The organism is Weissella fangxianensis (genome assembly GCF_024718545.1).
Taxonomy (GTDB): Bacteria; Bacillota; Bacilli; order Lactobacillales; family Lactobacillaceae; genus Weissella; species Weissella fangxianensis.
In genome coordinates, this window is sequence record NZ_JAMXDB010000004.1 from 1 (window position 1) to 57,671 (window position 57,671).

Sequence of the window (57,671 nt, forward strand, 5' to 3'; positions counted from 1 at the left end):
TTATATCTATTACTACAATAATAAACGGATTAAAACAAAACTGGCCGGAAAAACTCCGGTTCAATACCGAAATCTTTCCGACCAGTTAGTTGCTTAAACTTCTCTCCAATTTTTGGGGTTCAGTTCAGGCAGACTTTTTAATGATATACAGCCATTAGAAATCTTGCATATGATAAGCATATTTGATAGTATTAGCTGTGTTGATGTTTTTCAACATGGCATGCGATCGTGGCGGAATTGGCAGACGCGCAGGACTAAGGATCCTGTGGTAGAAATACCGTGAGGGTTCGACCCCCTCCGTTCGCATTTTAATGAATTTACAGGTACCTGACATAACAACGTCGTGTTGTTGTGTCAGGTTTTTTGTATGTTAGCGTGTGCCTGTTATTTTCAGAATTAACTATGTATAATACTATTTATATAAGGGGAGGGAATGAGTAATGGTAGTTGAACACTTTTTTTCAGATATGGATTCAACCTTGTTGGGATCAGATAATGGTATTCCGCAACATAATATTGACATTATCAAGAACATTGACATTCCGTTTACGTTAGTTTCGGCACGAGCACCAGTAGAAATGGATTTTGCTATTGATATCTTAGATTTGAAGGGACCTCAAATTGGATTTAATGGTGGAATTATTTATGAAGGAACCGGTAACAACAGAAAGGTGATTCAGAAGAAGCCAATTGGTTTTCAGGTTGCAAAGTCTTTGGTCGAAAGTGTTTGTAAAGAATTTCCGGATGTTTCACTTAGTTTTTATGATGAGAATCATTGGTATGCAGAGAGAATAGATAATGGAATCAAGTTAGAAAGCGCAATAACTGGACAAACACCCACAATCGTTAATTTTAATAACTTGTTACAGGGAACCTTGGATGTTTACAAGATTATGATGGTTATTTTTGATGAAGAGACCATGCAAAGGTTGATACAGTATTTGAACAATAAAGCTGAAGATACTGTAGTTATTCAGCGTTCTGGTAAAAACCATTTAGAGATTACTAATAGTCAGGCAATAAAAGCCAACGGTATTAAGTATGTCTTGAATACAGAGCATATTGATGAAGAGAGTACATATGCATTTGGGGATGGTCACAATGACATACCAATGTTTGAATTAGTTGGTCACCCTGTCGCCATGGACAATGCAGTGGCAGATCTTAAAAGCCATGCGGAATTTATTACAGGTAGTAATGATGATGGTGGCGTGGGTGAATTTATAAGAGGATTAATTTAAAAAATTCCGCAAAGTTATTGGTTTAATAACCTAGCGGAATTTTAGTAATAAATATAATGTAGAACTTTTGATTATCTAATTTATATTTAGCTTTTACATATTAATAGCATTATATATAAGAATTAAGGCACCGATACCGAAAAAGATCAGTCCCCAAATAATTTGTGAAATGACGCTTTTATCACCAAAATAAAGGCGAATCAGTGGCGCAGTCTGACCAAGAATGGTAATTAGTAACCCTATTACAACAAGTGACAAGCCAACTAAACTAAGCATATTTTCCTCCATGATGGATATGAATTATTAGAGCTATGAGGGAATGATTACTTTTTGTCTATTGATTAATGTGGTATTATAGTACCCGAATTGAGATGAGCTGTAAATGGGTATAAGTGACTCTTTTTTTATTAACTAAGAAAATAAAATGTGACTTGTTTATTTATAAGTGAATGACGTAAAAAATATAAACTCTTGACAATCATCTTATGGAGAGGTATGATAAGTCTTGTGGTTGTGTTAATACAAACATTCATGGAGATATACCCAAGTCTGGCTGAAGGGAACGGTCTTGAAAACCGTCAGGTCGGGAAACCGGCGCGAGGGTTCGAATCCCCCTATCTCCTTTGACATCTAGTAGATGTTTTTATTTATATCATAGCGGGTTGGAGCAGTCTGGTAGCTCGTCGGGCCCATAACCCGAAGGTCGTAGGTTCAAATCCTACACCCGCAATTTATGGAGATGTACCCAAGTCTGGCTGAAGGGAACGGTCTTGAAAACCGTCAGGTCGGGAAACCGGCGCGAGGGTTCGAATCCCTCCATCTCCTTCTTATAAATAACCGTGTCCCGTGGGCACGGTTATTTTTGTATCAATATCATTCTGAATATATGAGGGGTTTAAGATATGCCGATACGTCGAATTCGCTATTCTCAATATGCAATAGTTATGATTATATTAGCAGTATTATCTGCGTTGTTTTTGCCAACATTGGTTGGGGCTTCCACGTTAATGTCGGCGCATATAAAAAATATGACAATGACTATTTTTGGTATAGCCGCTGTGATGGTTGTTTATACTGACGACCGAATGATTAAGCAGGCTTTATATCAACAAAAACAGTTACGTGTCGTGACGCTCTGGTTACCAATTTTAGGCCAGACTATTTGGTATTTGACTGTTCTTTGGATTTACCTAACTAATATGACAGGGTACGCCATTGTGACGATGACCTTGCCAATCTTATTTTTAGGTATGGCTTTATTGCTTAGTTCATTGGGATCCTTACAAAAGGAAACATTATCGATCATTTTAAATGCCCCTATGAAAAGAACGGCTCACCGGTTGAACATTACTACGATGTTCTTGGCCATTTATGCGCTACTATTTTTTGGATTAACAACAAATTGGATTTATGGTCTAACGACTATGGCATCCGTTTTGCTGATTACCGATGCAAATTGGCCAGCGCTATGGTCTGGCTGGCATCGTGAGCAAAGTTTAGAAAAACTAGCTACCAATGGTGTAAACTTTAAAAATGCTCGGGTTATTGAAAAGTTACCACAAGTAACAACGATCATTACAGAAAAAAGTGGTATTTTAACTGACAATCATATGACGGTGCACTCTATTCTGTCATTGGATAAACGATATAGTGATTTCGATATTTTAGGAATAGCGACCGGTTTATTATCAATGGACGAAACATCACCTTTGTCACAATCAATTTTACAGTATGCAGAAAATCATGGTGTCTTTCCATCAACGGCTTCTGAACCTGAAATTATCGATGGTGCTGGAATAAAAGGGGTCATTTTAAATGAACGCTTTGCAGTTTTGTCGGCAGCTGAAGTTGTGGCTGAAGATTATGATGTCGATTTGAATGCTTTAGAAACTTATAAAATGTTGGGTAACTCGGTCAGTTATGTCGTTGATAGTTTACAAGTAATTGGTGTCATCACTTTTGGTGATACTTTAAATAAAGCCTTACTTTCTTTAGACCGGTTCTTTACTACCAGACATTTAGATGTAAAAATTGCCTCTGGTGATACGATTGGGGCAACGATGCAATTAACGAATATTATGACTTCCTTGGGTGAAGTAAAGTCAGATTTGACACCAACTGAAAAGACAGCACAACAAGAACAGTGGACTTCTCAGACTAACACGATGTTTGTAACAAACCAGGATAATTTATCAACGCAAACAGATACGATTACTGTTGCAGTGGATCGGCCAGATATTAATGCTGATATTCACGTTGCAAAAGTAGCTGATTTAGAAAAACTATGGGCTACAGCTGATCGTTTGATTCAGATTGATAAGAGAATGTTATCATTGGCTAGTCTACCAATTATTATTTTGCTTTTATTAGCAGCAGGGTTAGGTATCTTTATTTCTCCATGGTTATATGTTGCACCAATTTTAGCCGTTATTATTCGTTGTGTGATGAGCTGTATTTTACGTTTACGAGTGAAACGTTAATTAATAAATTTAAGAAAATATAAAACCGTTATATTAATATTGTTATCATTTTTGAAAAACGATAGCAGAAGGAAATGTTGATATGACGGTTTTTTGTCGCTTACATCTACTATTACTTTGATTGACTTATTATATAGAAAAGCCTAAAATTAAGTATGTGTTGTTAAGCGCAAAAAAAACACTATTGATTTGACATAAAAGTCAATTCTCTAGACAGGAGAAACAAGATGAACATAGTATTGATCATCCTGTTGTTGCTTGTCGCAATCGTAATTAGTGGTGGAATTGGTTACACGGTGGCTAAAACAAAAATTAACCATACGCTAACTGTTTCACAGCAAACGGCTACAGATATAACGAATCAAGCTGCTACTGATGCAGAGCAATTAAAGAAAAAAGCTCTTGTTGAAGCGCGAGATGAAAGCCAACGTTACCAACAACGTATTGAAAGTGAATTACAAGAACGCCGTTCTGAAGTAAAATCACAAGAAGATCGTTTGGTAAGTCGTGAATCTGTGTTGGATCGAAAAGATGCTTCTTTGCAGAAACGTGAAGAAGTTATTTCGAACAAGGAAACAAAGTTAGATCATCAACGGCAAAGTGTCAATGATAAGCAGAAACGAGCTGAAGAATTAGTTACTGAGCGTGAAGGAAAACTTATTGAAGTTGCTAACCTGTCACGTGAGGAGGCTCGTAATCAAATCTTGTCAGAAACTAAGGAATCATTGGTTTCTGAACGAGCTAAGATGATCAAAGATAGTGACGAACGTGCTACTGCAGAGGCGGATAAGCGGGCTAAAAACCTGGTTGTCAGTGCGATTCAACGTTCAGCAGCGGATATGGTTGCTGAAACGACAGTCTCTGTTGTGACACTTCCTAATGATGATATGAAGGGTCGTATTATTGGTCGTGAAGGTCGTAATATTCGAGCACTTGAAACGGTTACTGGTATTGATTTGATTATCGATGATACACCAGAAGCGGTTGTTCTAAGTGGATTTGATCCTGTTCGTCGTGAAATCGCTAAAAACACGTTGGAGAAACTAATTGCGGATGGTCGTATTCATCCTGCCCGTATCGAAGAAATGGTTGAGAAGTCTCGTAATGAGATGGATGAGCATATTCGAGAGGTTGGGGAACAGACTATTTTCGATTTGGGAATCCATAATATGCATCCTGACCTGGTTAAAACCGTTGGTCGGATGAATTATCGAACAAGTTATGGACAAAATGTTCTTGTTCATTCAATAGAAGTCGCAAAACTAACTGGCTTGTTGGCAGCTGAGTTAGGGGAGGACGTTACGCTTGCCAAGCGCGCAGGATTATTACACGATATTGGTAAAGCCATAGATCATGAAGTAGACGGTTCTCATGTAGAGTTAGGTGTCGAATTGACAACGAAATACAAGGAGCGTCCAGTAGTGATCAACTCAATTGCATCACACCATGGGGATGTTGAGCCGGACTCTGTGATTGCTGCTCTGGTTGCTGCTGCAGATTCAATTTCAGCAGCACGACCAGGTGCACGATCTGAGTCGTTGGAGAACTACGTTCAACGTTTGCAACAACTTGAAGCTATTGCAAATGGCTTTAATGGTGTTGAAAAATCATATGCTATTCAGGCTGGCCGAGAAGTTCGTGTTATTGTAGAACCAGCAGCTGTTTCAGATATTGAATCAACTGTCTTAGCCCGTGATATCAGAAACCAAATTGAAAATGATTTGGATTATCCAGGCCATATTAAAGTAACTGTTATTCGTGAATCGCGTGCCATTGAGTATGCAAAGTAAGAAATAACTAATAGAATAAAAAGGAGCTAGGAATGAGATTTTCTAGCTCCTTTTTATTTTGGAAAAATTTGATAGATTTTAATTATAAATACATATAATTAATGATATTCATACCAATAAAATGAAATTAATTTCATGTAGGGGGTTTACAAATGGCTTGGAAACGCTTACAATAATAAATGTGTTAAGGATACGGGGGAACGTATGCAAAACTAATCATGATTATGAAACACTAGCAGATGGGGACTGCTAGGATGTTAATTGTCGCATTTCACTCTTACTGTTCGAATGATTGTTTAATCTCAGAAACTTGCTGAAAACTCTTCTCCTTCAGAAAAATGAGAATGATAACTTATTTAACAGTTCGAGCAGTAAGAGGGTGATGAGACGACTCTTATCAACATCAACGCTTTCACAATCAAAAAATATTTTGTGGGTCGTCAGCCACACCATGTCGCCTTGCGGAAACGCAGAGCGATTTTTTTATGCACTTTGTTAGAAAATAATTATAAACAGATTATTCGCTTATTTTTCAGTATATCGATATACTATAGATATTCCCCGTGGTAGTTAAACTAATGACTATCTAGTACATTTTATGTACTAAGCGTCGTAGATATACGGCGCTTTTTTATTTATAATAATTAAAACATGTTGACAAAAATGAAAAATAGATTAAAATTAGACTTATCAATTAAGCAAAGGAGCAAAAATGATGGTACATAAGATGTTAACAACTGGATCAGTGTATTTTACTTTTGGTTTTTTTAGGTGACTATCCGAAATGACCAAAAGCATTTTTGCTAGGTTTCGGATAGAGAAAATATCCGGAACCAAATAAATATGACTTAATTAATTATTAAGCCATATCGGGACTGGGTATTTTCAAAGAAAGTACTCAGTTTTTTTATTTGGAAAAATTGACTACTGATGGCAGTCAGATAATGGATGAATAAAAATGGGAGAAATCATATGCAAGCACAAAAATTAAGTAAAAAAGAATTTGGCTCGGCGATTTTAAACGGAAATGCTAGTGGAATTATTGTGGCACTGATTCCAGCAGCGCTTGTGAGTCAGTTATTAGCAGCAATGCCTCAAACAGAGATTGTTAAAACGCTGACCATGATGGTGACGTTAGCACAAAGTGCGTTACCAATTATTGCAGCATTTGCAGTAGGCGCCTTGCTTAAGTTTGGTACTGTTGAAAGTGCATCAATGGCATTGGCGACATTTATTGCTTCAGGGGTCGTGACGGTTCACGGTGGACAGTATGTTATGAGTGGATCAGGTGTGATTCTAAATATTATGCTAACAACTTTTATGGCAAGTATCGTAACGATTATTTTTCATAAATTATTAGGGCAATTACGAGCAGTATTTGAACCATTAGCTGTTTTAGTTGTCGGTGGTGGCTTGGGGTTACTAACATTACCTGTGATGGTAGCAGTTCAAGATTCGATTGGTGCGGTCGTTGATGCTGCTACACAGACAGCCCCATTAATTATGGGCATCTTGTTGGGGATTATTTTTGCCGTGTTGATTGTTTCACCATTGTCTTCGGTGGGTATTGCAACCGCTATTGGACTGACAGGCATTGGTGCTGCTAATACTGGTATCGTAACTGCCTCTCTTGTATTAGCAATTATGAGTATGAAAGAAAATTCATGGGGATTATTTATTGCACATTTCATGGGTTCACCCAAAATTCAAATGGCTAATATGTTGTCAAAACCAAAACTATTTATTCCTGTCATAATTGCATCAGCGATTGCAGGTGGTGTTTCCAGTGGGCTAAGTATGTCAGGAACGCCCTTCTCTGCAGGATTTGGGATGTCAGGGTTCATTGGCCCCATCACGGCTTTGAATGAATCAGCTGGTAGTGGGATTGGCTTACGAGTTAGCTTAACGTTCTTCATTGTACCAATTGCCATGGCCTTGATCATGAAATACATTTTTATTGATAAATTAAAATTAGTCGAGTCAAAGGACCTAAAGTTGCCAGAAGTTTAAATTTTTAATGGTTATTAGGATAACGTTTAGTTATTCTAATAGCCATTATTTTTTTGGAATCCAAAAATATAATTTGACAATCTAATATTAGATTGTGTATAGTATTGTCTGTAACATAAATGAAATAATGATTAGGAGAAAAATCATGACTGAACCAGTTCTAAATGCCAATCAGTTAAATAAGACATATGCAAGTACGGCAGGAGTAGCACATGAAGTCCTGCACGATTTATCGTTGACAGTCGACAAAGGAGAGTTTGTGGCAATCATGGGGCCATCAGGCTCGGGAAAATCAACATTGTTAAATATTCTTTCAACGTTAATGCAGCCCTCGTCCGGATCGGTGACCATTAATAATAAAAATATTTTACAAATGAATGATGCCGAAATTGCCAAATTCCGTGGGCAAGACATGGGATTTATTTTTCAAGATTATAATTTAATTGAGAGTTTAACAGTTCAAGAAAATATTAGTTTACCACTCACTTTGCAAAAAGTTAGCCCCAAGGATATTAAAAAGGCTGTTCAAAAAGTGGCTCAATTGCTACACATTGAGTCGTATTTAAAGCAGTATCCAACTGAATTATCTGGTGGACAACAGCAACGAGTGGGGGCTGCGCGGGCTTTAGTACACAATCCAACCCTTATTTTTGGTGATGAGCCTACCGGTGCGTTGGATTCAGAAAATGCGCGCGAAATGATGAACTATTTGAACCAGATTAATGAGAATGAAGGCATTTCAATTATCATGGTAACCCATGATGCTTTCTCGGCATCATTTGCATCACGCATTTTATTTTTAACAGACGGCCAAATTACCAAAACGATTAGCCGTGATAATCGTTCAAGAGAAGCATTCTATCAACAAGTGTTGTCTGAATTAGGAAATTTCAATTAGGAGGATCGTATGTTTGGAATTGCTTTAAAATCATTGCGTTCTAAATGGCGCGACTACATTGTCTTGTTTGTTGGCTTGATTATTTCAGCTGCTATATTTTATATGTTTAGCGCGATGGCCACGAATCGTGCGTTTCTAGAAGCTAATTCGATCGTGTCCCAGATTACAATTATTTTTGTTATTGGTGAAGTACTATTAGGACTTATCACTTTTGTCTACTTAAATTTTGCAAATGGCTTTTTGTTAAGATTGCGACAATCTGAGTATGGATTGATGTCAATGCTTGGGGCAACAAAGAAGCAAATTGGCTCTTTGTTATTGCGAGAAACGTTAAGTATCGGAATTATTGCAACAATTATTGGGATTCTGATTGGATTTGCTTTAACAAAATTGAGCAGTCATTACTTAATGAACCTTTTGGGTGTGAAATTAGCACATTGGCAATCTATTTCAATGAAATCAGTGATTATTACATTGCTATTTTTCATTGTGTTATTTACGTTAAATGGTTTGTATAACCGGCATCGTTTGCGTAAGCAAGATACTTTAACGTTGTTATTAGCTAATAAACAAGTTAATCAACCAATTGTACACAAGGTAATTGACCCATTGCTTGGTCTAATTGGTCTTGGCTTGTTAGTGATTAGTTATGTTTTGATGCCTAATATCGTTAAGATTGGCTTATCTGGTTTTGTTGTCATTTTGGTACTAAATGTTTTGGGGACATATTGGTTTGTCAGCCGAACATTAAAAATGCTAACAAATTGGATCCGGAATTCAACGTATAGTTTGCATGGATTGCGTACCTTTATTAATGGACAGCTTGCATTCCGCTTGCCTGATTACCAACGCATATTATCGTCCATTGCCATTATGTTTGCTTTGGCATTAGGCGCAATGTCAGTTGGGCAAGGCTATTATCGCATGTTACCAAATCAGGCTGAAAAAACTTATCCAGTGACAGCAGTTTATGCCACAGATAAAGTTAATACAGACAACTTGAAAGGTGTGCAGTGGCAGCAAGATTACCAATATGTTGTTAAAGGACAAACTGTCTATTTTAACGCAACAGAGTTTAACGAACATAAGTTACCAACAAAAGTATCAGCAAAAAATGGTTCAGGGACACAAACAAAGTGGGTAACTGGTGATTGGTTACAAAAGAAGGCAGCCTATGATTACACATTAGATGGCATTGCTAACCAAATTTTAAATCAGCAGTATGGTGCTAAAGCTGTTGTGACAGAGAATGCATCAGAAATGATGGCACATGGGACACCTCGTACGATCCAAATGGTTAAAGTAGCTGACATGATGGCCAATGATCAGGCATTATCACATAATCAAAAGTTACAAGAAAAACTTGTTGGGACAAAGTCCGAGTTTGCTACTGGATCATATGCAACTTATGGTCAGTTGAAGGGGATTTTTGGTGGTATTGAGTTCATGGGAATATTCCTAGGAATTGGCTTTTTGGCAATGTTGGCGGCGACGTTAATGTTTAAGACTTTGTCAGGCGTTGCCGACGATAAGAATCGCTACCGTGTGTTAGCAATGATTGGTACGAGTGAGAAAAAAATTACGCAAATAATTGCGGTTGATTTGGGTATCTTATTTGTTATCCCAATGGTGATTGGTATTTTAGATGTTATATTTGGTTTGCAAATGTTTGCGCCATTAATGGCCGGTACAAACAATGCCTATCTTGGTTTCGGACCTTCTTTAATTGGCATCGTAAGTTTGTACATAATCTATTATTGTTTAACAGTTTGGATGTATCGTCGATTAATTAAAAAGTAATTCGCCATTTTTTCAGAGAATACGTTATAATAGGAGCATATTCAAAATGTTGTGGAGTTAATAACGAAAGTTAAAGACATCGATGCCACACAAAAACGTCTACCTAAACGCGCAAGGTAGGCGTTTTTTTATGTTGATATATTTTTTATAGATCATTAATATCGGTAAAAGCGTAAACGTTTGAAATGCTTTTATAACAATACTTGTAAACGATTGCAATTAATGCAGTAATCGATTAAAATATCAGTATACTATAAATTTTAGGGGGAATTGCCAAATGGCATTACTTGGTGCAATTGAAGCAGGTGGAACGAAGTTTGTGGTGGCCGTCGCGCCAGTTGAAGAACCAGAGTCTGTGGTTGCTCGTGAAAGTTTTCCAACAGAAGATGGTGTGACTACTATCCAAAAAGTACAGGAATTTTTTGATCAATATGAAGATATTGCGGCAATTGGTATTGCTTCATTTGGACCAATTGATGTCAGAACTGATAGTGCGACATATGGATATGTACTAGACACGCCTAAGCGGGGATGGTCAGGATTTGATTTCCTTGGTGCGATGAAGGAATGGCGAGATATCCCTTATTATTGGACAACTGATGTTAATGCTGCAGGTTGGGCTGAGTATGTTTCAGGTTCCGCTGCAGATGTTGATAATATAGTCTATCTAACCGTTGGGACTGGCGTTGGTGCCGGAATTATTGCTAATGGTCAATTTGTTGGAGGTTATTCACATCCTGAAGCCGGCCACATTGTGATGGCCAAGCATCCTCAGGACCACTATGCTGGTCATTGTCCCTTCCATGGTGATCATTGTTTGGAAGGATTGGCTGCCGGCCCTGCTATGGAAGAGCGCTGGGGAGTTTCAGCCAAAGAATTACCTGATGATCACTTGGCTTGGCAGATAGAGGCATTCTATTTGGCACAAGCAGCTGTGACCTATACGGCAACTCTTCGTCCAGAACGCATTGTCTTTGGTGGTGGTGTACCGCACCGTGATATTTTATTACCAATGGTTCGCCAATCTTTTGCTGAGCAATTGCATGATTATCTGGCAGTTCCAGAATTAGATAATTATATTGTTTCTGTTGGTAACGGTGATAATGCAGGTATCTATGGTTGCTTCTATCTTGCTAAGGAACTACTGGGTGATTAAATCAGGCCAAGAGAAGGTATGCTTGACATCAAACTTTGGTAATTAACGCGAGATGCGTTATAATAGTTGAGTCGCCCAGCTCGATAGTCAATAAGAAGTGAGAAGTAATATGTTAACCGTCATCAAGCAACATGAGGATAGAAATGTAATTGTCTATGATTATTACATTGAGGGTCGACAAAATGTTTATGTTGATACGGGGCATATTACAGTAAAAGCAATGGGTGGGTTCGCAACGTGGCGAGCCGTAAATGACCAAAATGAAAAGTATTTAAAACAAGCTCTCACGGCTCTCGTGATGAAAAGAAATCAGGATGGCGGTGTTTATCCTGATATGATAAGAGTTGTGCTTGGAGAGAAAAAAGAATGAACGGGTAGATTTAATTACAATCTATCTTAGGTATAAAGATCGAAATAACCGTCTTTAGAAGGATGAATTTCGATCTTTTTTAACGGATCGTTAAACTGTTTTTCTCTTGACACGATTATCTAGTGTATGGCATTCTTAAATTTGATTATAAAAATCTAAATATATAGAGGTTTAAACGATGTTCGATATTATTAAGGCAGTTATTCTGGGAATAGTTGAAGGTATTACAGAATTTCTGCCAATTAGTTCTACGGGTCATTTAATTTTGGCAGATGAATTTATCCAAATGAAACAGTCAACACAGTTTACGGATATGTTCAATGTGGTGATTCAACTTGGTGCCATTCTGGCGGTCGTTGTTATTTATTTCCATAAATTAAATCCCTTGTCTACTAAGAAAAATGCAATTGAAAAGCATGATACTTGGATTCTATGGTTGAAGGTATTGGTTGCTGTGATTCCGTCAGTGATTATCGGGTTATTGTTGAATGACTGGATGGATGCGCACCTAATGAACTGGCAAGTTGTTGCTGCAACGCTTTTGATTTATGGTGTTTTGTTCATCGTTATTGAAAATCGTAATGAACAACGTACGCCTCATTTTACAAGTTTAAATAATTTACCTTACCAAACAGCATTTATTATCGGAACCTTTCAAGTGCTTTCGTTAATTCCAGGAACTTCAAGATCTGGGGCAACGATTTTGGGAGCTATTTTGATTGGTACATCTCGTTTTGTAGCAACAGAGTTTTCATTTTTCCTTGCTATTCCAACAATGTTCGGCGCTTCTTTCCTAAAAATCTTTAAGTATTTTAGTCATGGTGGTGCGTTTACTGGGACACAAACAATGGTCCTAATCACTGGAACAGTGGTATCATTCATTGTTGCTTACCTATCAATTAGATTCTTGCTTAATTATATTAAGAATAACGACTTTAAGGCGTTTGGTTGGTATCGTATCGCATTGAGTATTTTTGTTATTGCTTATTTTGGGTTTATGGCAAAGTAAAATTAGATATTAATTAGAAAAATGATTGAGTTTATCATTCTTTATGCTATACTGAGTGTAAGTCATCAACCTTATTCATATTTTCTACTCTTAAATAGATGATGGACAGTGGTTCTGTGTTACCTTATGGGTGACCAGAACCACTTTTTTTGATGGTTTTTCAAATTAAAGGTTAATTTTAGTCAGGTTTATATTTTATTTAAGTCGTTGCCTTTATTATAAATATTGTTGATAAGGAAAGCCCATTCCTATCAACAGCCCACACTCATAGAAATTTACCTAATCGTTTAAAGAATTACGCTTTAAACAACCTACTCCTTAATAGATCGCTATTTATGTATAATAAACAGCTCGATCCAAAAACGTCTATCTTGCCCGGATAGGCGTTTTTGTTATATTCATAAGAAAAATCTAATTTTTGATATATATCTTGATTTGAATAGTGTAATCATTTAGTTTAGATGTTAATACACGTTTTTAGATAAAAAGGAGCTCACATGGATGATAAAGTAAAGCGTAAAAAGTGGTCCCGTTGGATATGGGTTTTGGTTATTATTATTTTGATTGGTATTGGTGCCTTTTACGGTCATAAAGTTTACCGTGAAAGTCATCCAAAGTTGTTAACGAATACGCAAATTAAATCTAATCTGGGTGTTCATTTAAGTAATAAATTGATTTCTGAGCAAGATAATTTAGAAAAGAACTATTCACAGGCAGAAAAAGATAGTAAGTATACGACTGACAATATGTTTGTAAAAACGAACCCGTATAAAACATCACCACTAACGGCTTTGGCAATTTTTCATACCGATGAAGCTGCAAAGGTAAGTTATACCGTTGTTGGTAAGTCGAGTGGTACGTCAATTACTAATAGTACAAACAAAAATACAAAAAAGCATCGTATTAATGTGGTAGGGCTATATGCAAATACGGCTAATAAGGTCGAATTTACAATTACTTATAAAGATGGTCGTGTCGAAAAGAAAACAGTTGAGATGCAAACGCAACCGTTGCCTAAGGCTTTGGCTGATGTAAATATTAATGTGAAGATGGCCGATAAAAAACAAATGGCCATTGGACAAAATGGGCTAACGGTCTTTACCCGAACAACCAAAGAACCGTTTGCTATTGATGCGGATGGACAGATTCGTTGGTTTTCAACAGAATATAATCAACATATTTTTAAAACATTGAAGAATGGTCATTTGTTGATTCTTCGTAAGCAAGATAATAGTAAGCTTGTTTATAATGATTTAGTTGAGACCAATTATTTGGGTAAGATTTATCGGAACTACCAATTCAGTAATAAAACATCATCAACTGAGAATCTAAAGGCTAAGAATAAGTCAGATGGTGAAACAACTGCTATTCATCATGATGTGATCGAATTACCAAATGGTAACTTGTTAGCCACTGTTTCTGATGGTTCGAAGTTTATTGAGGATACAATGGTTGAAATTAACCGTAAAACTGGTAAAGTTGCTCGCGTGATTGACTTTAAGCGTATTTTCCCAATGGATACCTATGCCCAATATGATGCAACAAAACGTTCTGATGGCAAGGTTGACTGGTTACACCAAAATGCGATTAATTATGATAAGAAGGATAACAGCATAATCATTTCTTCACGTCATCAAGATTTGGTTATGAAGTTTAACTATAAGACCATGAAACCAGTTTGGATCCTATCAGGGCGTGATAAAACTGATTGGCCAAAGAAGTGGCAGAAACATGTTTTGAACTATGCAAAGGGCACTACGATTAATGGTGGTCAGCATGATGCTCGCGTGATAGCCGGTTCACAAAAAGATGGTCAGGAAACAATTTCATTCTATGATAATAATTATGCTGTTTCATATGGTGATAAAAAGACGTCAGGTAAGTATTCAGCTGGTCGTGAGTTAAAAATTGATTTGAAGACTATGACTGCCAAAGAAGTCCGGTCATACGGTCAAGCATTAGGCGAAGCTAATTTTACTGACCGAATTGGTTCAAATCGACAACTAGATAATGGTAATTCCCTAATTGACTTTGGTTACTTAAATGCCAAGAATGGGGATGCTTCTAATATTGTCGAAGTGACGCGTGATGGTTATCAAGTATTTAATGTTGAGCTTTCAAACTTGCAATCGAAGGGTTATGTTTATCGTTCTTACCGGATTAACATTTCATAGCAGACCTGTGTCACATTGCATAATAGTGGCGAAAGCGATAAACTTAAGTGATTATTAGAAAAAGGTGGTTAAAAAATGAGTGAAATTACCCAAGAACAATTAGCAGCATTTAAAAAATCTGTCAATGAAAGTTCTAAGGCAGGAGTTTTACGTGGTGCTATTACGACTAATGGTATCTTAAAGTCAGCACGTGATAATCAACGTGCTGGTGAATTGACACCAACATTCAGTGTTGATTTGGAAAGTTCACCAGTTGCTAATCAGTTGCGATCAGGACGTTGCTGGATGTTTGCCGCATTGAACACAATGCGTCATGATATGAAGTCAACGCACGGTTTGCCAGGCGACTTTGAATTATCACAAAGTTACACATTCTTCTGGGATAAGTTAGAGAAAGCAAATTATTTCTATAATAATATTTTGGCAACCGCAGATAAGCCAACAACTGACCGTGAAGTGAGTTTCTTGTTAGCGACACCACAACAAGATGGTGGCCAATGGGATATGATCGTTGCCATCATTGAAAAATACGGTGTTGTACCACAATCAGCTTTCCCAGAATCACAAGCATCATCTCACTCCGCTGAACTTAACCGTTTGTTCAACGGTAAGTTACGTAAAGATGCCATTACACTGCGTCAACTAGTTGCACAAAATGCTACTGATGATGAAGTATCAGCCAAACTTGCAGCGTTCAATAAAGAAAATTACCATATGTTGTCATTGACATTTGGTGAACCACCTTTGACATTTGACTTTTCATTCCGTGATAAGGATAATGAGTTCCATCGCGAGCAAGGGATTACACCACAAGACTTCTTCAAGAAGTATGTTGGTTGGAATCTTAGTGACTATATCTCAATCATTAATGCACCAACTGATGATAAGCCATACAAACAAACATACGGTGTTAGCATGTTAGGTTCTGTCGTTGGTGGTCGTGACGTTAAGCATTTGAATCTTGACTTAGCAACATTTAAGGAATTAGCCATCAAGCAGCTTTCTGCTGGCGAAAACGTTTGGTTCGGTGTTGATATGGGACCAAAGTTAGATCGTGAAGCTGGATTAATGGATACGGAATTGTATGACGAGGATAGCCTGTTTGATATTGATTTCAGTATGACTAAGGCAGAACGCTTGGATTATGGTGATTCATTGATGACTCATGCGATGGTCTTAACTGGTGTTGACCTTGTAGACGGCAAGCCTACAAAGTGGAAGGTTGAGAACTCATGGGGTGATAAGAATGGCCACAAGGGTTACTTTACAATGTCTGATGAATGGTTTGACCAATTTACGTATCAAGTTGTTATTAAGAAGGAGTACCTTCCTGATGAACTACGTGATATCTATGAAAATAGCGAACCTAAAGAATTAGCACCATGGGATCCAATGGGTGCATTAGCATAAAGGTTTTTAAATTGACCGAAGACGTCCAATTAATGAGGATAACGTCTTCGGTTTTTTAGTTATAACTAAATGTTATAGTGATTATCAAAAAGTGGAAAATAATGAGGAAGTTATGTTAAAAGATGATTTGAAACAGACATTGACGACAATTAATGCCACCCTGGATACCAAACAATTAAATAAGATTTTAAAGCCGGTATTAGAATTGGGGATGCAGCGAGGATACGAAGCAGCTTATTTACTGATTGTTGGTTTAAGCGAAGGTGTTCAGGCAGAAAATCAGTCAGCTGCTTGGATAGATCGTGTAGAGCATGCCGCGCGTGATGATTTTAAAAAATTATGGGTGACTGAGCAACATAAGGAATTGGATGCCCAAATTAATAGTATGCTGGCGGAAGAATACCACGCCGTTACTGCCCATCATGATAATCGATTAGTTTTTGAAAGTATCATCATGCCCTATTTTAATGGTTGGTTTTTAGGCTATTACTACGCCTTGTTAACTTTAATTTCAGAGGTACAAGCCGCTCAAGAATCTAATGAAGAAACTTTAAAGAAACAAGTTTCAGATCAAGCGATGCAAGCCGTAGAAAGTGAGCGTGCCAAATTTCAACACCAGATGTTTTATCAAAATGGTGTGTTAGGAGATATTTTGTCTGTTTTAGAAAAAAGATAACGCTTATCAAATTGTTATATAAACTAGTTGACAATTAAAATTATCGGGTGTAAATTAGCATCAACAATTAAATTTAAATTAAAAAGTGATGAAGAGAAGTGCCATTTTAATTTGTAATCAGAGAACTGTTGGTTGGTGCGAAACAGCTTGTAAGTAAGATGATGATCATCTCGGAACTATGTCATTGAAAATTTATTAGATGACATTGGGTGCACCCATTATAGTGTCAGCGTATGGTAAATACCGTACGTGTGAGGTAGTATCAGTGATAATGCTATAAAGTAAGGTGGTACCGCGCATAAGCGTCCTTTTAACTATTGTAATAGATAGTTAAAAGGACGCTTTTTAATTTGATAGTCATTATTGGTAATTAAAGGAGGTGAGGACATATGGAATCGGTGATTAAGGGCTCAAAAGAAAGTCCAAGCCAGATTAGTCTTTTGATGCAATTGACAAGTTGTTTTAATAATTTTGTATTAGTAAAATATGATGCATTTGTCCTCACACAGCGGACATAAGTGGGGATAAGCCTTATCTATGGAGGATATATTTATGAACCAAGCAATGCCAGAATTATCAACGAAAGAATTATCACAGACAGAACAAGAATTAGCAGAGCACTTATTTAAAGCCTATCAGACACACGAACCACTGCAAGAGTCTGATTACGAAGGTGTTGTTACTGATGAGGAGACGGCATACCAAGTTCAGCGTCATTTAACTGAATTAAAAAATGAAGCAGTTGGTGGCTACAAGGTATCGCTTACTAGTCAGGAAACACAGGACATGTTTGACTCAGATTCACCGCTGTATGGTGCCCAAGTTGAGAGCCACTTTGTTTCATCACCGACAACATTATACCGTGGTGACTTAATGGAGCCATTAGCAGAGGTCGAAATGCTATTTACAGCACAGGAGGATCTTTATAGTACCGACTCAATGACGGATTTACTACACAAGACAACGGTTGCACCAGCGGTTGAGGTCCCTGACTCACGTTTCAGTGATTGGTTCCCAAGCTTGTCAAAGTATATGGTGATGTCTGATGCAGCTGTTGGAGGTTATGTTGTTTATGGTCAAGAAGTTGATGCAGATCAATTGTTTGACAATGTTGATGAACTTGCTGATGTAAAATGTGAATTATTCCATAATGGAGAAAAATTAAAAGATGGTGTTTCTTCGGAAGTACTGGGTAACCCATTAAATTCACTTCATTGGTTGGCTGAAAAGCTTGAGCAGCAAGGAACACCTTTAAAGGCTGGACAACGCGTTTCAAGTGGGACGTTCTTGTTACCAGAATCACTAGGTGATGGTAACTGGAAGGCAACGTTTAACAAAGGATTAGGTGCAGTGTTCTTTGATGTTGTTTCTGATTAAAATGAATAGGCTACGTAGGTTGTATATAATTATTAGTGAACGCAGCAATCATCTATTCAATCGTTAGTATAATCATTAAAAATTAGTCACTGACATTAAATTGTCGGTGGCTTTTTTCTATACAATTAAACAAATAAGTCATGACGAGTTTTTAAGTGGCTAAATTGAAACAGGAAAGAGAGCGGGTAAAAATGAACCCAGAAGAAAGATATTTGAAAGCGAGTCGAGAGATTAAGGAACAAACCAATAGAATTAAAGACCCTGATACCAGAAAAGCTATAAACATTTTAGGACAGGCTTACCTAACTAAAACTGCTATGAGCAAAGTTAAGGAAAGTGAGCGCATGGATTAGTTAGAGAATGAAGTATTTGAGTTGAAGCAAACCGTTAATGAATTAAAGGGGAGCTTATAAATGGGAGTCCAAGTTGCGATATTCATGCTTGGTGGACTGGTAACTTTACTCATTGAATTAGCAACTATTGGCATGTATCTAATTGTTCAAGATATTAACGGAGATAACTAATTATGGAAAATATGTTTAAAAAGGATATGGCAGATAAGCTAAAAGGACTTGATGAGTTCAAGGTGCAAGTAGAGAAAAGTCATTCAACAGGGGATGACGAGTACAAGGATATTCGGCACGAACTCAACTATCTAAATGCAGAAGATAATCTAGATAAGTCCGAGCGTATTCAACTGGTTAAGGCTAACATTATGTTTGAGATGTTGCGCTCAATCGACCAAGTTAATGAAAGTATTCAAGAGTTAAACTAAGATACCAATTACTAGATAATAAAAGAACGTCAGCAAGGGAAACCCTGTTGGCGTTTTGTTTAGCAAATGTATACTACTTTATAGTATTATGGATATATGTAGTGTTATTTATTTCAGAGAGGTGGGACTATGATGAAGTTGCGAATGGTTAAAGAACAACCATTAAAACATGGGAACATTACGATTGAACTATTGCCAAGTCTCTATAAAATATTGCTAAAAATTCACGTTATCAACTCTAACAATTGGCGAAAGGTGTATCGTTATGACAAGTAAAAACGCACAGACTGAAGCTAACAAACGTTGGGCAGCAAAAAATAAAGAACATAAAAAGTATTTGAGTTATCGAACTTACGCACGATCATTCATTAAGAAATTAGCCACTAATGATGACTTGGATGAATTAGAACAATTGATTGCTGAAAGGCGTGAGCAATAACCATGATGTAAGATGAGCTTAGGGCTTTACAAAGTAGAAACACACACCGTATAATTAACACATATAAGAAGCCTGCAAGGTGTGCGAGACCTTACAGGCGACAAGTGTCCAGAGTTTAGAGTGTTAAGTGTCAGCGTTTAGAACGTTGGCACTTTTCTTTTGGGTGTTGCATTGTCTTGTAAGTAAAATGATACTTGATAAAAGACCTCACAACACTAGAAAGGCAAACAATTAGAACAATTGTTATTACTTGCCAGCCCTCAATATTAGCCACAATATTTACATTGGGCAATATCTCTTTAAAAATGAAGTTGGTAAATGGCATATCGTTTAAGGGCAAAATAAAAACGCTACTCACATCCATGAATAGCGACATATTTGTTCGGTAGGCAGTCCTGATTATTTAATTCAAGAAATACACCGGAGGACGTTTTTCAACGGAATTTAATGGAATTAAACGGCTATTGTTGGTGTATCTTTGGTGTAATTAACGTTGCTATAAAGGGCTTAAGCCTTGATATACAGTATTTGTAAAACCTACTATGGAGCCGAGGGGAGTTGAACCCCTGTCCTAACATCTTGCAACTGACACCTCTACGTTCATAGTAAAACCATTTCATTCTCACTTACCGCACGCCGTTTTACCAAGCGATCGGACAAGCCAGCCTGATTATCCTCTTCTAAACTCCCGCAGACGGAGAGAATTTAGCGCAGGTTGCTTAGTTTGAGACTTACGGTAGCATGCAACTAGTACTAAAGTAAGCAACGCCAGCTGTTTTTTAGGCAGCTAATGCGTAGTTATTGTTTGAATTTTTTGCAGTTAATTCTACTGAGTGGATTATAGGGCCACAACCCCTAAACGCAGTACCAGCCCAAACAATGCTAGTCGATTCCGTAACGACCCCGTTACATATACGTACTAGTATACCAATCTTTGCGAACGAGTACAAATACTATCTTGCTAACGCTCAGGATAAATATTCGCTTTTAATGTGTGCAAATGATTGTTTAATATTTATAGTTCGTGTATAATGTCTATTTGGTGGTTGAATTAAAAAATAAAGAATTAAAAACACGAACATTAACGCTTAGGAGTATATAATATGGAACTTACAACTGTTTTTGACTATGAAGATATCCAACTTGTGCCAAATAAATGTATTATTGATAGCCGTTCAGAGGCTGATACATCAGTGCAATTAGGAAACCATACGTTTAAAATCCCTGTTGTGCCAGCTAATATGCAGACTGTTATTGATGATGCTTTAGCAATGAAATTAGCCAAGTCAGGTTATTTTTATGTGATGCATCGTTTTAACCCAGAAACACGTTTGGATTTCGTACGGACATTTCATGAAGCAGGTCAAATCGCTTCAATTTCCGTTGGTGTTAAAAAAGAAGAGTATGATTTTATTGATCAGCTAAAAGCAGCTGAGCTGGTACCGGAATATATTACAATTGATATTGCGCATGGCCATTCAGACTCAGTCATTGAAATGATTAAGTACATTAAGAAAACATTGCCCGAATCATTTGTGATTGCTGGTAATGTTGCAACACCTGAAGCAGTCCGTGATTTAGAAAATGCTGGTGCGGATGCAACGAAAGTCGGTGTTGGTCCTGGAAAGGCTTGTATCACTAAGTTAAAGACTGGGTTTGGAACTGGTGGTTGGCAACTTGCTGCGCTACGTTTGTGTGGTAAGGCGGCCAAGAAACCAATTATTGCTGATGGTGGTATTCGTTATAATGGGGATATTGCAAAATCAGTGCGTTTTGGTGCCACGATGGTTATGATTGGTTCATTATTTGCCGGTCATGACGAGACGCCAGGTGATATTGTCGAATTAGATGGGGCAAAATATAAGACTTATTTTGGTTCTGCTTCACAATATCAAAAGGGTGAATATAAAAACGTCGAAGGTAAGAAACTATTGGTGCCATATCGTGGCTTGATTGAAGATACATTGATTGAAATGGAACAAGATTTACAGTCATCTATTTCATATGCAGGTGGACGTCAGTTAAACGACTTACGTTATGTGGATTATGTAATTGTTAAAAATTCAATTGTGAATGGTGATTCGTATTAATTTATAGATGCATTAGGGAGATTGAGACAAAATAAAATGTCGCAATCTCTTATTTTTTTGTTTTATGAAAGCAATAAATTAGGTATGATAATGTTATAGGAAAAATGAAGGGAGTCATTTATGAAGCTCTTACAAAAATGGTTGATCGATAACTTTGACTGGCAATCACTTGGACTCGCTTTGTTGGTTATTATTGTGACAATCATTGTAACTAAAGGCATTGTCAGTGTAATTTTTAACCAAATTAAAAAAAGATTATCGAAACGTTTTGAAATTTGGCGCGATATTCTAACTGCGTTCGAAAGACCTGTCAAAATTGCGGTGCTATTTGCTGGTCTGGTTTGGGCGCTACATATTGCGCATGCGCCAAGATTAATTCTTCATTATGTGGATGAAATTAATAAATCGGTCTTAATCTTCAGTGTGGGGTATGGGATTTATTCATTGATGTCATCGCTAACTGATTTACTACAATATTTTGGTGCTAAAATTCATATTGAAGTTGATTCAATTGTGATGCCGTTTTTAAAGCGAACATTGCAATTTATTGTCATGGCACTAACCGTCACGATGATTCTATCTGACTGGGGTATTAATGTTAATGGTGTCTTTGCTGGTTTGGGGTTAGCAGGCTTGGCTGTTTCAATGGCTGCTCAAGACCCAATTAAAAATTTGCTTGGTGGTATTATTATTATTACTGAAAAGCCATTTCAAATTGGTGATGCGATCGAATCGCCTTCTGTTGCTGGTGTAGCAGAAGATATTACTTTCCGTTCAACTTTGATTCGAACAGGTGATGGCGCATTAGTTGTTGTCCCCAATGCAACCTTGTCTAACGAACCCATTACAAATTGGTCTCGGGTAGCAAAACGGAAAATTTCATTGGTGTTTTACCTAGCTTTGGAAACCGATACGAAAGAAATTGTGGCTGTTTCCGAAGAGGTGATGCGGCAGTTATCATTGGATGAACGTTTTGATGCGGATAGTGTTAAAGCGGTAATTTCTCAAGTAACACCATATGGCTATGAATTTAATGTCAATGTGTTTGTTAATATGAACCCAGATACTGATTTTTCAGGTGATCAGGCGGATGTTAATATGTTAGTTTTGCGTATTTTAGCTGCACATAACATCCATTTATCAGTTAACGCTAAACCAATGTCACAGCAGTAATTGACTTTAATTTCAGAAAACGGTATAGTTTAGTACAATTAAATATTGCTTTTTTAATCGTCAGACGAGAGCTGACAAAGGAGCGCGTTATAAAAATAGATAACCAATTTAAATCGCGCCATATTTGTGGGGCGATTTTTTTATACCCCAATTGAGGAGGAGAAGATGGCAAAAGAATTTGGGCAAGTACAGGTTATTAACGATAATGAGCGAACGATGTCAAATTGGGATATGTTTGCGACCTGGATAGGGGCAAATGCTAATAATGGTACCTGGTATATTGGTGGTGTGATTGCAGCGGCAGGTATGTATACTGCATCGACGACTCTAATTGTGACAGGAATTTTGTCATATGTATTTCTAACATTAGCATCTTACATGGGCTATAAAACAGGATTACCTATGATGGCATTAACAAGAGCATCGTTTGGGTTGAAAGGATCTTTCGGCCCCTCAGTCATTAATATCGTGCAATTTATCGGTTGGGCAGCAGCAAATACGTTTATTGCCGCTATTTCAATTTCGGTAATTTTTAAAGACATGTTGGGGTGGACGGCCTACGCCAATGGTGGTAAAGCTGGTCTAGTCGTCGGGATTATTATTATGTCCTTATTACACTTAGCTTCGATTTCGTTAGGTGAAAAGTCTGTGCGTATGATTGAACGAATCGGGATTATTTTAGTCATTATTTTTGTTGTTTGGGAGGCGATTGTGGTCTTTCAAAATGTCTCATTGAGTCAAATTTTTGATTGGCAACCGCCTAAATCAGTCCGTATCTCTTCAGGGGCGGCAATTGATATCCTGGCTGCTTTTAATTTGGCTTGGGTAACAGCATCTTCTGACTTTTCTAGATTTGCTAAGAAAAAGTCGGGTGCAACTGGTTGGTCATTCTTGGGAGCAAATCTGGGCTTATTTGGGTTTGCCTTTATTGGGCTATTAGCAACTATTGGGACTGCTGTTATGAATAATTCATTTGATCCAAATGACTCAGATCCGTCAACGATTGCGTCTAAATTAGGATTAGGAATTATTGCTTTATTGGTTATTATCATGACATCAACGACTGCTAATGCGGTTAACTTGATGGCGGCGGGTTCTGCACTAACTAATATGTGGCATAAATTAAAACTAACGCCTGCCTTGTGGATCGTTACGCTTATTGCAACGCTTGTTTCATTTATTCCGCTATTATTTGCGACTTTCTTAGAGGCATTCACAACATTTTTGGACTATATCGGCATGTTTTTAGGTCCCGAAATTGCGGTTTTCTTGGTTGATTACTTTGTGATTCGTAAGGGGAAGTATGAATTGTCAGAGATTACTAAAGTTAGTGGCAAATATTGGTACCAAAGCGGTTTGAACTGGTTGGCGATTCTCTCGTGGGGTAGTGGTATCATTCTGTACTTTAGTTTAAAATATGTTTCTTGGATAAGTGAGACGATTGGTGTCACATTTGTTGCGATGCTCCTATCAGGAATCATCTATTATCTATTAACCAAATTATTTAATGGTAGAGCAAAATAAAATTTTATTTTTGAGGATCGGATTTTGATGAAATACTTGATTATCACAGAAAAGCCATCAGCTGCTAAAAACTTTATAAAAGCATTGGGTGGGCAGTCAGGTGAATATGCTGGCTATGCTTATCAAATTGTCAATCTTCATGGACATATGATGACTTTTAAGGAACCAGAAGAAATGGTTGCTGAGGATTTACGTACGGCGTATAAGTCTTGGACCTTAAAATATTTACCTTGGCAATTAGACCAAATGAACTGGCAGCGGACATATTTAAAACAACGTCAGCCAAGAACTGGACGGTTAAAATCCACTAAATCAGAATTGGTAACCTTAAAACAGGAAAGTCAACGTCAGTATGATGCTATTGTAATTGCCACTGATACCGATCCATCAGGTGAAGGCGATTTGTTGGCATGGGAAGTGATTGATGCTATCCGTTGGCAAGGTAAAGTATTGCGAGCAAATTTTGTTGATGAAGCGCCGCAAAGCATTCGCCAGGCAATGAATCATCTAATTGATGTCTCAGATAAAACGCAACATGGATCTTACTTAAAGGGAGAAACCCGCAGTCGTTGGGATTTTGCTTCGATGCAATTGACAAGAATTGCAACAACCTCTGCTAAAAAGGCCGGATTTAAAGTTGTTGCCCGTGAAGGCCGGTTGAAGTCAGTAATTGTTTGGAAAATCTATGAACAAATGCGAGCAATTAAGAACTATGTGAAAAGGCCTTTTTATGAAGTCCGATTCAAAGATTTAGCAGGGCACGTATTTAAGCGTACTGTACCAAAAGATGAGCAAGTTACTTGGCGATATCTTGATAAAGAATCTGCACAAAATGACAAACAAAACTACCAAACTGCTGATGTTGTGAATGAAAAACATGTTAAGCGGCGCCAAGCACCTGATAAGTTATTGGACTTAGCAGGTTTGGCAGCTATTTTAGCGCCACGTGGTTTTGATAGTAAAGAGGTGTTACGAACGTATCAGAAACTGTATGAAGCACAAATTGTTTCATATCCAAGAACTGACGATCAATCGGTGACACCGGAACAGTTTGCAGAATTACTACCGAAAATTGATCAGATTGCTGATCTAGTTGGTGTAAACAAACAACTACTAACACATCGTGAACCACGACAGACGCATGTTAAGGCACAAGGATCACACGGGGCTAATCGTCCTGGTTTGAACGTTCCGATAAGCATGCAATCATTATCGAAATATGGTGTTAGTGCTGCCGCTATTTATGAAATTTTGGCCAAAAATTATTTAGCCATGCTAGCAGAAGATTATATTTATGATCATGTTACAGCTGAAATCAGACAATATCCTAGCTTTAAAACGGCATTTAACGTGCCCATAGCTAAAAATTATAAACTCGTTTATGATGCACAACAGGCTTTGCAAGATGACAAGGCGGATGAGAATCAAATGAATAGAATACTTGGTCCACAGGCAGATCCGTACATTTATGAGGGCAGTAATAAGAAACCTAGCTACCCAACGACTAAGTGGTTAATGGCCTTTTTAGAAAAGCATGATGTTGGTACTGGGGCAACCCGTGTTTCGACGCTTTCTGAGATGAGTCAAGGTACTCGGAAAATGATGACTGAAAAAAGGGGTCGATTGACACTTACTGAAACGGGGAATGTTTCCGCTATTATGGTAGATGGTACTTGGATTGCGTCACCCAAGATCACGAAAAGGTTATTCGAAATGATGGACGAAGTTGGTGAGTTCCAGCTAACTATGGCAAAAGCGTTAGATTCGGTTAGCCAAGTAATCCAGCATGATATGCCCATTATGGTTGAAAATGCGCAGAGATTATCGGATGAATTAGGAGCACCAAAACCTACTGCCACCAGAACTAGCTCAAAAAAGAAAACTGAGAAGATTACAGCAAAATTTAAAGGTAAAGAAATTAGTTTTTCGAAAACTTGGAGTAATCATACATTTTCAGATGATGAGCTACAACAACTACTCAATGGTGATGAAATTAGTTTTGCCGCCAAGACAAAAAGAGGAAAAAGTTATACTGCGACGGGTTATTTGGCCAAACAGACGTACAAGGGGCATCCATTTTATGGATTTAAACTGAAGCCAAGAAAAAAGTAACTGTTAAATATTAAGGAGATTAGGGATGTTAATCAAACAAGTTGTGATTGAAAATGCTGCAAAACGCCAAGATGTCCGCGTGACGAATGGCAAATTTGTGGCTATTGCGGATTCTTTAACACCAATTGCTGATGAACAAGTTATTGATGCGACAGGAAAATTAATGCTACCACCATTTGTCGATCCTCATGTTCATCTAGATGCAACGCTGACTGCTGGTCAGCCAGAATGGAATGAAAGCGGCACATTGTTTGATGGTATTCGTATTTGGGGTGAACGTAAACAAACTCTATCACATGAAGATGTTAAAAAGCGGGCAATCCAGGCTTTGAAATTACAGGCAGCCCATGGATTGCAGTTTGTGCGCTCCCATGTTGATGTGACCGATCCGGACCTAGTTGCCTTAAAAGCATTATTGGAAGTTCGTGAAGAAGCAAAGCCGTGGATGACTTTGCAGTTGGTTGCTTTTCCGCAGGAAGGTATTCTTTCTTTTCCTAATGGTAAAGAATTGATGACCCAGGCAGCTGAAATGGGGGTAGATGCACTAGGCGCAATTCCTCATTTTGAATTTACACGTGAGTATTCAGTAGATTCATTACACTTTGTTTTTGACTTAGCGAAAAAATACCATTTATTGGTAGATGCACATACAGATGAAATTGATGATCCAGCTTCACGTGGGTTAGAAACATTAGCTACGTTGGCGCTCGAAACAGGGTTGAAGGAACGTGTAACGGCATCACATACAACTGCTATGGGTTCTTATAATGATGCATACGTTTCTAAATTAATGCGGCTTTTGAAGATGGCAGATATTAATTTCGTCGCCAATCCCTTAATTAATATGTATCTAGGAGGACGCTTTGACACCTATCCAAAACGGCGTGGATTGACACGTGTTAAAGAGCTTGATCAAGAAGGACTGAACGTTGCTTTTGGTGAAGATGATATTCAAGACCCTTGGTATCCAATGGGGAATGGGAATATGATGGACGTCTTGCATATGGGGCTGCATGCGACTCAAATAATGGGTTATACCGAAATTATGAATTCATACCGTTTTATTACCAAGCAAGGGGCTCGCACCATGCAGGTTATAGATAATTACGGTATTGAGGTTGGTAAATCAGCTAACTTTTTGATTTTTAATGCTGATAATTGGTACAACACTTTAAACGAACGCGCAGAATTACTTTATTCTGTACATGAAGGTCATATTTTGGTGGAAACTGAGCCAGCAAATACGCAAGTTCATTTACCAAAATAAGGTAATCCTATCTGGAAACGTATTTTTACTTGAAATTTAACGATTTATAATTGATGAATTTTAAATCCAATGGGCGGGGGCGCATTCTTGTGTTCCTGCCCATTTTGCATGACTTTTAGCAAAAATAATTTTTATGGTGTTGCAGTGATGAAATAACAAATTAAAAAGTTTTAAGAAGCATCGTTGTATAATAGAAATTAAAGAATTATGAAATAAAAAAGTGCTGATGGTGGATATAGGTAAAAATATGAAATTGTTAATGATAGAAGATAATACATCCGTGTCAGAAATGATGGGGATGTTTTATAAAAAAGAAGCATGGGACGTTACAAATGCTTATGATGGTGAGGAAGGGCTTAGGTTATTTAATGAGAATGTCCAATCATGGGATGTGGTTATCCTGGATTTAAACCTGCCCAAAGTTGATGGGATGCAAGTCGCATTGAAAATTAGAGAAGTATCGGCAGAAGTGCCGCTGATTATGCTAACAGCTCGTGATTCGGATTCAGATCAGGTGCTGGGCTTTGAAGTTGGTGCGGATGATTATGTAACGAAACCATTTAGCCCAATTACGTTGATAGCGCGGATCAAAGCATTATATCGACGAGCAACGATGCAACCTGCTAGCCATGAAGAAGATGTTATCGATGATTTTGATGTGCAAACACGGACGTTTAAATTAAATTCACGGACACGTGAAGCATACTTAAATGATGTGCTGATTCCAGATTTGACACCGAAAGAATTTGATTTACTCCGCGTGCTTTCAAAAAAGCAACGTCAGGTCTTTTCACGTGATCAATTATTACAATTGGTCTGGGACTATGAGTATTTTGGTGATGAGCGTACAGTTGATGCACATGTGAAGAAGTTGCGTCAAAAGATTGAAAAAGTTGGGCCACAGGTTATTCAAACCGTGTGGGGCGTTGGCTATAAATTTGATGATTCAAATGTGCCTGAAACACAGATGAAATAACCGGATGAGATGTGCATATGAAAAAAGGACGCGTTGAAAAATTATTAATCATACTGATCCTAGTGTTTATCTTGGCAACTGTGTTCGTATGTCTACATTTGCATGCGCTCTTGATTACGTTAATGTTAGTGTTGCTTACCATAATTGGCTTATATGGTCTGATAGCGTTAAAGAAACAGATGGGTTTAGTAGCAAAGCAGCAACAGGAGTTGACGAATTTAAAAAATAAGGCTGTTATGCAACGTGAAGAAGAAGCAGCTATGTTATCGAATGCTTCACATGAAATGCGGACACCCTTAACAACGATTGCGGGGATTGCTGAAGGGTTACAATATGGTGTTATTAATCCAGATGAGCAGCAACATTCCTATGATTTGATTAAGGAAGAGGCGGATCGATTAACTCGGTTAATTAAGTCAACATTGTCATATGAACGATTAAGACAACAACAATTAGAAAATCAACCGGAAAATTTTGATGTTGTGCAAGTTATTCGCCGTCAGATTGATCAATTGCTGAAGCAAGCAGAATCCGTTGGGAATGAAATTCAAGATTTAACAAAACAAGATATTTTTGTTTACGCAGACCCGGATCAAGTGGCTCAAATTTTAACGAATATTCTAGCAAATGCTACTCAATTCACAACTAATGGTATTATTACTGTCTCAGTTGAAACTGAAAATAATCAGGCCCGGATTATCATATCAGATACGGGGATTGGTATGACCGAAGACCAGTTAAGCAAGATGTGGCAACGGTATTATAAAGTTGATCCATCGCGAACAAAACGTGGTGAATCTGGGTTAGGGATGGCTATTGTGCAGAAACTAGTCAGTGCTAATCATGGTGAAATCAAAGTGTCTTCTAAGTTAGGAATTGGCACGACTTTTGAAATCATTTTACCCGCAATTAATAAGTAATACTTAGTGACACATTTTATTTGAAATTATTTCACAAAATGATATCGATTATATTGTTTTTAAACATTTATTGTGGTATTATTCAATGTTGTGAATATTTTTTGAATTATTGTGAAGGAGATATTATGTCGATTTTAATTGCGTTGATTCCGGCATTAGCCTGGGGATCAGTAGGGTTGGTTACCACTAAGATGGGTGGTACGGCTGCGCAAGGAACGTTAGGAATGACTTTTGGGTCATTAGTCTTTGGGTTGCTAACACTGTGCGTTTTCGTTATTCCGAATTCGGGTATGTCATTTGCATTTAATCCACGTATTTGGTTGGTTGGTTTCGTTTCTGGAATTTTTTGGGCTGTTGGAACTGCTGGCCAGTTCGTGGGGTTCAAAAAATTAGGTGTGTCGATTGGACAGCCATTATCAACTGCTGGCCAAATTATTGGTAATGCCTTGTTGGCTGCTGTTGTGTTGGGTGAGTGGCGGACTGGTCATATGTGGTTATTTGGGACAATTGCCATTATTGCCGTTGGCTTGGGTGCTGTATTAACAGCTTTGCCTGATTCTGCAGAGTCTGATCAAGCGGCTGCTAACCGTGATATGAAAAGTGGTGCAATTGCAGTCTTGATTTCAACTTTGGGATTTATGATGTACTTTATTTTCCCTAATTTGCTGAACAAGATGGGTTATATAACTGATCATGTGCACAACCAAAATAAAGGGTTGGATTACATGACCGCAATTGTTGGTCCGCAGTCAATTGGTCAAGTTTTGGGAGCATTCATAATTGTTATCTTCTTTATGAAAGAAGGTAAGACAATGTTTGAAAAAGGAACTTGGCGCAATATGGTCACTGGTTTGGTTTGGGGACTTGGAAATGTCTTTATGTTTATTTCAGCTGCTAATCCAAATGTTGGTCAAGCGATTGCCGCTACTTTGTCACAAACAGGTGTCATTGTCGGAACGTTTGGAGCTATCTTCTTACTAAAAGAGAAGAAAACACCACGCCAAATGGTTTATATTGCAATTGGATCAATTTTGGTAGTTGTTGGCGCTATTTTGATAGCCCGACTATAATTATTTACTAAATAAGGAGACTGGAACAAACGAAAATGTTCCAGTTTTTTTGTGCAAAAATGACGCAAATTAAGTTACACGCCAGCTTCAAAATAACTTTGTTCACGCTCTATTTAAACGCGTTCCCAAAGTCTGAAGACTCAATGTAACGAAATTTACGCCATTCCTGTCCTGCGCTTTGCTACGGCCAAAAATGCCGCAAACCACGTTACACGCCAGCTTCAAAACAACTTTGTTCACGCTCTACTCTTATACATGATGTGAGCATCAAGTTTATAATCGTTATGAAAACGGTTTATTTATATCCAGTTGCTTACAAGATAATATGCTAAAATACAATTATATTGAGAGTTTTTAATTGAATGTTTTAGGGGAATTGAAAAGAGGGAATTATAATGACAATAAGTGTTCATGAAATTGGTAAAATGCCAAATGGTGAAACTGCAGAACAAATTGTAATCGAGAATAAAAATGGTCACAAAATTGGTGTGACGAATTGGGGTGCCACATGGCAATTCTTTAAAACAAATAGTGGCCAAGATTTGATGGTTGGGCTACAGACAACTGACAAATTGTGGGATCAAGCATATTCAGTTGGTGATATCATCGGTCGTGTTGGTAACCGTATCACAGGGGCAACATTTAGCTTGAATGGAAAGACATATCATTTGAAAGATAATGAATTAGGTAATGCGTTGCACGGAGGAAAAGATAATTTCTCAAATCGGATGTGGGATTATACTCTTGATGAAGACACTAATTCAGTGACGTTTACAACGACTATGACTGAAGAAATTGATCATTTTCCTGGTACCATGCCAACTTCAGTGACTTATACATTTTCTGATCATGATGAAGTTACATTGACTTTCTCAGCCGAATCAGATGAAGATACTTTGTACAATCCAACAAGCCACGGTTACTTCAATCCGGCAGGTATTGACACCGATGCTCGTGATTTGACGCTACAAATTCATTCACAACGTCGTTTGGAATTAAACCCTGAAGATACGACGCCAACGGGTAACTTTCTAGATAACGCTGATACACCATTTGACTTTAATGAGCCTACTAGAATTGGAGACAATTTAGCAAAATTAGATGGTCCTTATGATGTGAAGTTTGATAATGCTTTTGAACTTGATCAATTGACTGATAGTCCAGCAGCTGTTGTCTCAGATCCTAAGTCAGACCGTAGTATTGAAGTATACACAGATCGAAATGCTGTTATCTTCTTTATCGCTGATCCAGAAGTTGCCTACCATGAAGGCGACCGTGAGTGGTTTGATGAGCATCCATACAATGCAATTGCGCTGGAAGCCCAAACTTTGTCAGATGCCATTAATCATGAAGGCTTCGGTGATATTGTTTTGCCAGCAGGTAAGAAACAAACTTATCGCACAGTCTATAAGTTTAATAATTTAGATTAATATCATACATTGTGCACAAATGTACATGAAAACACTTTCATTTTTCACTGAGAAAAGCTATAATTGGTCTATAGCGTAAGATGAAAAATAATAAAATAAACGATATAGAGGAAGAAGGATTTAATTATGACTACATTATCATTTGATACTTCAAAATTAGCTTCTTTTGTGGGAGAAGAAGAGCTATCAATGATGCAACCAATGGTTAGTGTTGCAGATGAGTTGTTGCGTAAGGGAACTGGTGTTGGGTCTGAATACACAGACTGGCTACATTTACCAACGCAATATGATAAAGATGAATTTGCTCGTATCCAGGCAGCAGCTGCAAAGATTCAAAGTGATTCAAAAGTACTAGTTGTCGTGGGAATTGGTGGTTCATACTTAGGTGCTCGTGCAGCTAATGATTTCCTTAATGACTATTTTGCTAATTATTACGGTGATGATGACCGCGACTTCCCACAAGTCTTGTTTGCTGGTAATTCGATTGCACCAGCATACTTAAATAGCTTGATTAAGTTGATTGGTGATCGTGATTTCTCAGTTAATATTATTTCAAAGTCTGGTACAACTACTGAGCCAGCGATTGCTTTCCGTGTATTTAAGCAAATGCTAGAAGAAAAGTATGGCGTTGAAGGTGCCCGCGAGCGTATTTATGCAACAACTGATGCTGCCCGTGGCTCATTAAAGACTTTAGCTGACGAAGAAGGTTATGAAGAATTTGTTGTTCCCGATGGTGTTGGTGGTCGTTTCTCAGTATTAACTGCAGTTGGATTATTGCCAATCGCTGTTGGTGGGGGCAATATCGAACAATTAATGGCTGGTGCAGCAGCTGGTGAAAAGGCATATGCTGATGCTGACTTGTCAAAAAACCCAGCTTATCAATATGCTGCTTATCGTAATATTTTGTATCGTAAAGGATATACAACGGAATTATTGATTAACTATGATCCAACATTGGCTCAATTTGGTGAATGGTGGAAGCAATTGCAAGGTGAATCAGAAGGTAAGGATGGTAAGGGAATCTTCCCTGCATCTGGAAACTTCTCAACTGATTTACATAGTTTTGGACAGTATATTCAAGACGGTCGCCGTAATTTATTTGAGACTTTGGTTCGTGTAACAGAGCCTGTGACGGACGTTACAATTCCAACAATGGATGCGGATGATGGTTTAGGTTACTTGCAAGGTAAGCAAATGAGTTATGTTAATCGTACAGCTTCTGAAGGAACAATGCTTGCCCACGTTGATGGTGGTGTTCCTAACATGATTGTTGAGATTGATAAGCAAAATGAATTTGCTTTGGGTCAAATGATTTACTTCTTTGAAGTAGCTGTTGGTATTTCAGGTTACTTGAATGGTATTAATCCATTCAACCAACCAGGTGTTGAAGATTATAAGCGCAACATGTTTGGTCTGCTTGGTAAGCCTGGCTATGAAGAGTTAACAGAATCATTGCAAGCACGTTTGTAATTTTATTAAGAATTCATGTACAAAAAGGTCGAAACAACTCTGTTTCGATTTTTTTGGCTGGTATGTAATTTTTTTAACTCGAGAAAGAAATAAAAAACATTCTGCTGAAAACATGCATAACGCTGGTTTTTAATAAAGAAAACTGATAATATAATGCAGAAAGACATAAATTTAGGAGAATTCAATCATGGCAACTATTGGTATGAATGACTTGAAAACAGGTTTAACAATTTTGTATAACCAATCAATCTGGCGCGTTTTGGAATTCCAACACGTTAAGCCAGGTAAAGGTGCAGCTTTTGTGCGTTCAAAGTTGAAGAACCTACGTACAAATGCAGTTAATGAAGTAACTTTCCGTCCTGGTGATAAGTTTGAAACTGCAAATATTGATCAAACTGAAATGCAATACTTGTATGCAGATGGTGATCAACATGTGTTCATGGATAATGCAACATATGAGCAAATTTCTATTCCGGCAGATAAAATTGCAGATTCGCTAAAGTTCTTGCTAGAAAATATGAACGTTAAGATTACAACTTACAATGGTGAAATCTTAGACGTTGAGTTACCTAAGACGGTTGAACTTACTGTTAAGGAAACACAACCAGGTATCAAGGGAGCAACTGCTAACGGTGGTGGTAAGCCAGCAACGATGGAAACTGGTTTGGTTATTATCGTGCCTGATTTCATTAATGAAGGTGATAAGTTAGTTGTTAACACTGATAATGGTGGATCATATACTTCACGTGCCTAGTTTTTACTAGTGAAGTTAGATATAATAACTATATCAATTGAGAAAGCGCCGACCGGCAGCCGGCCGGCGCTTTCAAAGTATTTTAGGGAGGTTAGTTCCGTATGGCAGAGGAGACAATCGTATTAACACACTCAAGTGATGTTTCTGGTGAAACACTAGTTAGTATGCGCGTGTTAGAGATTATCGCAGGTTTAGCGGCACAAGAAGTTGAAGGTGTTTCTCGTTTGACGGGATCACTATCTGAACGTGCACAAGAGGCGTTTGGACGACGTGTACATGGTAAAGGTGTTGCGTTACAACAAACAGCCGATGGCTTAATTGTGGATGTCTACGTGTACCTTAACTATGGTGTGAGCGTACCGAAAGTATCACACGCAATTCAACAACGAGTAACCTCGCAAGTTGCCGCAATGACAGAGTTACAAGTTAAACTTGTTAATGTACACGTTCAAGGCGTTGTTTCACAAAAAACAACGAGTTCTGTCGATGTTAACAATTTGTTTGGTGAAGAATCAGACACGGAAGGAACCAAATAATGACCGCACTAAATCGTCATCAAACTCGTCAAGCAGCCTTTCAATCGCTTTTTGGTTTAGCTTTAAATCCAACGGCTGATGTTGACGCTACCATTACACAAGTTTTGGTAGGGGATCCAGAAATTGCTTGGGAAGATGACATACCAGCAGATCTAAAATCTGTGGTTTTGGGAGTCATTGCTCATCAAGACGAATTGGATCTTATGATTACAGACCATTTATCAGCCGGGTGGACCTTAGAACGTTTGAACACGACTGATTTGGTCTTGATGCGTTTGGCTTTGTATGAAGCAAAGTTTACGGACGTACCAGCAAAGATTGCTGTTAATGAAGCTTTACAATTAGCGCATGATTTTACGGATGACAAATCACGTAAGTTTATTAATGGTATTCTAAACAAATCCTTGACTTTAAATTAGTCTAGTGTATAATTAATTTTTGTTAGGAAATAAAGTAATGGCATACCCGCTGTTCACCTAGTTAAGTTTACTTATCAGGTTAATCATTTTATCGTAAAGATGATAGATAGCGGGTTGTCGTGTGTAACGGCAAGCCGCTTTTACTTTATCACAAGTTTTTTCGGAGGTAAGGATCATAGCAAACGCACGCCAACCACAACAACATAAAGATTTAATCAATGATCGCATTCGTGCTCGTGAAGTTCGTCTGATTACTGATGACGGTGACCAAGGTGTCATGTCTAAGGCAGACGCACAACGTCTAGCTGACAATGCAGATTTGGATTTGGTATTGGTGCAAGCCAACGCTAAACCACCAGTAGCTAAGATTATGAACTATGGTAAGTTCAAATTTCAAGCACAGAAAAAGCAACGTGAACAACGAAAAAATCAAAAAGTTGTCAATGTTAAAGAAATTCGTCTTAGCCCAACTATTGATGTTAATGACTTTAATACAAAGAAGAACAATGCAATTAAGTTCTTGAACAAAGGTAATAAAGTTAAGGTTTCAATTCGTTTCCGCGGACGTGCTATTACGCACAAGGAAATTGGGCGTGAAGTAATGAATCGTATGGCAATGGATCTTGAAGAAATCGCAAAGGTGGAATCAAGAGCTAAGATGGAAGGGCGCAGCATGTTTATGGTGCTTGCACCCAAAGAAACTAAGTAATTAAACCAGTTTGGAGGACATATTAATGCCTAAGTATAAGACACACCGCGCTTCAGCAAAGCGTTTCAAGAAAACTGCTAATGGTGGCTTGAAGTCAGCTAACGCCTATACGTCACACCGTTTCCACGGTAAGACTAAGAAGCAACGTCGTCAATTGCGTGGAACTTCAATGATGAACCACACAACTTTGAAGACATATACGCAATTGTTGAGCCGTTAATTATTACTTTTAATAATTAAGACTGGTTCCGAATAAAAAATTAGAAATTACTGGAGGAAATACCCATGCGAGTTAAGGGTGGTAACGTTACGCGTTCACGTCGTAAGAAGATGATTAAATTGGCCAAGGGTTACCGTGGTCAACGTCATATCAACTACAAAGTTGCTAAGCAACAAGTTTGGAAGTCATGGTTCTATGCATTCCGTGATCGTAAGCAAACAAAGCGCAACTTCCGTAAGTTGTGGATTGCACGTATCAATGCTGGTGCACGTATGAACGGTTTGTCATACTCACGTTTCATGAACGGTTTGTCATTGATGGGTTCAACTTTGAACCGTAAGATGTTAGCAGAATTAGCTGTTTCAGACTTCGAAGCATTTTCAGCTTTGGTTGAATCAGCAAAGAAGGCTTTGGCAGACAACGGTCAAGTTGCTGCAGAAAAGTCAGCTGCTACTTTGGAAAAGGGCGTTACTGTTAACGCTGCTGCATCAAAGGATGCTGTTGCAAAGCCAACTGAAAAGAATACTGTTGCTGAAATCAAAGCATACTTGTCAGAAAATGGCATTGAATTTGCTTCTTCAGCAAAGAAGGCTGACTTGTTAGCATTGGTTTAATGCTTAGTAAGTAATAAAACGCTGTGATATTGATCATAGCGTTTTTATTTTGCAAAAATTTGAGGTAACAAGCAGGTTAGGTAGCCAATGGTGATGGCTGGTACAAAATCGAGGGCTTGTTTGTGAGTCAATGAATGATATGCTAACTGATATGCACAAGCAATGGTACAAATATACCAAAATTGTTCAAAATTAACATATAAACTCAATACTGCCAATATATCTAAATCTCCATTACCAATAAAATGCTCCTGATTAAGTGTATTAATGGTTAAACAGAGACAATAGATTGAAAATGTTAGCCAAATAGATGAATGGTAAAACAAGGCAGCAATTAGTAAGGGAAAGAGTAACCATAAACTGTTGATAGTTTGCTCTTTAAAATCTTGGTAAGAAAGCAAACACATTGTCAGTAATAATAAAAAATCAAGAAGCATAAATTTACGATCCTTTTTGTTTGATTATTAAGAAAGACGCAATAAAGGGCTGTTTTGGTAAAAATGACACGCCCGGAATTGTTTGCAAACTAAAAGCCTATCTAGCAACGTTTTTTATAGGATAAAAAGGTTGCATAAGCACCAATATGGTGTTATATTATTAATTGTGCTTTTAGTTAGTAGGGTGTTTGCGGTTACGCGACGTGCTGAACTCGCGAACGAAAAGTACCAAATAGAGTTTCGTTTGTAGGTGTATTGTTAATAAATGACACGCCTGGAAATGTGGACTTATCATTATAAAAAATAAAAAAATTGAAAGGGGACTCTTCGAAATGCCTACAATTAACCAATTGGTTCGTAAGCCTCGTAAGTCACAGAGCTCAACGTCAAAGTCACCTGCTTTGAACTATACTTATAACTCACAACACAAGAAGTCAACTCGTGTTGCTTCTCCACAAAAGCGTGGGGTTGCTACTCGTGTTGGTACGATGACACCTAAGAAGCCTAATTCAGCTTTGCGTAAGTACGCCCGTGTACGTTTGTCAAATCTAATTGAGGTTACTGCATATATTCCAGGTATCGGACACAACCTTCAAGAACACTCAGTTGTTTTGATCCGTGGTGGTCGTGTTAAGGACTTGCCCGGAGTTCGTTACCACATTGTTCGTGGTGCACTAGATACTGCTGGTGTTGATGGTCGTATGCAATCACGTTCTAAGTATGGTGCAAAGCGCCCTAAGAACAAGAAAAAATAATCAGGGAGGACTAAATAATGCCACGTAAGAGTTACACTAAGCAGGCTGAAGTTCTGCCAGATCCAATTTACAACTCAAAGCTTGTCTCACGTTTGATCAACCGTTTGATGGTTGATGGTAAGCGTGGAACTGCTTCAACTATTTTATATGATGCTTTTGATCGTGTTAAGGAAGCTACTGGTAATGAACCACTAGCAGTCTTTGAAGAAGCATTAAACAATATTATGCCCGTATTGGAAGTTAAGGCTCGCCGTATCGGTGGTTCTAACTACCAAGTTCCTGTCGAAGTTCGTCCAGAGCGTCGTGTGACATTGGGATTGCGCTGGTTGGTGCAATATTCACGTGCCCGCGGTGAGCATACTATGGAAGAGCGTTTGGCTAAGGAAATTATGGATGCTGCTAACAATACTGGTGCATCTGTTAAGAAGCGCGAAGATACACACCGTATGGCCGAAGCCAACCGTGCCTTCGCACACTACCGTTGGTAATATTCCAATTTTGTGGCTGCAGTCAAGTGACAGTAGCCACTTTTGGTGTATTTACGGTATAATAGTATAAGATAACCAAACGTTTAATGGGGATTAAGATTAAACGTTAAGAAACTCAAGGAGAATTTACTCATGGCTAACAAGCGTGAATATCCTTTGCTACGTACTCGTAACATCGGAATCATGGCGCACATCGACGCTGGTAAGACAACGACGACAGAGCGTATTTTGTATTACACTGGTAAGATTCACAAGATTGGTGAAACACACGATGGTGCTTCACAAATGGACTTTATGGATCAAGAAAAGGAACGTGGAATCACGATTCAATCTGCCGCAACAACTGCTGTTTGGCACGGTTTCTATGACCAATATAAGAATGATCCATACCGTATTAACATCATTGACACACCAGGTCACGTGGACTTTACTATCGAAGTTGAACGTTCATTGCGTGTTCTTGATGGTGCCGTAGCCGTTCTTGATGGTGCTGCCGGTGTTGAGCCACAAACTGAAACAGTTTGGCATCAAGCTGAGGCCTATGAAGTACCACGTCTTGTGTTCGTTAACAAGATGGATAAGTTGGGTGCTGATTTTGGTATGTCAGTTGACTCATTGAAGGATCGTTTGGATGCTAATGCCAAGGCTATTCAATGGCCAATTGGTGCCGAAGACAACTTCACTGGTGTCATTGACTTGATTGAAAAGAAAGCTTTGTTCCCAACGACTGAACTTGGTGAGAAGTGGGAAGAGGGAGAAATCCCTGCTGATTACACTGACTTAGTAGAAGAAAAGTACAACGAATTGGTTGAAGCCATTGCTGATGTTGATGACGATATCATGGAAAAGTACTTAGAAGGTGAAGAAATTACCAAAGCTGAGTTGAAAGCAGCTATTCGTCGTGCAACACTTTCACTACAATTCTACCCAGTACTTGCAGGTTCAGCCTACAAGGATAAGGGTATCCAAATGATGGTTGATGCCGTTGTTGACTACTTGCCATCTCCATTGGATGTTAAGCCATATACTGCTAACAATCCTGAAACTGGTGAAGAAGTCGACTTGGTTGCTAACGATGAAGATCCATTTGCTGCCTTGGCATTCAAGGTTATGACAGATCCATTCGTTGGTCGTTTGACATTCTTGCGTGTATATACTGGATCATTGGAATCAGGTTCATACATCATGAACACTTCAAAGGATAAGCGTGAGCGTGTTGGACGTTTGCTACAAATGCATGCGACTGACCGTAAGGAAATCCCTGAGGTGTTCTCAGGTGATATCGCTGCTGCTATCGGTTTGAAGGACACAACTACTGGAGATTCTTTGACTTCACCAGATCGTAAGTTAATCTTGGAGTCAATGGAATTCCCAGACCCTGTTATCCAATTAGCTGTTGAGCCTAAGACTAAGGCCGACCAAGCTAAGATGACAGTTGCCTTGCAAAAGCTTGCTGAAGAAGACCCATCATTCCGTGCAGAGACTAACCAAGAAACTGGTGACACTTTGATTTCTGGAATGGGTGAGCTTCACTTGGATATCATTGTTGATCGTATGAAGCGTGAGTTCCACGTTGATGTTACTGTTGGTGCACCACAAGTTGCTTACCGTGAAGCATTTACAAAGACAGTTCAAGCTCGTGGATTCTTCAAACGTCAATCAGGTGGTAAAGGTCAATATGGTGATGTTATGATCGAGTTCGCACCAAACGAAGAAGGTGCTGGATTCGAATTCGAAGATGCTATTGTTGGTGGTGTTGTTCCTCGTGAGTACATCCCTTCAGTTGAAGCTGGTTTGAAGGATTCATTAAACAATGGTCCTTTGGCTGGATTCCCATTGGTTGACTTGAAGGCTAAGTTGTATGATGGTTCATACCACGATGTCGATTCATCTGAAGCTGCCTTTAAGATTGCTGCTTCATTAGCTTTGCGTGAAGCTGCTAAGACTGCTGGTGCTGTTATTTTGGAGCCAGTTATGAAGGTTGATATTGTTGTTCCTGAGGAAAACTTAGGTGATGCAATGGGTCACGTTTCAGCTCGTCGTGGTTTGCTTGAAGGTCAAGAGCAACGTGGTAAGCAAGTATTGATTCATGGTAAGGTGCCACTAGCAGAAATGTTTGGTTATGCTACTACTTTGCGTTCAGCTACACAAGGTCGTGGAACATTCCAAATGGCATTCGATCACTATGAAGCAGTTCCTAAGAACGTGCAAGAAGAGATTATTGCTAAGTATGGTGAGTCAGCCGACTAAGCTTAATTTTAGTTAAATAAATATGAAGAGAGACTGGACATAAAAAATGGACCAGTCTCTTTTTTTGCTTAACAGGCATTAATGATAATCTAGAAATTTTTATAGTGTCGGATGTTTTACATAATTAACTCATATCTTTCATTATCGACTATTTTTTGATAAGTTTGTATAATTAAGGTTATGTGAAGAAAGGTGGTACTAGTTGTGGCTCAACCCATTATTGAATTTAAAAATGTTGCCAAGCAATATGATGATAATATCGTTCTGAAATCAGTTGATTTAGAAATAGAGGCTGGTAAATTTTATACTTTACTAGGTCCGTCAGGTTCTGGTAAAACAACAATTTTACGACTTATTGCCGGTTTTTTAGAAGCAACTTCTGGTGATATTCTATTTGAAGGGCAACGTATCAATGATTTACCACCTGAAAAGCGACGGGTGAATACTGTTTTTCAAAATTATGCACTATTCCCTAATATGAACGTCTTTGATAATGTCGCCTTTGGTATGTCTATTAAGGGTAAGAAAAAAAGTGATATTAAGGCTAAAGTTGCTGAAATGTTGACACTGGTAAAGTTGAAAGGTTATGAAGATCGTGAAATTTCAGAGTTGTCTGGTGGACAACAGCAACGTGTAGCGATTGCTCGGGCATTAGCAAATGATCCAGAAGTTTTGTTATTGGATGAGCCTTTGTCTGCCTTAGATTATAAGTTGCGTAAGGATATGCAGTATGAACTACGTGAAATACAAAAGCGGCTCGGGATTACATTTATTTTTGTGACCCATGATCAAGAGGAAGCCTTAGCAATGTCGGATTGGATATTTGTGACGAATGAAGGTGAAATTGTTCAAAATGGGACACCAGTGGATATTTACGATGCACCAATTAATCATTTTGTAGCAGATTTTATTGGCGAGTCAAATATTTTATCGGGTGTAATGCGGCAGGATTATCTAGTATCTTTTGCTGGTAAAGAATTTGAAAATGTCGATGGCGGTATGCGCCCAAATGAGCCTGTGGAAGTTGTCTTACGGCCGGAAGACTTAGATTTGGTATCGGTCGATGACGGTAAGTTAGTGGTGACCATTGATTATCAATCATTCCGTGGTGATTATTATGAGATTACTGCGCATGATGATGATCAAAATTATTGGAAAATTCAAGCAACTAATCCGGCAGTGACTGGTGAAAGACGTGGCTTATTCTTTGATCCTGAAGACATTCATATTATGCGTTTAGATGAGTCTGAGGAAGATTTTGATGCGCGTATGGAGGAATATGAGGACTCAGAGGAGGATGTCCAGCATGAATCGTAATCGCACGTTTAGTTATACAATACCTTACTACTTGTGGTTAGGGTTGTTTGTTATTGCGCCAGTGATTCTATTAGTTATTCAATCATTTGGTAATCTCTCAGGGCATTTTACGTTAAACAATTATGCAACTTATTTTAGCTCAGGTACTTATTTACGCATGACTTTTAATTCAGTCTTTTTTGCGTTTATCGTTACAGGGATAACTTTATTAATTAGTTATCCCATGGCTTATATCATGAGTCGTTTAAAGCATGCCCAATTTTGGCTACTGTTAGTGATTTTGCCAACGTGGGTGAATTTATTACTGAAGGCGTATGCATTTATTGGTCTATTTTCTAAAACCGGGACAGTCAACAATTTTTTGACATTAATTGGGGTTGGTCCACACCAGTTAATGTTCACTAACTTGTCATTTTTGATCGTAGCAGCATATATAGAAATTCCCTTTATGATAATGCCTATTTTTAATTCGCTGATTGAACTTGATAAAAGTTATATTAACGCGGCACGTGATCTTGGAGCAACGTCATGGCAAACCTTGACCAAGGTGATTTTTCCAATGTCAATGGGAGGTGTGAAGGCCGGTATTCAGGCAGTATTCATTCCGACATTATCATTATTCATGATTACCCGCTTGATTGGTGGTAATCGTGTCATTACGTTGGGAACAGCGATTGAAGAGCATTTCTTGGTTACGCAAAATTGGGGAATGGGTTCAACTATCGGTGTTATTTTAATCGTGGCGATGGGTCTAACGATGTTCCTAACTAGAGATCGCAAGAAGAAGGGAGCAAGACATGGCAAATAAGTCAAAAAAATGGTCTAATATCTACTTAATTTTTGTATTTATTTTGATGTATGCACCAATCTTTTATTTAATTTTTTATTCATTCAATAAGGGTGATTTTATGGCCGATTTTTCAGGATTTTCATGGCGTCACTATATTGATATGTTTGCTGATACACGTTTGATGCAGATATTGGTCAATACATTTATTGTGGCGTTGTTATCTGCTTTAATTGCAACCTTGATTGGACTTTTTGGTGCATTAGGGATTTATAATACAAAACAAAACAATACCAAAAACATTCTATTATCGTTGAATAATATTTTAATGGTATCACCAGATGTTATTATCGGTGCTAGTTTTTTGATTTTCTTTACCATGGTTGGTTTGAAATTAGGGTTTGGTTCAGTGGTTCTGGCCCATATTGCCTTTTCAATTCCCATCGTTGTTTTGATGGTTTTGCCAAAACTCAATGAGATGAACCCGGCACTAGTTGATGCAGCGCGTGATTTGGGAGCAAATAATTATCAGGTCTTATCACGGGTTATTTTACCTTATGCTTGGCCGGGAATTTTATCAGGCTTCTTTATGGCCATTACATATTCTCTAGATGATTTTGCGGTAACTTTTTTTGTCACGGGGAATGGCTTTTCAACTCTGTCTGTTGAAATCTATTCACGTGCCCGACAAGGTATTGATTTATCAATTAATGCGCTGTCGGCCCTGATGTTCTTATTGTCATTAATTTTAGTTATTATCTATTATTTTATTTCTAACTATAGTTCAAAGGGGAGTAAGAAAAAGCGTGGTGCAAGAATGGTGGTGCATCAGTAATGAAAAAAATTATTTGGTTAACAGGCATTATTTTAACGGCTGTTTGTGTATTATTTGGGATTAACTTAGCTTTTCAACATGCTGAAGATACTGATACGAGTACTAAAAGTTCAGGTAATCGAACATTAACGATATACAATTGGGGTGACTACATTGACCCAACCTTGTTGAAAGAATTTCAAAAAGAAACTGGTTATAAAGTTGATTATGAAACATTTGATTCTAATGAAGCGATGTATACAAAAATCAAACAAGGTGGTACGCATTATGATTTGGCAGTTCCCTCAGATTATATGATTCAAAAAATGAAATCAGCTAATTTGTTAGTACCATTGGATCATAGTAAATTAACTGGGTTAGCTAATTATGATAAACAATTTATGAATCAATCCTTTGACCCTAATAATAAGTATTCGATACCTTATTTTTGGGGAACATTAGGAATCGTTTATAATGATAAATATGTTAAGCCTGGCGAAATAACAACTTGGCATGATTTATGGCAACCTAAGTACAAAAAAAATATTATGCTAATTGACTCGTCACGTGACATCATGGGGATGGCGTTGGCTTCAAGTGGTCAGTCAGTAAATACAAAAAGTATTCCTGAGCTAGCAGCTGCAAAAGGGAAATTAGATACGCTGATGCCTAATGTAAAGGCAATTGTCGCTGATGAAATTAAAACGTATATGGCCCAGGATGAGGCTGCAATAGCAGTTGATTATTCCGGTGATGCATCTGAAATGATTGCGGAAAATAAACACTTACATTATATTGTGCCTAGCGGTGGTGGTAATTTATGGTTTGATAATATTGTTATGCCTAAGACTGTTACCAATAAACGTGCAGCGTACGCTTTCCTCAATTTCATGAGTGAACCTAAACATGCAGCACAAAATGCTGAATATGTTGGTTATGCCACACCTAACAGGCAGGCTGTTAACTTACTACCGAAATCGGTTAAAAATGATAAGGCATGGTATCCACCAAAAAGTACCTTATCACAATTAGAGGTTTACCAAGATTTGGGACCAACATGGGTTGGTAACTACAATGACTATTTCTTAGAATTTAAGATGACGAATCGTTAATTTCGGTTATTATTTTATCTTTTGGCTAAGTAATTGATTATACAATGGTTCGTATAGTGTATGCTTTATAGTTAATAAAGAATGGGAGTTAACAAAATGAAGAAGGGTCGGTCAGAAATGATTGTAGCTGGTATGGTGACTATTGTTGTTCTAGCTGCCATTGGGGTTGCATTCCTATCATCGCATGCTAGTAAGCAACCAACTACACAATCAAATCATACTTTGTCAAAAAAAGCATTAAATAAACGATCTTTGCCACAACTTTCAAATACTGTCCATAAAAATGAGACGGTTGTTGAAATTAAAACAACGGCAGGGACTATTAAAGTTAAATTGTTTAAGAAATATGCACCGTTGGCAGTTAAAAATTTTACGAAACATGCGCAACAGGGTTATTACAATAATACGACGTTTCATCGTATTATTAATGATTTCATGATACAAGGTGGTGATCCAACTGGTACGGGAAGTGGTGGTTCATCAATTTGGAAGAATAAGAATTCAAAAATTGATTCTGGCTCAGGTTTTAAAAATGAAATTTCTGCTTCTTTGTATAATATTAGAGGTGCATTATCAATGGCTAATGCAGGTGCTGACACCAATGGCTCGCAATTTTTTATTAATCAGAACCATGAAGATGCATCTAAACAGATAAAGAAGAAGAATTATCCCGATAAAATCGTTAAGGCGTATGCTAAAGGAGGTAATCCCTCACTTGATGGCAACTATACGGTGTTTGGCCAAGTAATTGATGGGATGGATGTTGTCGATAAAATTGCAGATGCTGAAGTTGAAGATAATGCGGACGGTTCTGAAAAATCATTACCTGTGGATCCGGTTAAGGTCGTAAGTACGGTAGTTACAACTAGATAAGCATAGTAAGAAAAAAGATTTCATTTTTTGTAACGTATTTATGTTGCAAGTTTTGTTAGTCCATAATTAATATATGCTAAATAAAACAGGGTCGAGACAATTATCATGTCTCAACCCTGTTTTTTATTTTAAATTAAATAAGTTACTATTTAACAAAATTTTCTTGTTTAGAACCTGAATAAGCCATTGCCGTGTTGGTAACAATCAGTTGGAAATAATTGTCAAAGCCAGGTTGATTATAACTACGTAACAACCCAGCAAAATCAGCAGGTGACCATTCAGAAACACTGATGGCGCCATCTTGATATTGTAGAGAATGGGCAATTGATGAAGTGCTTTCGACCAAATAGAAAGTGTCATTGGTATCTAAGTATAACAACTGTAGTTTGACATTTCGATTAGCCCCCAAAGCTACAGTAGATGTTAGGAAAGGGTCATCTAACCAACGTTTGTCTAAATGTCCATGTCGAAATTTGTGAATAGTTTCTAGTGTATTACCGATAATTTTCATAATTCCCCCTCTATCTTGACAATAATTAGAAATGTAAAATTATTATAACCTAATTTTAATAATCATGCATTTAGTTCCATTAATTATAGGTATAAAAAGTATCAATAGATAATAAAAATACCAACCACATTATGGTCGGTATCTATTTTTACTGCACGATTAAAATATCTGCTTTAGCATTTTGAACAACAAAAGTCGCAACTGAACCGACAAGTAGTCGTTCCAGCGTGTTTAAGCCAGATTTACCCAACATAATTAAACCGGTGTTGTGGTCTTTAGGAAAATCACGAGCGATAACAGTTTTAGGTGATCCAAAACGAACGTGGATGTTAACTTCTTTAGCACCTTGCTGGCGTGCAATATCTGCATACTTTGATAATTTTTCCTCTGCATCTTGCACTAGTTGGTAAACAACATCACCAGAAATCGACATACCAGCTAATCCTGAAATTGAGTTAGTATCAATGACATACAACAAATCCAAAACAGTTTGGTTACGCACCGCAACAGCAGCTGCTTTTTCAACTATGGCCTCAGAAATTTTTGAACCGTCAATTGGTGCCAAAATATTCTTGTATGCAATTTTGTCCTCTGCCATGGCAGTCACCATCCTTATAAATTAATTATTAAATATATAAATTTCTTTATATGCTTATATTATATACCTTATAACAGGTTAATGTAAGCGCCATCTTAAAATTTGAGATGATAATAATACATGAATACGGTTCCTATAATTAGAAAAATGTAAATTTGAATAAAAAGGTTTGTTTTTATTTAATGGTGTGTTACTATTATATCTATGCGATGAGTCGAGAGGATCTTAAATGATCTTTGATAAACGGCCCTCATTAACAGTCGTATTACTGGAGGGTGTAAAGCAAGTTGTGGAACTTGCTTTGCTACACATGACTACCTTTGGGTTTTCCTGATGGGTGTACGTTGACTGATGGGTAACCATCACGTGAGCTAGGACGCGTCAATCTTAGCAATGCCAAATGAAACGCACTGTCTGAAAATGACAGTGTGTTTTTTTATGTTTGAATAACATGTATTTTAAAACTATGCTTGTTTAAGCTATTTTCCGTAATATGGTATATAATAATGGAGAGTTGAATATATCTTTAACGGTACAAGGGGGGACGTATCAAATGGAAAAATTAATTCAAATTCGTGTCGAAGAAGAGGTGCGTAATGCAGCTGATGCTGTATTTAAAGAAAATGGGTTAACGACACAACAGGCAGTTAAAATGTTTTTGACCCAGGTGGCTCACAGCGGTGAATCACCATTTAATGACCTGTTTCGCGCAAAACATAAGTAATTATATTAATAGATTGTGATAAAGCTAGAAATGGATATGTCCGTTTCTAGCTTTTATTTTGCATTAACAGATAATACAAATTATAGGACATTTAGCCAAATATAAGTGTAATTTTGATATACTGGTGCTAAGAATAACTGGAGGATATACATGAAGACAGTTAGTTTTAAAAATTTTTCTTTTTGGCAACGGATTATTATTAATACAGTGATGTTGTTGGCGATGGCGGGATTATTTAGAAATGGTCTCTATATTAGAAACATTTGGACGGCAATATTAGCTGCTGTTATTTTAGGAATTTTAAATGCCCTAGTAAAGCCTGTATTACATGTACTTGCTTTGCCGTTTACTATCATATCGTTTGGCTTGTTCGGACTAGTCATCAATGGTGTTGTATTATGGTTAACGGCTTGGGTTGTTGGTGATGGCTTTAGGTTTGCCAGTTTTGGCTGGGCAGTATTTATTGCTATTGTTATGTCCGTGGTCAACATGATAATTTCTAGTTACTTTAGTAAAGAAGATACACAATAATTAAGACAGGTAATAGAAAATGGCAAAAGAATTAACAGTAAAAGATTTATTGGATAATACTCGCCTGAAAATTGTGACAGGTGAAGAATACTTAGATCGCAAAATAACAACACCAGATATTTCAAGACCAGGTCTTGAAATGACGGGGTATTTTAACTATTATGCACCTGAGCGAATTCAGTTGATGGGGATTACGGAAACGTCATTTTCTCAACGTATGAATCATTCAGAATTGTTACTGATTGCAAGAAAAATGATGCAGCCAAACACACCAACGTTTGTTGTATCAACCGGACGGGAGCTACCAGAAGAGTTTATGCAAGCGGCGCAGGAAAATCACATTCCGGTGCTTGCAACTGAATTAACATCGTCAAAAATATTAGCTAACATGACTTACTTCTTAAGTGGTGGATTAGCTGAACGTCAGTCAGTACATGGTGTGCTGGTTGATGTCTTTGGTCTTGGCGTGTTGATTACTGGTGATTCAGGGGTTGGAAAATCAGAAACAGCATTAGAATTAGTACAACGTGGTCATCGTTTAATCGCTGATGATCGTGTTGATGTGTATGCGCAAGATGAAGAACGGTTGGTTGGGGAGCCACCAGCAATCTTACGTAACTTAATGGAATTACGTGGTGTTGGTATTATTGATGTCATGGATCTATTTGGAGCTGGTGCCGTACGCTCGCATGCAACGATCGCCTTTAATTTGCACCTTGCAAAGTGGCGTGATGATCAAGAAGTGGACCGTCTAGGTAATGGTGAAGAAGTTATTAACATCCAAGGCGTTGGATTACCACGTTACGTGCTACCTGTTCAAGCAGGCCGTAATTTAGCCGTTCTAATTGAGACTGCTGCAAAAAACTTCCGTGCCAAGCAAATGGGATTCGATGCGACGGAAACATTTAATAATAATCTTAATAATCTAATTGCTGAAAATTCAAAGTAGATGACTAATACTGTGATGTAGCAGTCTGTTAATGATAAGATTGCCAAGTTATTAGAATATGGTATTATTATGATATTGTCGCTCATGCAATTAAAAGGAGGAATCTCGTGAGTAACGAAATTATTGCAGTTCTAGGTGCCGGCTCGTGGGGAACCGCACTGGCCAATGTTGCTGCTGAAAATGGGCATGACGTTCGTTTGTGGAGCCATCGAGCATCACAAGTGGCTGAAATCAATGAGACACATCGAAATGCAAAATATTTAGGTGATAACCCATTAAATGATGGGATTGTTGGTTTTTCAGATATGCAATCTGCTGTACAGGATGCAGATATTGTGTTGAGCGTTGTGCCCACTAAGGCAACACGTGAAGTTGCCCAGAAACTAGTTACTGTCCTAGCAAACATAGACCACAGCGTTATTTTAATGGCTGCAACTAAGGGGCTAGAACCAGGCACATATAAGCGAGTATCAGAAATGCTTACTGAAGAAGTGCCTGCTAAGTACCTAAAGGGACTGGGTGTGATTTCAGGGCCTTCTCATGCTGAAGGGGTTATCAAACATGATCCAACTTTGGTTTCAGCGGCTAGCAAGAATGTTGCCGCTGCTGAAGAGGTTCAAGCGGCATTTAGTAACCAAGTATTTCGTGTGTATACTAACACTGATGTAATCGGTGCCGAAATTGGTGGTGCGTTAAAGAACGTTATTGCTATCGGGGCTGGTGCCTTAGCAAGCCTGGGCTATGATGCAAACGCCAAAGCAGCCTTGTTTACCCGCGGTTTAGCTGAAATTAGTCGTTTAGGGCAAGCCTTTGGGGCTAATCCGATTACCTTTATGGGGTTGTCTGGTGTGGGGGATTTATTTGCCACGGCTACTTCAGTACATTCTCGAAATTTTCGAGCGGGTGTACAATTAGGTGAAGGTAAAAAACTACCAGATGTTATTGAAGATATGGGGATGGTTATTGAAGGCATTTCAACAACCAAAGTTGCACATGAATTAGCACAAAAGAAACATATTGAAATGCCAATTACATCGGCAGTGTATCGTGTACTTTATGAAAACGTAGATGTTAAAGAAGCGATTCAAACATTAATGGGACGTCCAGTCTCGCAAGAAGGGAAGTAAATTAATCATGAAACCAGTACGTAAAGCGATTATTCCAGCAGCAGGATTAGGAACACGTTTTTTGCCTGCAACGAAAGCATTAGCAAAAGAAATGTTGCCAATCGTTGATAAGCCAACTATCCAATTCATTATTGAGGAAGCTTTGGCATCAGGAATTGAGGATATTGTCATCGTTGATGGTAAGTCAAAACGCTCAATTGAGGATCATTTTGATTCAAATCCTGAATTAGAAAATAACTTACGTGAAAAGGGTAAGGACGAGTTACTAAAGATTGTTCAAGAGACAACGGATATTAACTTGTACTTTATTCGTCAATCACATCCTCGTGGTTTAGGTGATGCTGTATTGACTGCTAAGTCATTTATCGGCGATGAGCCATTTGTTGTGATGTTGGGTGATGATTTGATGAGTGATGAGGAGCCTTTGACAAAGCAACTGATTGATCGTTATAACACAACTGGTGAATCAACTTTGGCTGTTATGAAGGTGCCTCACGACCAAGTATCTGAATATGGTGTGATTGCCCCTGAAAAAGAAGTTGAAGAGGGTCTACACCAGGTTAACACCTTCGTTGAGAAGCCAAAGCCAGACGATGCCCCATCTGATTTGGCAATTATCGGTCGTTATCTACTAACTCCTGAAATCTTTGAAGAACTTGAGAAGACTGAACCAGGTAAGGGTAACGAAATCCAATTAACTGATGCAATTGATTCATTAAACAAGCGTCAACATGTTTATGCGCATGAATTTAAGGGTAGCCGTTACGATATTGGATCAAAGATTGGTTTCTTAACGACAAACATTGAATTTGGTCTAAAGCACCCACAAACAAGTGAAGATTTGAAAGCATATATCAAAGAATTAGCCGCTAAATTAGACTAATCAATGATGTATTAATAATGATAACTGCAAGTTTTCGGCATCTGTTAACTTGCAGTTTTTATTTACAAAAAGTAAGCAAAAAAGCTTGCTTTCTAAGTCAAAGAATGTAAAATAATGTAGTAGAAAGTCGAGAAGACAATAATGAGCAAGTACTTGAAGGGGAGGTGTTGTTATGACCCAACACTATGACACAATAATTTTAGGTGCAGGTCCTGGTGGCATGACGGCGGCAACGTATGCTTCACGTGCAAACCTATCTGTACTGATGATTGATCGCGGGATATACGGTGGTCAAATGAATAACACAGCTGAGGTAGAAAACTATCCTGGCTTCAATAGTGTGTTAGGCCCAGATCTTTCTGAAAAGATGTACCAATCTTCAACACAATTTGGTGCTGAATATGCTTTTGGAACAGTTCTACATGTCCAAGCACAAGATGATGGATCATGGCGTGTTGTGACAGATATGGACGAATATACGACTAACTCAGTGATTGTCGCTACTGGTTCTGATTATAAGAAACTAGCCGTACCCGGTGAAGATGACTATTCAGGTCGCGGTGTATCTTACTGTGCGGTTTGTGATGGTGCGTTCTTCCGTGGCCAACATGTTATTGTTGTTGGTGGTGGTGATTCTGCAGTTGAAGAAGCAACTTATTTGGCTGGCTTGGCCGATAAGGTAACTGTTTTTCATCGTCGAGATAAATTAAGAGCACAACAAATCTTACAAGAGCGCGCTTTTGCCAACGATAAAATTGAATTTGTTTGGAATACTGAAGTTGAAGAAATTTTAGGTGATGATAAAAAAGTTACAGGTGTGCGCGTGCATAACAATGTAACTAATGAAGTTTATACGGTTGATGCTGCCGGCGTCTTTATTTACGTTGGCGTGTTACCAGTTTCAGATGTTGTCGCTGATTTGGGTATTACAAATGAGCGTGGTTGGATCGAAACAAACGAACGTATGGAAACAGCCTTACCTGGTATTTATGCACTGGGAGATGTTCGTGAAAAAGAATTACGACAGATTACAACAGCCGTTGGTGATGCCGCAATTGCTGGACAAAATGTTTTTTCATATAATGAAAATTTCAAACTAAAACAGCAGAAAATGACAGAAGCATAAGGTAGTGATTTGAGTGAGGTTGAGACAATGTTTTGTCTCAACTTTTCTTTTTTACTAATTGAGGGGGAAATATGACAACTTTTTATTTTGTGCGTCATGGCCAGACTTTGGCCAATGCCGCTGGACTAAAACAAGGACAGATCAATTCGGATATCACTTACTTAGATGATACCGGCAGGCGACAAGTTAATGAGTTGGCCAAGCATTTTGATATTAGTTTTGCAGATGCTTTAGTGATCAGTCCTTTACATAGAACTGCACAAACTGCGGATATTCTAAATGAAGTGGCAGGCATACCGATTAGAACAGATGAACGGGTGTTAGAAATTTCATATGGTGAATGGGATGGTAAGCAAAATCAGCAGCTAATAGCTGATTTTCCGGATGTTTTTAATCCGGTCTTGCATGATGTGACAGAGAATTATACAAAATATGCCGTCACTGGTGAAACATTTTCGCAAGTTGTTAACAGGATAAATCTTTTTTTAAATGAAGAGACCAAACAAAATCCCGATGGTCAAATTATTGTTGTTACTCATGGATTTACCATTAAGGCAGTATTAATGGCGACTTTTGGTATGAATCAAGTAACCAATAATATACCGGAACCAAATAACGCTAGTGTGACTAAGCTAAAGCAAACCGCTAATGGCGATCGTTATTTGTACTATTTCAATCGTAATTAGAGATAGAAGATGCTTTTTTAGTAAAATATTAATGTCTTTTTGTGGTGAGCATGCGTATAATAATTTTTGAATAGTAATTAGGAGGAGAGCAAAGCATGGCGCAAGGCGTAAAAATTGTTGCTTCATCTCATTATGTTCCCCAAGATATTGTGACCAACGATGATTTGGCTACAATTATGGATACAAATGATGAATGGATTCAAGTACATACGGGAATCAAGACTCGGCATGTTTCGTTACAGGGAGAAAATACGTCGGATCTAGCCACCAAGGCGGCGCAACAAGCGCTTGCTCAAACAGCGCTTGCACCAGCGGATATTGGACTAATCATTGTAACGACATTTACACCTGATGGTTTAGCACCATCAACTGCAGCATTAGTACAAAGAAATTTGCAGGCTGAAAATGCTTGGGCATATGATATTTCGACGGCATGTGCGGGATTTATTTTTGGCTTGAGTACAGCTGACAAATTTTTAAAAGCTGGTACAGCAAAATATGCGTTAGTCATATCCGCTGAAGTTAACTCTAAGATGATGGATTTTAAGGATCGTGCCTCATCAGTCTTTTTTGGGGATGGTGCGGGTGCATTCATATTAGAGGCTAGTGAACAGTCACTCCTGATGGCAGAGGAAATGCATACAATTGGTAATGAGGAAGTGGTGCACTCCGGTATTATTCAGCCATTACATGAACTTTCTGCTGATAACTACCCAAAGACAACGGCTTTTCATCAGGAAGGGCGTCAAGTATTTAATGAAGTTGAACGATTGATTCCTGACCATATTATCAATTTTTTGCAGCAAAATGGATTGGAACCAGCGGATGTTGATTATTTTATTCCGCATCAAGCTAATCTCAGAATTATTGAAATGATTGCAAAAAAATTGGGGCAACCAATGGATAAATTTGTGACGAATGTGACTAAATATGGGAATACATCGTCAGCAGGGATTGCCATGGGATTGGCTGAATTGCGCCAAAATACTGTATTGACAGGCAAAAAGGTGTTATTAACGGGATTTGGTGCCGGATTTACATATGGTAGTGTCTTGTGCCAATTTTAATTATAGCTGTATAATATAAATGAGGAGGCAGAATGGACTATAGTCAGATGTTAGAACAACTAAGATCAGGTGAATTAGATAAATTTGTGGTCACTTCAAAAGAGTTTTCTGATTTTTATGTTGTATGGCGCGATTATCCCTATCAAAATGCGATTAGGGGAACTGCCGAACGTGGTGGTATAATTACATATACAGCAAAAGATGACGAAGCATCATAGAATAAAATTTATAGCTTAATAATTACAAATTGTATTTTATGAAAAAAATATGTAAGCGCTTGCTAATATATCTTATACCTGATAGAATGAATGCATGAAGGTTGGTTATATTTGATTGTTGAAAGCATAATTTAACTTAACCCAAAGTAAAAGAATAATATTTAAATTTAGAGGAGATTATCACCATGGAATCACGCGAATTTCACATTGTAGCCGAAACTGGTATTCATGCTCGCCCAGCAACTTTGTTGGTACAAGCAGCTTCAAAGTTCTCATCAAATGTTACGTTGTCATACCAAGGTAAGGACGTTAACTTGAAGTCAATCATGGGTGTTATGTCACTAGGTGTTGGTCAAAATGTCGATGTTAAGATTTCTGCTGAAGGTGATGACGAGGCCGATGCCTTATCAGCTATTGCAGAAACAATGTCAGCAGAAGGTTTGACAGACTAGTTTCGTAGATTAAGTTAAACAGGTTCTAGGGGAAATAGAATGACTAATAAAATTACCGGAATTGCTGCATCAAATGGTGTTGCAATTGCAAAAGCTTATAAGTTAGTTGACCCTGATCTGTCTTTTGAGACTCGCACAATCGACGATACTCAAGGTGAGAAAGACCGCATTAGTGCGGCCTTTTTGTCTTCAAAGGCAGATTTGGAAAAAATTCGTACAAAAGCTGAAGAGTCAATGGGTGCTGATGAGGCCGAGGTGTTCACAGCACACATTATGGTCACTGAAGATCCGGAGCTTTTGAGCAATATTAATGATAAGATTGATAGCGACAAAACGAATGCCGAGGCAGCCTTGGTGGCGGTGACAGATATGTTTATTGGCATGTTTGAGAGTATGGCAGATGATAATCCATATATGGCTGAACGTGCTGCTGATATTCGCGATGTGACTAAGCGTGTGTTAAGTCATTTGCTTGGCAAGGAATTACCAAATCCTGCGTTGATCAACGAAGAAGTGGTTATTGTTGCCAAAGACATGACGCCTTCGGATACAGCACAGCTAGACCGTCGTTATGTGAAAGGGTTTATCACAAATGTTGGTGGTCGTACAGCACACGCTGCGATTATGGCCCGTACTTTGGAAATCCCAGCAATTGTTGGTTCTGAGGTTGCTACTGATGAAATTACTGATGGTGATACCGTTGTCTTAGACGGTTTAGATGGTCTAGCATTAGTAAATCCAACAGCTGATGAGATGACTGCCTACCAAGCGAAGGGCAATCAATATGCTGCTAAAAAGGCTGCGTGGGCTAAGTTGAAAAACGAGAAGTCGGTTTCAGCTGATGGCAAAGAGTTTGTCATTGGGGCAAACATTGGTACGCCAAAGGACCTTGATGGTGTGACCGATAATGGTGCTGAAGGTGTTGGTCTATATCGTACCGAATTTTTGTACATGGATTCGACTGAATTACCAACCGAAGAGGATCAATTTGAATCATACAAAAAGGTTCTTAAGAATATGGATGGTAAGCCAGTGACAGTTCGTACAATGGATATTGGTGGAGATAAGCATTTGCCATACTTACCATTACCTGAGGAAGAAAATCCTTTCTTAGGATATCGAGCTATTCGTATATCTCTCGATCGAGATGATATTTTCCGTACCCAGTTACGGGCGTTATTACGAGCGTCAGTTTATGGACAACTATGGATCATGTTCCCAATGGTGGCAACATTGCCAGAATTCCGTGCTGCTCGTGATATCTTTAATGAGGAAAAAGCCAAATTAATTGCTGAAGGTACTCAAGTATCAGATGATATTAAGCTTGGTATCATGATCGAAATTCCGGCAGCTGCAGTTTTGGCAGATAAGTTTGCGCAAGAAGTGGACTTTTTCTCAATTGGAACGAATGACTTGATTGGGTACTCGATGGCAGCAGATCGTGGTAATGACCGCATATCATACTTGTACCAGCCATATAATCCATCAATTTTACGCTTAGTAAAGAATGTGATTGATTCTGCGCATAAGTATGGTAAGTTTGCTGCAATGTGTGGTGAGATGGCAGGTGACCCAGTTGCACTACCAATTCTTGTTGGTATGGGACTAGACGAATTCTCGATGTCGGCAACTTCTATCTTGCAAGCACGTTCTTTGATGAAACAATTAGATACAAAAGATATGGCAAAATTAGCTGAGAAAGCTGTAGATGCCGAAACAAATGATGAAGTTGTTGCTTTAGTGAAAGCTAATGTTACAGCCGACTAGTTGATAAAAAATTGTGAGAGCGATCAGAAATGGTTGTTCTTTTTTTGTGCGCTGTTTGTCTTGGAGAGGTTATGTGATGAGAAACTGTTAACGGTAACATGAAATGACTAAAAGTATATTATTATATAATTCAGTGAAAGTTATCTATATGTAATGAACGGTAAATAGGTATTGTTTTAGTATTTTTTAATGAGTGAAAATATTGTGAAAGCGTTTTCTTAAAATGCTGATTTTATATTGAATATTTGATTGGCCTCATATATGCTAAACCCATCAATGAATAACTGGGGGAATAGACAAATGGCTACAAAATGGTGGCAAAATGAGGTTGTGTATCAAATTTATCCACGCTCTTTTCAAGATACTAATTATGATGGGATTGGTGATATTCAAGGGATGATTAATCATCTAGATTATATTCGTGATTTAGGGGTAACAATGATTTGGGTGTCACCAATCTATAAATCACCAATGGTGGATATGGGATATGATATTGCTGATTATCAAGACATCGATCCGCAATTTGGATCGCTTGAAGATTTTAAAACATTTTTGTCTGAAGCTAAAAAACGTCACATTAAAGTAATTATGGATTTAGTTGTTAATCATACGTCTGATCAACATGAATGGTTTAAGCAAGCATTAGCGGATCCGCAAAGCAAATATCGAGATTATTTTATTTTTAAAAAGACCCAAAATGGGGAAGTGCCAAATAACTGGCGTAGTATATTTGGAGGATCTACTTGGGAACCCGTTGTTGGTGAATCTAATACGTATTACTTTCATACTTTTGCGCCACAACAACCAGACCTTAATTGGGAAAATCCCACGTTACGTAAGGAAATATATCGAATGATCAATTGGTGGCTTGATATGGGAGTTGCGGGCTTTAGAGTAGATGCCATTACGCATTTGAAGAAAGACTTAGATTGGGCTAGTTTACCTGCTGATGGGAGTGATGGGCTGGTGTCAGTTATTAAGAAGGGACAAAATCGGCCAGGAATTGATGTATTCTTAAAAGAATTGCAGCAAGAAACTTTTGATAAATATGATGCTATTACAGTCGGTGAAGCATACGGGGTGCCTGAAGACGATTTGAGCAAATATATCGGACCAAATGGTTATTTCTCTATGATTTTTGATTTTTCATACATGAATATTAACGTTAAAAATACTGATGAATGGTATCGTGGCCGCAGTCAATGGTCAGTTAAAGACTTACGAGAAGCGTTGTTTTCATCACAACAAGTTGCTGGTAAAGTTCAGGGAACATTGGCTAATGTGTTAGAAAATCATGACCAGCCTAGGGT

At 38.0% G+C, this 57,671-nt stretch carries 58 protein-coding genes, 4 tRNA genes, 1 other RNA gene, 1 pseudogene and 1 other annotated feature (1 of these 65 running past the window's edge); of the genes and pseudogenes, 59 read left to right on the forward strand and 5 right to left on the reverse strand.

The features are described 5' to 3' along the window. The first annotated feature begins 4 nt into the window (after window positions 1-4). From NGR58_RS02010 to NGR58_RS02020, 3 genes are all read left to right on the forward strand, one after another. Window positions 5-97: an IS3 family transposase gene (locus NGR58_RS02010; RefSeq protein ID WP_407077141.1), complete on the forward strand. Its 93-nt coding sequence runs from the start codon at window positions 5-7 to the stop codon at window positions 95-97. Between the two features lie 125 nt (window positions 98-222). Beyond that, window positions 223-306: transfer RNA gene (locus tag NGR58_RS02015), tRNA-Leu, on the forward strand. A 134-nt stretch (window positions 307-440) separates the two neighbouring features. Then, entirely contained in the window at window positions 441-1,241 is an 801-nt protein-coding gene (locus tag NGR58_RS02020) for an HAD family hydrolase (RefSeq protein WP_258088041.1), read from the forward strand. Window positions 1,242-1,334: 93 nt separating this feature from the next. On the opposite strand, the gene NGR58_RS02025 is transcribed toward NGR58_RS02020, so the two are convergent. Continuing rightward, window positions 1,335-1,517, reverse strand: a complete 183-nt coding sequence (locus NGR58_RS02025; protein ID WP_258088042.1) for a hypothetical protein — start codon at window positions 1,515-1,517, stop codon at window positions 1,335-1,337. A gap of 257 nt (window positions 1,518-1,774) precedes the next feature. On the opposite strand from NGR58_RS02025, the gene NGR58_RS02030 reads away from it, so the two are divergent. From NGR58_RS02030 to NGR58_RS02120, 19 genes are all read left to right on the forward strand, one after another. Then, window positions 1,775-1,864 (forward strand) — tRNA-Ser (locus NGR58_RS02030). A 33-nt stretch (window positions 1,865-1,897) separates the two neighbouring features. Continuing rightward, window positions 1,898-1,971 (forward strand) — tRNA-Met (locus tag NGR58_RS02035). 5 nt (window positions 1,972-1,976) lie between these two features. Further along, window positions 1,977-2,066, forward strand: a tRNA-Ser gene (locus NGR58_RS02040). A 77-nt stretch (window positions 2,067-2,143) separates the two neighbouring features. Beyond that, window positions 2,144-3,721 (forward strand): ATPase P, encoded by a 1,578-nt coding sequence (locus tag NGR58_RS02045; protein ID WP_258088043.1) that lies wholly within the window; start codon window positions 2,144-2,146, stop codon window positions 3,719-3,721. A 227-nt stretch (window positions 3,722-3,948) separates the two neighbouring features. Further along, entirely contained in the window at window positions 3,949-5,511 is a 1,563-nt protein-coding gene (gene rny, locus NGR58_RS02050; RefSeq protein ID WP_258088044.1) for a ribonuclease Y, read from the forward strand. A gap of 972 nt (window positions 5,512-6,483) precedes the next feature. Beyond that, window positions 6,484-7,521 (forward strand): PTS sugar transporter subunit IIC, encoded by a 1,038-nt coding sequence (locus tag NGR58_RS02055; RefSeq protein ID WP_258088045.1) that lies wholly within the window; start codon window positions 6,484-6,486, stop codon window positions 7,519-7,521. A 145-nt stretch (window positions 7,522-7,666) separates the two neighbouring features. After that, window positions 7,667-8,419 (forward strand): ABC transporter ATP-binding protein, encoded by a 753-nt coding sequence (locus NGR58_RS02060; RefSeq protein ID WP_258088046.1) that lies wholly within the window; start codon window positions 7,667-7,669, stop codon window positions 8,417-8,419. A gap of 9 nt (window positions 8,420-8,428) precedes the next feature. Then, a complete protein-coding gene (locus NGR58_RS02065; RefSeq protein ID WP_258088047.1) occupies window positions 8,429-10,219 on the forward strand; it encodes an FtsX-like permease family protein in 1,791 nt (596 codons plus the stop codon). A gap of 277 nt (window positions 10,220-10,496) precedes the next feature. Next, on the forward strand, window positions 10,497-11,375 hold the full coding sequence (locus NGR58_RS02070; RefSeq protein WP_258088048.1) for an ROK family protein: 879 nt from the start codon (window positions 10,497-10,499) through the stop codon (window positions 11,373-11,375). A gap of 109 nt (window positions 11,376-11,484) precedes the next feature. Continuing rightward, window positions 11,485-11,745 carry a hypothetical protein gene (locus NGR58_RS02075; protein ID WP_258088049.1) on the forward strand — a complete coding sequence of 87 codons (261 nt, stop codon included), beginning with the start codon at window positions 11,485-11,487 and terminating at the stop codon, window positions 11,743-11,745. Between the two features lie 178 nt (window positions 11,746-11,923). After that, window positions 11,924-12,754 carry an undecaprenyl-diphosphate phosphatase gene (locus tag NGR58_RS02080; RefSeq protein ID WP_258088050.1) on the forward strand — a complete coding sequence of 277 codons (831 nt, stop codon included), beginning with the start codon at window positions 11,924-11,926 and terminating at the stop codon, window positions 12,752-12,754. 497 nt (window positions 12,755-13,251) lie between these two features. Continuing rightward, window positions 13,252-14,928, forward strand: coding sequence for an aryl-sulfate sulfotransferase (locus NGR58_RS02085; protein WP_258088051.1), 1,677 nt, complete (start codon window positions 13,252-13,254; stop codon window positions 14,926-14,928). A gap of 75 nt (window positions 14,929-15,003) precedes the next feature. Then, a complete protein-coding gene (locus NGR58_RS02090) occupies window positions 15,004-16,338 on the forward strand; it encodes a C1 family peptidase (protein ID WP_258088052.1) in 1,335 nt (444 codons plus the stop codon). Between the two features lie 112 nt (window positions 16,339-16,450). Beyond that, window positions 16,451-17,014, forward strand: coding sequence for a hypothetical protein (locus tag NGR58_RS02095; protein ID WP_258088053.1), 564 nt, complete (start codon window positions 16,451-16,453; stop codon window positions 17,012-17,014). A 79-nt stretch (window positions 17,015-17,093) separates the two neighbouring features. Next, window positions 17,094-17,327 (forward strand) — a binding site (T-box leader). 251 nt (window positions 17,328-17,578) lie between these two features. Next, the gene (locus tag NGR58_RS02100) at window positions 17,579-18,391 is read left to right on the forward strand and encodes a 2-keto-4-pentenoate hydratase (RefSeq protein WP_258088114.1); all 813 of its coding nucleotides are present in this window, start codon (window positions 17,579-17,581) and stop codon (window positions 18,389-18,391) included. 155 nt (window positions 18,392-18,546) lie between these two features. Further along, on the forward strand, window positions 18,547-18,744 hold the full coding sequence (locus tag NGR58_RS02105) for a hypothetical protein (RefSeq protein ID WP_258088054.1): 198 nt from the start codon (window positions 18,547-18,549) through the stop codon (window positions 18,742-18,744). Between the two features lie 173 nt (window positions 18,745-18,917). Further along, window positions 18,918-19,166 carry a hypothetical protein gene (locus tag NGR58_RS02110; protein ID WP_258088055.1) on the forward strand — a complete coding sequence of 83 codons (249 nt, stop codon included), beginning with the start codon at window positions 18,918-18,920 and terminating at the stop codon, window positions 19,164-19,166. A 129-nt stretch (window positions 19,167-19,295) separates the two neighbouring features. Then, window positions 19,296-19,442, forward strand: coding sequence for a hypothetical protein (locus NGR58_RS02115; protein ID WP_258088056.1), 147 nt, complete (start codon window positions 19,296-19,298; stop codon window positions 19,440-19,442). Continuing rightward, window positions 19,432-19,605 (forward strand): hypothetical protein, encoded by a 174-nt coding sequence (locus NGR58_RS02120; protein WP_258088057.1) that lies wholly within the window; start codon window positions 19,432-19,434, stop codon window positions 19,603-19,605. Before NGR58_RS02115 ends, NGR58_RS02120 begins: the two co-directional genes overlap by 11 nt. A 540-nt stretch (window positions 19,606-20,145) precedes the next feature. Here the strand turns inward: NGR58_RS02120 and ssrA are convergent. Continuing rightward, window positions 20,146-20,510, reverse strand: a transfer-messenger RNA (tmRNA) gene (ssrA, locus tag NGR58_RS02125). A gap of 198 nt (window positions 20,511-20,708) precedes the next feature. Between ssrA and NGR58_RS02130 the strand changes: the two genes are divergently transcribed. The 17 genes and pseudogenes from NGR58_RS02130 (at window position 20,709) to NGR58_RS02210 (ending at window position 36,889) form a co-directional block, all read left to right on the forward strand. Next, window positions 20,709-21,695 carry a GMP reductase gene (locus tag NGR58_RS02130; protein WP_258088058.1) on the forward strand — a complete coding sequence of 329 codons (987 nt, stop codon included), beginning with the start codon at window positions 20,709-20,711 and terminating at the stop codon, window positions 21,693-21,695. Between the two features lie 120 nt (window positions 21,696-21,815). Next, a complete protein-coding gene (locus NGR58_RS02135) occupies window positions 21,816-22,868 on the forward strand; it encodes a mechanosensitive ion channel family protein (protein WP_258088059.1) in 1,053 nt (350 codons plus the stop codon). Between the two features lie 165 nt (window positions 22,869-23,033). Next, window positions 23,034-24,392 (forward strand): cytosine permease, encoded by a 1,359-nt coding sequence (locus NGR58_RS02140; RefSeq protein ID WP_258088060.1) that lies wholly within the window; start codon window positions 23,034-23,036, stop codon window positions 24,390-24,392. 24 nt (window positions 24,393-24,416) lie between these two features. Further along, window positions 24,417-26,504 carry a DNA topoisomerase gene (locus NGR58_RS02145; RefSeq protein ID WP_258088061.1) on the forward strand — a complete coding sequence of 696 codons (2,088 nt, stop codon included), beginning with the start codon at window positions 24,417-24,419 and terminating at the stop codon, window positions 26,502-26,504. Between the two features lie 25 nt (window positions 26,505-26,529). Beyond that, window positions 26,530-27,771 (forward strand): cytosine deaminase, encoded by a 1,242-nt coding sequence (gene codA, locus NGR58_RS02150; protein WP_258088062.1) that lies wholly within the window; start codon window positions 26,530-26,532, stop codon window positions 27,769-27,771. Between the two features lie 247 nt (window positions 27,772-28,018). Beyond that, window positions 28,019-28,747: a response regulator transcription factor gene (locus NGR58_RS02155; RefSeq protein WP_075269177.1), complete on the forward strand. Its 729-nt coding sequence runs from the start codon at window positions 28,019-28,021 to the stop codon at window positions 28,745-28,747. A gap of 17 nt (window positions 28,748-28,764) precedes the next feature. After that, window positions 28,765-29,667, forward strand: coding sequence for a sensor histidine kinase (locus NGR58_RS02160; protein WP_258088063.1), 903 nt, complete (start codon window positions 28,765-28,767; stop codon window positions 29,665-29,667). A 125-nt stretch (window positions 29,668-29,792) separates the two neighbouring features. Next, entirely contained in the window at window positions 29,793-30,737 is a 945-nt protein-coding gene (locus tag NGR58_RS02165) for a GRP family sugar transporter (protein ID WP_258088064.1), read from the forward strand. Between the two features lie 395 nt (window positions 30,738-31,132). After that, window positions 31,133-32,167 (forward strand): aldose epimerase family protein, encoded by a 1,035-nt coding sequence (locus NGR58_RS02170; RefSeq protein WP_258088065.1) that lies wholly within the window; start codon window positions 31,133-31,135, stop codon window positions 32,165-32,167. Between the two features lie 126 nt (window positions 32,168-32,293). Beyond that, window positions 32,294-33,637 carry a glucose-6-phosphate isomerase gene (locus NGR58_RS02175; protein WP_258088066.1) on the forward strand — a complete coding sequence of 448 codons (1,344 nt, stop codon included), beginning with the start codon at window positions 32,294-32,296 and terminating at the stop codon, window positions 33,635-33,637. A gap of 187 nt (window positions 33,638-33,824) precedes the next feature. After that, window positions 33,825-34,391 carry an elongation factor P gene (efp, locus tag NGR58_RS02180; protein ID WP_258088067.1) on the forward strand — a complete coding sequence of 189 codons (567 nt, stop codon included), beginning with the start codon at window positions 33,825-33,827 and terminating at the stop codon, window positions 34,389-34,391. A 101-nt stretch (window positions 34,392-34,492) separates the two neighbouring features. Beyond that, on the forward strand, window positions 34,493-34,927 hold the full coding sequence (locus NGR58_RS02185) for an Asp23/Gls24 family envelope stress response protein (protein ID WP_258088068.1): 435 nt from the start codon (window positions 34,493-34,495) through the stop codon (window positions 34,925-34,927). Beyond that, window positions 34,927-35,346 (forward strand): transcription antitermination factor NusB, encoded by a 420-nt coding sequence (gene nusB / locus NGR58_RS02190; RefSeq protein ID WP_258088069.1) that lies wholly within the window; start codon window positions 34,927-34,929, stop codon window positions 35,344-35,346. The genes NGR58_RS02185 and nusB overlap by 1 nt, the downstream gene beginning before the upstream one ends. Window positions 35,347-35,521: 175 nt before the next feature. Then, a complete protein-coding gene (gene infC, locus NGR58_RS02195) occupies window positions 35,522-36,055 on the forward strand; it encodes a translation initiation factor IF-3 (protein ID WP_115471537.1) in 534 nt (177 codons plus the stop codon). Between the two features lie 25 nt (window positions 36,056-36,080). Then, window positions 36,081-36,275: a 50S ribosomal protein L35 gene (gene rpmI, locus NGR58_RS02200; protein ID WP_075269185.1), complete on the forward strand. Its 195-nt coding sequence runs from the start codon at window positions 36,081-36,083 to the stop codon at window positions 36,273-36,275. Between the two features lie 65 nt (window positions 36,276-36,340). Beyond that, window positions 36,341-36,754: pseudogene (rplT, locus tag NGR58_RS02205) on the forward strand (50S ribosomal protein L20); the annotation flags it as partial. Next, a complete protein-coding gene (locus tag NGR58_RS02210; protein WP_258088115.1) occupies window positions 36,731-36,889 on the forward strand; it encodes a HeH/LEM domain-containing protein in 159 nt (52 codons plus the stop codon). The pseudogene rplT and the gene NGR58_RS02210, both read left to right, overlap by 24 nt. Before the next feature lie 44 nt (window positions 36,890-36,933). Here NGR58_RS02210 and NGR58_RS02215 read toward each other — a convergent pair whose 3' ends face one another. Further along, on the reverse strand, window positions 36,934-37,326 hold the full coding sequence (locus NGR58_RS02215) for a prepilin peptidase (protein WP_258088070.1): 393 nt from the start codon (window positions 37,324-37,326) through the stop codon (window positions 36,934-36,936). A gap of 332 nt (window positions 37,327-37,658) precedes the next feature. On the opposite strand from NGR58_RS02215, the gene rpsL reads away from it, so the two are divergent. The 8 genes from rpsL (at window position 37,659) to NGR58_RS02255 (ending at window position 45,722) form a co-directional block, all read left to right on the forward strand. Continuing rightward, on the forward strand, window positions 37,659-38,081 hold the full coding sequence (gene rpsL, locus NGR58_RS02220; protein WP_075269188.1) for a 30S ribosomal protein S12: 423 nt from the start codon (window positions 37,659-37,661) through the stop codon (window positions 38,079-38,081). Between the two features lie 17 nt (window positions 38,082-38,098). After that, the gene (gene rpsG, locus NGR58_RS02225) at window positions 38,099-38,569 is read left to right on the forward strand and encodes a 30S ribosomal protein S7 (RefSeq protein ID WP_075269189.1); all 471 of its coding nucleotides are present in this window, start codon (window positions 38,099-38,101) and stop codon (window positions 38,567-38,569) included. A 132-nt stretch (window positions 38,570-38,701) separates the two neighbouring features. Beyond that, the gene (gene fusA / locus NGR58_RS02230) at window positions 38,702-40,819 is read left to right on the forward strand and encodes an elongation factor G (RefSeq protein ID WP_258088071.1); all 2,118 of its coding nucleotides are present in this window, start codon (window positions 38,702-38,704) and stop codon (window positions 40,817-40,819) included. Window positions 40,820-41,023: 204 nt separating this feature from the next. Further along, a complete protein-coding gene (locus NGR58_RS02235) occupies window positions 41,024-42,136 on the forward strand; it encodes an ABC transporter ATP-binding protein (RefSeq protein WP_258088072.1) in 1,113 nt (370 codons plus the stop codon). Next, window positions 42,126-42,944 carry an ABC transporter permease gene (locus NGR58_RS02240; protein WP_258088073.1) on the forward strand — a complete coding sequence of 273 codons (819 nt, stop codon included), beginning with the start codon at window positions 42,126-42,128 and terminating at the stop codon, window positions 42,942-42,944. The genes NGR58_RS02235 and NGR58_RS02240 overlap by 11 nt, the downstream gene beginning before the upstream one ends. After that, entirely contained in the window at window positions 42,934-43,758 is an 825-nt protein-coding gene (locus NGR58_RS02245) for an ABC transporter permease (protein WP_258088074.1), read from the forward strand. Before NGR58_RS02240 ends, NGR58_RS02245 begins: the two co-directional genes overlap by 11 nt. Continuing rightward, window positions 43,758-44,849: an ABC transporter substrate-binding protein gene (locus NGR58_RS02250; RefSeq protein WP_258088075.1), complete on the forward strand. Its 1,092-nt coding sequence runs from the start codon at window positions 43,758-43,760 to the stop codon at window positions 44,847-44,849. Before NGR58_RS02245 ends, NGR58_RS02250 begins: the two co-directional genes overlap by 1 nt. Before the next feature lie 96 nt (window positions 44,850-44,945). After that, entirely contained in the window at window positions 44,946-45,722 is a 777-nt protein-coding gene (locus NGR58_RS02255) for a peptidylprolyl isomerase (protein WP_258088076.1), read from the forward strand. 145 nt (window positions 45,723-45,867) lie between these two features. Here the strand turns inward: NGR58_RS02255 and NGR58_RS02260 are convergent, their stop codons facing one another. Both NGR58_RS02260 and NGR58_RS02265 read right to left on the reverse strand, forming a co-directional pair. Continuing rightward, on the reverse strand, window positions 45,868-46,233 hold the full coding sequence (locus NGR58_RS02260) for a hypothetical protein (RefSeq protein WP_258088077.1): 366 nt from the start codon (window positions 46,231-46,233) through the stop codon (window positions 45,868-45,870). A 148-nt stretch (window positions 46,234-46,381) separates the two neighbouring features. Beyond that, complete coding sequence (locus NGR58_RS02265; RefSeq protein ID WP_258088078.1) at window positions 46,382-46,831, reverse strand: universal stress protein; 450 nt, start codon at window positions 46,829-46,831, stop codon at window positions 46,382-46,384. A gap of 553 nt (window positions 46,832-47,384) precedes the next feature. Between NGR58_RS02265 and NGR58_RS02270 the strand changes: the two genes are divergently transcribed. The 12 genes from NGR58_RS02270 to NGR58_RS02325 all read left to right on the forward strand — a co-directional run. Continuing rightward, the gene (locus NGR58_RS02270; protein WP_075269209.1) at window positions 47,385-47,555 is read left to right on the forward strand and encodes a type II toxin-antitoxin system RelB/DinJ family antitoxin; all 171 of its coding nucleotides are present in this window, start codon (window positions 47,385-47,387) and stop codon (window positions 47,553-47,555) included. Window positions 47,556-47,705: 150 nt separating this feature from the next. Next, window positions 47,706-48,086, forward strand: a complete 381-nt coding sequence (locus tag NGR58_RS02275) for a phage holin family protein (protein ID WP_258088079.1) — start codon at window positions 47,706-47,708, stop codon at window positions 48,084-48,086. 19 nt (window positions 48,087-48,105) lie between these two features. After that, window positions 48,106-49,035: an HPr(Ser) kinase/phosphatase gene (gene hprK / locus NGR58_RS02280; RefSeq protein WP_258088080.1), complete on the forward strand. Its 930-nt coding sequence runs from the start codon at window positions 48,106-48,108 to the stop codon at window positions 49,033-49,035. 107 nt (window positions 49,036-49,142) lie between these two features. Next, entirely contained in the window at window positions 49,143-50,162 is a 1,020-nt protein-coding gene (locus tag NGR58_RS02285) for an NAD(P)H-dependent glycerol-3-phosphate dehydrogenase (protein WP_258088081.1), read from the forward strand. 7 nt (window positions 50,163-50,169) lie between these two features. Next, entirely contained in the window at window positions 50,170-51,045 is an 876-nt protein-coding gene (gene galU / locus NGR58_RS02290) for a UTP--glucose-1-phosphate uridylyltransferase GalU (RefSeq protein ID WP_258088082.1), read from the forward strand. A gap of 172 nt (window positions 51,046-51,217) precedes the next feature. Then, complete coding sequence (gene trxB / locus NGR58_RS02295) at window positions 51,218-52,171, forward strand: thioredoxin-disulfide reductase (RefSeq protein ID WP_258088083.1); 954 nt, start codon at window positions 51,218-51,220, stop codon at window positions 52,169-52,171. Between the two features lie 71 nt (window positions 52,172-52,242). Then, window positions 52,243-52,857 (forward strand): histidine phosphatase family protein, encoded by a 615-nt coding sequence (locus NGR58_RS02300; RefSeq protein WP_258088084.1) that lies wholly within the window; start codon window positions 52,243-52,245, stop codon window positions 52,855-52,857. 95 nt (window positions 52,858-52,952) lie between these two features. Beyond that, window positions 52,953-53,924 carry a beta-ketoacyl-ACP synthase III gene (locus NGR58_RS02305; RefSeq protein WP_258088085.1) on the forward strand — a complete coding sequence of 324 codons (972 nt, stop codon included), beginning with the start codon at window positions 52,953-52,955 and terminating at the stop codon, window positions 53,922-53,924. A 32-nt stretch (window positions 53,925-53,956) separates the two neighbouring features. Continuing rightward, window positions 53,957-54,142 (forward strand): hypothetical protein, encoded by a 186-nt coding sequence (locus NGR58_RS02310; protein ID WP_075269224.1) that lies wholly within the window; start codon window positions 53,957-53,959, stop codon window positions 54,140-54,142. A 185-nt stretch (window positions 54,143-54,327) separates the two neighbouring features. After that, window positions 54,328-54,594 carry a phosphocarrier protein HPr gene (locus NGR58_RS02315; RefSeq protein ID WP_258088086.1) on the forward strand — a complete coding sequence of 89 codons (267 nt, stop codon included), beginning with the start codon at window positions 54,328-54,330 and terminating at the stop codon, window positions 54,592-54,594. A gap of 39 nt (window positions 54,595-54,633) precedes the next feature. Further along, on the forward strand, window positions 54,634-56,361 hold the full coding sequence (gene ptsP, locus NGR58_RS02320) for a phosphoenolpyruvate--protein phosphotransferase (RefSeq protein WP_258088087.1): 1,728 nt from the start codon (window positions 54,634-54,636) through the stop codon (window positions 56,359-56,361). Between the two features lie 300 nt (window positions 56,362-56,661). Next, window positions 56,662-57,671: the 5' portion of an alpha-glucosidase gene (locus NGR58_RS02325; RefSeq protein WP_258088088.1), read on the forward strand. It continues 685 nt past the right edge of the window; only the first 1,010 of its 1,695 coding nucleotides appear in the window; its start codon is at window positions 56,662-56,664; its stop codon lies off the right edge, out of view.

Bases quoted from the DNA above. Each gene is read 5' to 3' on its own strand.
- NGR58_RS02020 (WP_258088041.1), top strand. From the start codon at position 441: ATGGTAGTTGAACACTTTTTTTCAGATATGGATTCAACCTTGTTGGGA.
- NGR58_RS02025 (WP_258088042.1), bottom strand. From the start codon at position 1,517: ATGCTTAGTTTAGTTGGCTTGTCACTTGTTGTAATAGGGTTACTAATT.
- NGR58_RS02045 (WP_258088043.1), top strand. From the start codon at position 2,144: ATGCCGATACGTCGAATTCGCTATTCTCAATATGCAATAGTTATGATT.
- rny (WP_258088044.1), top strand. From the start codon at position 3,949: ATGAACATAGTATTGATCATCCTGTTGTTGCTTGTCGCAATCGTAATT.
- NGR58_RS02055 (WP_258088045.1), top strand. From the start codon at position 6,484: ATGCAAGCACAAAAATTAAGTAAAAAAGAATTTGGCTCGGCGATTTTA.
- NGR58_RS02060 (WP_258088046.1), top strand. From the start codon at position 7,667: ATGACTGAACCAGTTCTAAATGCCAATCAGTTAAATAAGACATATGCA.
- NGR58_RS02065 (WP_258088047.1), top strand. From the start codon at position 8,429: ATGTTTGGAATTGCTTTAAAATCATTGCGTTCTAAATGGCGCGACTAC.
- NGR58_RS02070 (WP_258088048.1), top strand. From the start codon at position 10,497: ATGGCATTACTTGGTGCAATTGAAGCAGGTGGAACGAAGTTTGTGGTG.
- NGR58_RS02075 (WP_258088049.1), top strand. From the start codon at position 11,485: ATGTTAACCGTCATCAAGCAACATGAGGATAGAAATGTAATTGTCTAT.
- NGR58_RS02080 (WP_258088050.1), top strand. From the start codon at position 11,924: ATGTTCGATATTATTAAGGCAGTTATTCTGGGAATAGTTGAAGGTATT.
- NGR58_RS02085 (WP_258088051.1), top strand. From the start codon at position 13,252: ATGGATGATAAAGTAAAGCGTAAAAAGTGGTCCCGTTGGATATGGGTT.
- NGR58_RS02090 (WP_258088052.1), top strand. From the start codon at position 15,004: ATGAGTGAAATTACCCAAGAACAATTAGCAGCATTTAAAAAATCTGTC.
- NGR58_RS02095 (WP_258088053.1), top strand. From the start codon at position 16,451: ATGTTAAAAGATGATTTGAAACAGACATTGACGACAATTAATGCCACC.
- NGR58_RS02100 (WP_258088114.1), top strand. From the start codon at position 17,579: ATGCCAGAATTATCAACGAAAGAATTATCACAGACAGAACAAGAATTA.
- NGR58_RS02110 (WP_258088055.1), top strand. From the start codon at position 18,918: ATGGAAAATATGTTTAAAAAGGATATGGCAGATAAGCTAAAAGGACTT.
- NGR58_RS02115 (WP_258088056.1), top strand. From the start codon at position 19,296: ATGATGAAGTTGCGAATGGTTAAAGAACAACCATTAAAACATGGGAAC.
- NGR58_RS02120 (WP_258088057.1), top strand. From the start codon at position 19,432: ATGACAAGTAAAAACGCACAGACTGAAGCTAACAAACGTTGGGCAGCA.
- NGR58_RS02130 (WP_258088058.1), top strand. From the start codon at position 20,709: ATGGAACTTACAACTGTTTTTGACTATGAAGATATCCAACTTGTGCCA.
- NGR58_RS02135 (WP_258088059.1), top strand. From the start codon at position 21,816: ATGAAGCTCTTACAAAAATGGTTGATCGATAACTTTGACTGGCAATCA.
- NGR58_RS02140 (WP_258088060.1), top strand. From the start codon at position 23,034: ATGGCAAAAGAATTTGGGCAAGTACAGGTTATTAACGATAATGAGCGA.
- codA (WP_258088062.1), top strand. From the start codon at position 26,530: ATGTTAATCAAACAAGTTGTGATTGAAAATGCTGCAAAACGCCAAGAT.
- NGR58_RS02155 (WP_075269177.1), top strand. From the start codon at position 28,019: ATGAAATTGTTAATGATAGAAGATAATACATCCGTGTCAGAAATGATG.
- NGR58_RS02160 (WP_258088063.1), top strand. From the start codon at position 28,765: ATGAAAAAAGGACGCGTTGAAAAATTATTAATCATACTGATCCTAGTG.
- NGR58_RS02165 (WP_258088064.1), top strand. From the start codon at position 29,793: ATGTCGATTTTAATTGCGTTGATTCCGGCATTAGCCTGGGGATCAGTA.
- NGR58_RS02170 (WP_258088065.1), top strand. From the start codon at position 31,133: ATGACAATAAGTGTTCATGAAATTGGTAAAATGCCAAATGGTGAAACT.
- NGR58_RS02175 (WP_258088066.1), top strand. From the start codon at position 32,294: ATGACTACATTATCATTTGATACTTCAAAATTAGCTTCTTTTGTGGGA.
- efp (WP_258088067.1), top strand. From the start codon at position 33,825: ATGGCAACTATTGGTATGAATGACTTGAAAACAGGTTTAACAATTTTG.
- NGR58_RS02185 (WP_258088068.1), top strand. From the start codon at position 34,493: ATGGCAGAGGAGACAATCGTATTAACACACTCAAGTGATGTTTCTGGT.
- nusB (WP_258088069.1), top strand. From the start codon at position 34,927: ATGACCGCACTAAATCGTCATCAAACTCGTCAAGCAGCCTTTCAATCG.
- rpmI (WP_075269185.1), top strand. From the start codon at position 36,081: ATGCCTAAGTATAAGACACACCGCGCTTCAGCAAAGCGTTTCAAGAAA.
- NGR58_RS02215 (WP_258088070.1), bottom strand. From the start codon at position 37,326: ATGCTTCTTGATTTTTTATTATTACTGACAATGTGTTTGCTTTCTTAC.
- rpsL (WP_075269188.1), top strand. From the start codon at position 37,659: ATGCCTACAATTAACCAATTGGTTCGTAAGCCTCGTAAGTCACAGAGC.
- rpsG (WP_075269189.1), top strand. From the start codon at position 38,099: ATGCCACGTAAGAGTTACACTAAGCAGGCTGAAGTTCTGCCAGATCCA.
- fusA (WP_258088071.1), top strand. From the start codon at position 38,702: ATGGCTAACAAGCGTGAATATCCTTTGCTACGTACTCGTAACATCGGA.
- NGR58_RS02240 (WP_258088073.1), top strand. From the start codon at position 42,126: ATGAATCGTAATCGCACGTTTAGTTATACAATACCTTACTACTTGTGG.
- NGR58_RS02245 (WP_258088074.1), top strand. From the start codon at position 42,934: ATGGCAAATAAGTCAAAAAAATGGTCTAATATCTACTTAATTTTTGTA.
- NGR58_RS02250 (WP_258088075.1), top strand. From the start codon at position 43,758: ATGAAAAAAATTATTTGGTTAACAGGCATTATTTTAACGGCTGTTTGT.
- NGR58_RS02255 (WP_258088076.1), top strand. From the start codon at position 44,946: ATGAAGAAGGGTCGGTCAGAAATGATTGTAGCTGGTATGGTGACTATT.
- NGR58_RS02260 (WP_258088077.1), bottom strand. From the start codon at position 46,233: ATGAAAATTATCGGTAATACACTAGAAACTATTCACAAATTTCGACAT.
- NGR58_RS02265 (WP_258088078.1), bottom strand. From the start codon at position 46,831: ATGGCAGAGGACAAAATTGCATACAAGAATATTTTGGCACCAATTGAC.
- NGR58_RS02270 (WP_075269209.1), top strand. From the start codon at position 47,385: ATGGAAAAATTAATTCAAATTCGTGTCGAAGAAGAGGTGCGTAATGCA.
- NGR58_RS02275 (WP_258088079.1), top strand. From the start codon at position 47,706: ATGAAGACAGTTAGTTTTAAAAATTTTTCTTTTTGGCAACGGATTATT.
- hprK (WP_258088080.1), top strand. From the start codon at position 48,106: ATGGCAAAAGAATTAACAGTAAAAGATTTATTGGATAATACTCGCCTG.
- galU (WP_258088082.1), top strand. From the start codon at position 50,170: ATGAAACCAGTACGTAAAGCGATTATTCCAGCAGCAGGATTAGGAACA.
- trxB (WP_258088083.1), top strand. From the start codon at position 51,218: ATGACCCAACACTATGACACAATAATTTTAGGTGCAGGTCCTGGTGGC.
- NGR58_RS02300 (WP_258088084.1), top strand. From the start codon at position 52,243: ATGACAACTTTTTATTTTGTGCGTCATGGCCAGACTTTGGCCAATGCC.
- NGR58_RS02305 (WP_258088085.1), top strand. From the start codon at position 52,953: ATGGCGCAAGGCGTAAAAATTGTTGCTTCATCTCATTATGTTCCCCAA.
- NGR58_RS02310 (WP_075269224.1), top strand. From the start codon at position 53,957: ATGGACTATAGTCAGATGTTAGAACAACTAAGATCAGGTGAATTAGAT.
- NGR58_RS02315 (WP_258088086.1), top strand. From the start codon at position 54,328: ATGGAATCACGCGAATTTCACATTGTAGCCGAAACTGGTATTCATGCT.
- ptsP (WP_258088087.1), top strand. From the start codon at position 54,634: ATGACTAATAAAATTACCGGAATTGCTGCATCAAATGGTGTTGCAATT.